This is a genomic window from Janthinobacterium glycogeni (assembly GCF_051380725.1).
In the GTDB taxonomy this organism is placed as follows: domain Bacteria; phylum Pseudomonadota; class Gammaproteobacteria; order Burkholderiales; family Burkholderiaceae_D; genus Janthinobacterium.
In genome coordinates this window covers 56,796-112,744 of record NZ_JBNYXP010000002.1, presented here as the reverse complement: position 1 = coordinate 112,744, position 55,949 = coordinate 56,796, and the positions used below count along the sequence as shown (strand labels likewise).

The 55,949-nt window shown below is 63.7% G+C and carries 54 protein-coding genes and 1 pseudogene (2 of these 55 cut by a window edge); 31 read left to right on the top strand and 24 right to left on the bottom strand.

Translation table 11 applies throughout. The features are described 5' to 3' along the window. From ACQ4W4_RS06080 to ACQ4W4_RS06065, 4 genes and pseudogenes are all read left to right on the top strand, one after another. Positions 1-1,083 carry the 3' end of a ribonucleoside-diphosphate reductase subunit alpha gene (locus tag ACQ4W4_RS06080; protein WP_436541209.1) on the top strand. 1,869 nt of this gene lie to the left of the window's left edge, so the window shows 1,083 of its 2,952 coding nt (coding positions 1,870-2,952); its start codon lies off the left edge, out of view; it ends in the stop codon at positions 1,081-1,083. Between the two features lie 224 nt (positions 1,084-1,307). Then, the gene (locus tag ACQ4W4_RS06075; RefSeq protein WP_070218582.1) at positions 1,308-2,459 is read left to right on the top strand and encodes a ribonucleotide-diphosphate reductase subunit beta; all 1,152 of its coding nucleotides are present in this window, start codon (positions 1,308-1,310) and stop codon (positions 2,457-2,459) included. Positions 2,460-2,829: 370 nt separating this feature from the next. Beyond that, on the top strand, positions 2,830-3,162 hold the full coding sequence (locus ACQ4W4_RS06070) for a hypothetical protein (protein ID WP_254676084.1): 333 nt from the start codon (positions 2,830-2,832) through the stop codon (positions 3,160-3,162). A gap of 105 nt (positions 3,163-3,267) precedes the next feature. Next, a pseudogene (locus ACQ4W4_RS06065) lies at positions 3,268-4,077 on the top strand (ribonucleotide-diphosphate reductase subunit beta); the annotation flags it as partial. A gap of 88 nt (positions 4,078-4,165) precedes the next feature. Here ACQ4W4_RS06065 and ACQ4W4_RS06060 read toward each other — a convergent pair. Together ACQ4W4_RS06060 and ACQ4W4_RS06055 are read right to left on the bottom strand one after the other, a co-directional pair. Continuing rightward, positions 4,166-4,939: an SDR family oxidoreductase gene (locus ACQ4W4_RS06060; RefSeq protein WP_436541208.1), complete on the bottom strand. Its 774-nt coding sequence runs from the start codon at positions 4,937-4,939 to the stop codon at positions 4,166-4,168. Continuing rightward, positions 4,936-5,265, bottom strand: coding sequence for a nuclear transport factor 2 family protein (locus ACQ4W4_RS06055; RefSeq protein WP_436541207.1), 330 nt, complete (start codon positions 5,263-5,265; stop codon positions 4,936-4,938). Before ACQ4W4_RS06055 ends, ACQ4W4_RS06060 begins: the two co-directional genes overlap by 4 nt. 122 nt (positions 5,266-5,387) lie before the next feature. On the opposite strand from ACQ4W4_RS06055, the gene ACQ4W4_RS06050 reads away from it, so the two are divergent. Beyond that, the gene (locus ACQ4W4_RS06050) at positions 5,388-6,308 is read left to right on the top strand and encodes a LysR family transcriptional regulator (protein ID WP_436541206.1); all 921 of its coding nucleotides are present in this window, start codon (positions 5,388-5,390) and stop codon (positions 6,306-6,308) included. Positions 6,309-7,134: 826 nt separating this feature from the next. Here the strand turns inward: ACQ4W4_RS06050 and ACQ4W4_RS06045 are convergent. Beyond that, positions 7,135-7,797, bottom strand: a complete 663-nt coding sequence (locus tag ACQ4W4_RS06045; protein WP_436541205.1) for a hypothetical protein — start codon at positions 7,795-7,797, stop codon at positions 7,135-7,137. Then, on the bottom strand, positions 7,798-8,130 hold the full coding sequence (locus tag ACQ4W4_RS06040) for a hypothetical protein (RefSeq protein WP_436541204.1): 333 nt from the start codon (positions 8,128-8,130) through the stop codon (positions 7,798-7,800). It lies immediately after the preceding gene. A gap of 253 nt (positions 8,131-8,383) precedes the next feature. Here ACQ4W4_RS06040 and ACQ4W4_RS06035 point away from each other — a divergent pair, with 253 nt between their 5' ends. Beyond that, positions 8,384-8,917, top strand: a complete 534-nt coding sequence (locus ACQ4W4_RS06035; RefSeq protein WP_227742044.1) for a YggT family protein — start codon at positions 8,384-8,386, stop codon at positions 8,915-8,917. A 111-nt stretch (positions 8,918-9,028) separates the two neighbouring features. On the opposite strand, the gene ACQ4W4_RS06030 is transcribed toward ACQ4W4_RS06035, so the two are convergent. From ACQ4W4_RS06030 to ACQ4W4_RS05995, 8 genes are all read right to left on the bottom strand, one after another. Further along, entirely contained in the window at positions 9,029-9,967 is a 939-nt protein-coding gene (locus tag ACQ4W4_RS06030; protein WP_436541203.1) for a carbohydrate kinase family protein, read from the bottom strand. Positions 9,968-9,978: 11 nt separating this feature from the next. After that, positions 9,979-11,238: a DUF3426 domain-containing protein gene (locus ACQ4W4_RS06025; protein ID WP_436541202.1), complete on the bottom strand. Its 1,260-nt coding sequence runs from the start codon at positions 11,236-11,238 to the stop codon at positions 9,979-9,981. 8 nt (positions 11,239-11,246) lie between these two features. Continuing rightward, positions 11,247-12,191 carry a 50S ribosomal protein L11 methyltransferase gene (prmA, locus tag ACQ4W4_RS06020; protein ID WP_436541201.1) on the bottom strand — a complete coding sequence of 315 codons (945 nt, stop codon included), beginning with the start codon at positions 12,189-12,191 and terminating at the stop codon, positions 11,247-11,249. Further along, positions 12,188-13,603 carry an acetyl-CoA carboxylase biotin carboxylase subunit gene (accC, locus tag ACQ4W4_RS06015; RefSeq protein WP_070222157.1) on the bottom strand — a complete coding sequence of 472 codons (1,416 nt, stop codon included), beginning with the start codon at positions 13,601-13,603 and terminating at the stop codon, positions 12,188-12,190. The genes prmA and accC overlap by 4 nt, the downstream gene beginning before the upstream one ends. Positions 13,604-13,704: 101 nt before the next feature. After that, complete coding sequence (gene accB, locus ACQ4W4_RS06010; RefSeq protein WP_046684231.1) at positions 13,705-14,169, bottom strand: acetyl-CoA carboxylase biotin carboxyl carrier protein; 465 nt, start codon at positions 14,167-14,169, stop codon at positions 13,705-13,707. Between the two features lie 91 nt (positions 14,170-14,260). After that, positions 14,261-14,698: a type II 3-dehydroquinate dehydratase gene (gene aroQ / locus ACQ4W4_RS06005; RefSeq protein ID WP_436541200.1), complete on the bottom strand. Its 438-nt coding sequence runs from the start codon at positions 14,696-14,698 to the stop codon at positions 14,261-14,263. Positions 14,699-14,780: 82 nt separating this feature from the next. Next, positions 14,781-15,335 (bottom strand): TlpA family protein disulfide reductase, encoded by a 555-nt coding sequence (locus ACQ4W4_RS06000; RefSeq protein ID WP_436541199.1) that lies wholly within the window; start codon positions 15,333-15,335, stop codon positions 14,781-14,783. A gap of 19 nt (positions 15,336-15,354) precedes the next feature. After that, positions 15,355-15,993 (bottom strand): hypothetical protein, encoded by a 639-nt coding sequence (locus tag ACQ4W4_RS05995; protein ID WP_436541198.1) that lies wholly within the window; start codon positions 15,991-15,993, stop codon positions 15,355-15,357. Between the two features lie 115 nt (positions 15,994-16,108). On the opposite strand from ACQ4W4_RS05995, the gene mpl reads away from it, so the two are divergent. From mpl to ACQ4W4_RS05950, 9 genes are all read left to right on the top strand, one after another. Continuing rightward, positions 16,109-17,485 (top strand): UDP-N-acetylmuramate:L-alanyl-gamma-D-glutamyl-meso-diaminopimelate ligase, encoded by a 1,377-nt coding sequence (mpl, locus tag ACQ4W4_RS05990; protein WP_436541197.1) that lies wholly within the window; start codon positions 16,109-16,111, stop codon positions 17,483-17,485. Beyond that, on the top strand, positions 17,482-18,066 hold the full coding sequence (locus tag ACQ4W4_RS05985) for a YqiA/YcfP family alpha/beta fold hydrolase (RefSeq protein WP_436541196.1): 585 nt from the start codon (positions 17,482-17,484) through the stop codon (positions 18,064-18,066). The genes mpl and ACQ4W4_RS05985 overlap by 4 nt, the downstream gene beginning before the upstream one ends. Next, positions 18,063-18,677: a chorismate--pyruvate lyase family protein gene (locus tag ACQ4W4_RS05980; RefSeq protein WP_436541195.1), complete on the top strand. Its 615-nt coding sequence runs from the start codon at positions 18,063-18,065 to the stop codon at positions 18,675-18,677. The genes ACQ4W4_RS05985 and ACQ4W4_RS05980 overlap by 4 nt, the downstream gene beginning before the upstream one ends. A gap of 2 nt (positions 18,678-18,679) precedes the next feature. After that, complete coding sequence (locus tag ACQ4W4_RS05975; RefSeq protein WP_436541194.1) at positions 18,680-20,767, top strand: ribonuclease catalytic domain-containing protein; 2,088 nt, start codon at positions 18,680-18,682, stop codon at positions 20,765-20,767. 137 nt (positions 20,768-20,904) lie between these two features. Next, positions 20,905-21,762 carry an energy transducer TonB family protein gene (locus ACQ4W4_RS05970; RefSeq protein ID WP_070222141.1) on the top strand — a complete coding sequence of 286 codons (858 nt, stop codon included), beginning with the start codon at positions 20,905-20,907 and terminating at the stop codon, positions 21,760-21,762. 11 nt (positions 21,763-21,773) lie between these two features. After that, a complete protein-coding gene (aroE, locus tag ACQ4W4_RS05965) occupies positions 21,774-22,601 on the top strand; it encodes a shikimate dehydrogenase (protein WP_436541193.1) in 828 nt (275 codons plus the stop codon). Beyond that, positions 22,583-23,329 (top strand): monofunctional biosynthetic peptidoglycan transglycosylase, encoded by a 747-nt coding sequence (gene mtgA / locus ACQ4W4_RS05960; protein ID WP_436541540.1) that lies wholly within the window; start codon positions 22,583-22,585, stop codon positions 23,327-23,329. The genes aroE and mtgA overlap by 19 nt, the downstream gene beginning before the upstream one ends. Before the next feature lie 221 nt (positions 23,330-23,550). Next, a complete protein-coding gene (gene corA, locus ACQ4W4_RS05955) occupies positions 23,551-24,516 on the top strand; it encodes a magnesium/cobalt transporter CorA (protein WP_034746658.1) in 966 nt (321 codons plus the stop codon). A gap of 278 nt (positions 24,517-24,794) precedes the next feature. Continuing rightward, positions 24,795-25,511 carry an HAD-IA family hydrolase gene (locus ACQ4W4_RS05950; RefSeq protein ID WP_436541192.1) on the top strand — a complete coding sequence of 239 codons (717 nt, stop codon included), beginning with the start codon at positions 24,795-24,797 and terminating at the stop codon, positions 25,509-25,511. A 2-nt stretch (positions 25,512-25,513) separates the two neighbouring features. Here ACQ4W4_RS05950 and hemL read toward each other — a convergent pair whose 3' ends face one another. Further along, positions 25,514-26,803: a glutamate-1-semialdehyde 2,1-aminomutase gene (gene hemL, locus ACQ4W4_RS05945; protein WP_436541191.1), complete on the bottom strand. Its 1,290-nt coding sequence runs from the start codon at positions 26,801-26,803 to the stop codon at positions 25,514-25,516. A gap of 59 nt (positions 26,804-26,862) precedes the next feature. Next, complete coding sequence (gene thiD / locus ACQ4W4_RS05940) at positions 26,863-27,720, bottom strand: bifunctional hydroxymethylpyrimidine kinase/phosphomethylpyrimidine kinase (RefSeq protein ID WP_436541190.1); 858 nt, start codon at positions 27,718-27,720, stop codon at positions 26,863-26,865. A gap of 96 nt (positions 27,721-27,816) precedes the next feature. Here thiD and ACQ4W4_RS05935 point away from each other — a divergent pair, with 96 nt between their 5' ends. The 6 genes from ACQ4W4_RS05935 (at position 27,817) to ACQ4W4_RS05910 (ending at position 36,994) form a co-directional block, all read left to right on the top strand. After that, the gene (locus ACQ4W4_RS05935; RefSeq protein ID WP_038488910.1) at positions 27,817-27,969 is read left to right on the top strand and encodes a rubredoxin; all 153 of its coding nucleotides are present in this window, start codon (positions 27,817-27,819) and stop codon (positions 27,967-27,969) included. A gap of 82 nt (positions 27,970-28,051) precedes the next feature. Continuing rightward, positions 28,052-28,474 (top strand): response regulator, encoded by a 423-nt coding sequence (locus ACQ4W4_RS05930; RefSeq protein ID WP_436541189.1) that lies wholly within the window; start codon positions 28,052-28,054, stop codon positions 28,472-28,474. A 36-nt stretch (positions 28,475-28,510) separates the two neighbouring features. Next, a complete protein-coding gene (locus ACQ4W4_RS05925) occupies positions 28,511-28,876 on the top strand; it encodes a response regulator transcription factor (protein ID WP_070222135.1) in 366 nt (121 codons plus the stop codon). An 11-nt stretch (positions 28,877-28,887) separates the two neighbouring features. Further along, positions 28,888-29,508, top strand: coding sequence for a chemotaxis protein CheW (locus tag ACQ4W4_RS05920; RefSeq protein ID WP_436541188.1), 621 nt, complete (start codon positions 28,888-28,890; stop codon positions 29,506-29,508). Continuing rightward, positions 29,508-31,745 carry a methyl-accepting chemotaxis protein gene (locus ACQ4W4_RS05915; protein ID WP_436541187.1) on the top strand — a complete coding sequence of 746 codons (2,238 nt, stop codon included), beginning with the start codon at positions 29,508-29,510 and terminating at the stop codon, positions 31,743-31,745. The genes ACQ4W4_RS05920 and ACQ4W4_RS05915 overlap by 1 nt, the downstream gene beginning before the upstream one ends. 41 nt (positions 31,746-31,786) lie before the next feature. Then, positions 31,787-36,994, top strand: coding sequence for an Hpt domain-containing protein (locus tag ACQ4W4_RS05910; protein ID WP_436541186.1), 5,208 nt, complete (start codon positions 31,787-31,789; stop codon positions 36,992-36,994). A 106-nt stretch (positions 36,995-37,100) separates the two neighbouring features. On the opposite strand, the gene ACQ4W4_RS05905 is transcribed toward ACQ4W4_RS05910, so the two are convergent. Beyond that, positions 37,101-38,564, bottom strand: a complete 1,464-nt coding sequence (locus tag ACQ4W4_RS05905; protein ID WP_436541185.1) for a cryptochrome/photolyase family protein — start codon at positions 38,562-38,564, stop codon at positions 37,101-37,103. Positions 38,565-38,950: 386 nt separating this feature from the next. Here ACQ4W4_RS05905 and ACQ4W4_RS05900 point away from each other — a divergent pair, with 386 nt between their 5' ends. The 6 genes from ACQ4W4_RS05900 (at position 38,951) to ACQ4W4_RS05875 (ending at position 43,689) form a co-directional block, all read left to right on the top strand. Continuing rightward, positions 38,951-39,553, top strand: coding sequence for a YqgE/AlgH family protein (locus ACQ4W4_RS05900; RefSeq protein ID WP_070222127.1), 603 nt, complete (start codon positions 38,951-38,953; stop codon positions 39,551-39,553). After that, positions 39,550-39,948, top strand: a complete 399-nt coding sequence (gene ruvX, locus ACQ4W4_RS05895) for a Holliday junction resolvase RuvX (protein ID WP_230492103.1) — start codon at positions 39,550-39,552, stop codon at positions 39,946-39,948. The genes ACQ4W4_RS05900 and ruvX overlap by 4 nt, the downstream gene beginning before the upstream one ends. 38 nt (positions 39,949-39,986) lie before the next feature. Further along, the gene (gene pyrR / locus ACQ4W4_RS05890) at positions 39,987-40,511 is read left to right on the top strand and encodes a bifunctional pyr operon transcriptional regulator/uracil phosphoribosyltransferase PyrR (RefSeq protein ID WP_436541184.1); all 525 of its coding nucleotides are present in this window, start codon (positions 39,987-39,989) and stop codon (positions 40,509-40,511) included. Beyond that, a complete protein-coding gene (locus ACQ4W4_RS05885; RefSeq protein ID WP_034780223.1) occupies positions 40,504-41,469 on the top strand; it encodes an aspartate carbamoyltransferase catalytic subunit in 966 nt (321 codons plus the stop codon). Before pyrR ends, ACQ4W4_RS05885 begins: the two co-directional genes overlap by 8 nt. Before the next feature lie 24 nt (positions 41,470-41,493). After that, a complete protein-coding gene (locus ACQ4W4_RS05880; protein WP_436541183.1) occupies positions 41,494-42,795 on the top strand; it encodes a dihydroorotase in 1,302 nt (433 codons plus the stop codon). Between the two features lie 147 nt (positions 42,796-42,942). After that, complete coding sequence (locus ACQ4W4_RS05875; RefSeq protein WP_436541182.1) at positions 42,943-43,689, top strand: lysophospholipid acyltransferase family protein; 747 nt, start codon at positions 42,943-42,945, stop codon at positions 43,687-43,689. Here ACQ4W4_RS05875 and ACQ4W4_RS05870 read toward each other — a convergent pair. From ACQ4W4_RS05870 to ACQ4W4_RS05840, 7 genes are all read right to left on the bottom strand, one after another. Then, complete coding sequence (locus tag ACQ4W4_RS05870) at positions 43,686-44,450, bottom strand: ABC transporter permease (protein WP_436541181.1); 765 nt, start codon at positions 44,448-44,450, stop codon at positions 43,686-43,688. The genes ACQ4W4_RS05875 and ACQ4W4_RS05870 overlap by 4 nt on opposite strands. A 2-nt stretch (positions 44,451-44,452) precedes the next feature. Continuing rightward, positions 44,453-45,697 (bottom strand): ABC transporter substrate-binding protein, encoded by a 1,245-nt coding sequence (locus ACQ4W4_RS05865; protein ID WP_436541180.1) that lies wholly within the window; start codon positions 45,695-45,697, stop codon positions 44,453-44,455. Between the two features lie 17 nt (positions 45,698-45,714). Further along, a complete protein-coding gene (locus tag ACQ4W4_RS05860) occupies positions 45,715-46,524 on the bottom strand; it encodes an ABC transporter ATP-binding protein (RefSeq protein ID WP_436541179.1) in 810 nt (269 codons plus the stop codon). After that, positions 46,521-47,600: an acyl-CoA dehydrogenase family protein gene (locus tag ACQ4W4_RS05855; RefSeq protein WP_436541178.1), complete on the bottom strand. Its 1,080-nt coding sequence runs from the start codon at positions 47,598-47,600 to the stop codon at positions 46,521-46,523. Before ACQ4W4_RS05855 ends, ACQ4W4_RS05860 begins: the two co-directional genes overlap by 4 nt. Before the next feature lies 1 nt (position 47,601). Next, positions 47,602-48,156 carry a carboxymuconolactone decarboxylase family protein gene (locus ACQ4W4_RS05850; protein WP_436541177.1) on the bottom strand — a complete coding sequence of 185 codons (555 nt, stop codon included), beginning with the start codon at positions 48,154-48,156 and terminating at the stop codon, positions 47,602-47,604. Between the two features lie 118 nt (positions 48,157-48,274). Beyond that, positions 48,275-49,195: an AraC family transcriptional regulator gene (locus tag ACQ4W4_RS05845; protein ID WP_436541176.1), complete on the bottom strand. Its 921-nt coding sequence runs from the start codon at positions 49,193-49,195 to the stop codon at positions 48,275-48,277. A 107-nt stretch (positions 49,196-49,302) separates the two neighbouring features. Then, entirely contained in the window at positions 49,303-50,142 is an 840-nt protein-coding gene (locus tag ACQ4W4_RS05840; protein ID WP_436541175.1) for a symmetrical bis(5'-nucleosyl)-tetraphosphatase, read from the bottom strand. Positions 50,143-50,552: 410 nt separating this feature from the next. Between ACQ4W4_RS05840 and ACQ4W4_RS05835 the strand changes: the two genes are divergently transcribed. The 4 genes from ACQ4W4_RS05835 (at position 50,553) to waaA (ending at position 54,682) form a co-directional block, all read left to right on the top strand. Continuing rightward, on the top strand, positions 50,553-50,861 hold the full coding sequence (locus ACQ4W4_RS05835) for an H-NS histone family protein (protein WP_436541174.1): 309 nt from the start codon (positions 50,553-50,555) through the stop codon (positions 50,859-50,861). A gap of 104 nt (positions 50,862-50,965) precedes the next feature. Next, on the top strand, positions 50,966-52,348 hold the full coding sequence (locus ACQ4W4_RS05830; protein WP_436541173.1) for a phosphomannomutase/phosphoglucomutase: 1,383 nt from the start codon (positions 50,966-50,968) through the stop codon (positions 52,346-52,348). 4 nt (positions 52,349-52,352) lie between these two features. Continuing rightward, positions 52,353-53,375 (top strand): lipopolysaccharide heptosyltransferase I, encoded by a 1,023-nt coding sequence (gene waaC / locus ACQ4W4_RS05825; protein WP_436541172.1) that lies wholly within the window; start codon positions 52,353-52,355, stop codon positions 53,373-53,375. Positions 53,376-53,407: 32 nt separating this feature from the next. Then, entirely contained in the window at positions 53,408-54,682 is a 1,275-nt protein-coding gene (waaA, locus tag ACQ4W4_RS05820; protein ID WP_436541171.1) for a lipid IV(A) 3-deoxy-D-manno-octulosonic acid transferase, read from the top strand. 125 nt (positions 54,683-54,807) lie between these two features. On the opposite strand, the gene ACQ4W4_RS05815 is transcribed toward waaA, so the two are convergent. Both ACQ4W4_RS05815 and ACQ4W4_RS05810 read right to left on the bottom strand, forming a co-directional pair. Further along, entirely contained in the window at positions 54,808-55,740 is a 933-nt protein-coding gene (locus ACQ4W4_RS05815) for a M48 family metallopeptidase (RefSeq protein ID WP_436541539.1), read from the bottom strand. 44 nt (positions 55,741-55,784) lie between these two features. Continuing rightward, positions 55,785-55,949, bottom strand: partial view of a lysophospholipid acyltransferase family protein gene (locus ACQ4W4_RS05810; protein ID WP_034746739.1) — the 3' end only. 576 nt of this gene lie beyond the right edge of the window; only the last 165 of its 741 coding nucleotides appear in the window; the start codon falls outside the window, past its right edge; it ends in the stop codon at positions 55,785-55,787.

The following is a 55,949-nucleotide window of genomic DNA, read 5'->3' as shown; positions in this document are numbered from 1 at the left end:
AAGACCATCCGCACCGCCATGCGCATGCTCGACAACGTCATCGACATCAACTACTACGCCGTCGACAAGGCGCGCAATTCGAACATGCGCCACCGTCCGGTCGGCATGGGCGTGATGGGCTTCCAGGACTGCCTGCACATGATGCGCGTGCCGTTCGCCTCGGACGCCGCCGTGTCGTTTGCCGACACCTCGATGGAAGCCGTCTGCTACTACGCCTACCTGGCGTCGACGGAACTGGCCGAAGAGCGCGGCCGCTATGAGTCGTACGCCGGTTCGCTGTGGGACCGCGGCATCCTGCCACAGGACTCGGTGAAACTGCTGGCCGAAGAGCGCGGCGGCTACCTGGAAGTCGATTCCTCGTCGGCCATGGACTGGACCCCGGTGCGCGAGCGCATCGCCAAGTTCGGCATGCGCAACTCGAATTGCGTGGCGATCGCTCCGACGGCGACGATTTCGAACATCATCGGCGTCTCGGCCTGTATCGAGCCGACGTTCCAGAACCTGTACGTGAAATCGAACCTGTCGGGCGAATTCACCGAGATCAACGGCTACCTGGTGCGCGACCTGAAGGCGCGCGACCTGTGGGATGAAGTCATGATCTCGGACCTGAAGTACTTCGACGGCTCCCTGGTGAAGATCGACCGCATCCCGCAAGACCTGCGCGACATCTACGCCACCGCCTTTGAAGTGTCGCCAAGCTGGCTGGTGGAAGCGGCTTCGCGTCGCCAGAAGTGGATCGACCAGGCCCAGTCGCTGAACATCTACATGGCTGGCGCATCGGGCAAGAAACTCGACGAGACCTACAAGCTGGCATGGCTGCGTGGCCTGAAAACCACCTACTACCTGCGTACCATCGCCGCCACCCACATGGAGAAATCGACCTCCAAGACGGGCGCACTGAACGCCGTGGCAGTCGACGGCGGCATGTCGGCCAGCGCGCAGAGCGCCCAGGCGGCGGTCGTGGCGGCGGCAGCGGTGGCCGTGGCGCCGGTCGTGGCGGCGGCAGCGGACGACGCCGATGGCGAAGCCTGCTACCTGCGTCCGGGTGACGATGGCTTTGAGGAATGCGAAGCCTGCCAGTAAAAACCTGCTGCGCAGCCCCCTCTCGGGTTCTGTGTTGCTCACCGTACTAAAGTACGGCTCCGCTACTCGACCCGATATCGGGCTTGCTCGCGACGGTTTTTAAAAAAATTAAAGTTGTCAGCCCAGAACTTCTGGGCTGATTCAATGTTGTCAATGTCCGTATTGTCCGATTCAACGGGCCTGTTGCGGATCGCCGGCTCGCCGGCATGGAAAGGAAGAAGAATATGTCGTTGTCTTGGGATGATGAAACCACGTCGGCAGCTGTGCCGCGTCCGGCGCAGCAAGCGCCGTTGGGAAATACCGATTTGAACCTGCCGGCCGGCGCCGAGCCGTCCGAAGCGAACGCCGAGCAAGTGGCGCGCCGCGTGAATGCCGACGACAAGCGCATCATCAACGGCAAGACGGACGTCAACCAGCTGGTGCCGTTCAAATACAAATGGGCGTGGGACAAATACCTGGCCGGCTGCGCCAACCACTGGATGCCGCAGGAAGTGAACATGCAGCGCGATATCGAGCTGTGGAAGAACCCGAACGGCCTGACGGACGACGAGCGCCGCCTGGTCAAGCGCAACCTGGGCTTCTTCGTGACGGCCGACTCGCTGGCCGCCAACAACATCGTGCTGGGCACCTACCGCCACATCACCGCGCCCGAGTGCCGCCAGTACCTGCTGCGCCAGGCGTTCGAGGAAGCGATCCACACGCACGCCTACCAGTACATCGTCGAATCGCTGGGCCTGGACGAAGGCGAGATCTTCAACGCCTACAACGAAGTCAAGTCGATCCGCGACAAGGATGAATTCCTGATCCCGTTCATCAACACCCTGACCGACCCGGCGTTCGTCACCGGCACGGTGGAAAACGACCAGAAGCTGTTGAAATCGCTGATCGTGTTTGCCTGCCTGATGGAAGGCCTGTTCTTCTACGTCGGCTTCACGCAGATCCTGGCGCTGGGCCGCCAGAACAAGATGATGGGCGCGGCCGAGCAGTACCAGTACATCCTGCGCGACGAATCGATGCATTGCAACTTCGGCATCGACTTGATCAACACGATCAAGATGGAAAACCCGCAGCTGTGGACGGCCGCCTTCCGCGAAGAGATCAAGGACCTGTTCATGAAGGCTGTGGAACTGGAATACGCGTACGCGGAAGACACCATGCCGCGCGGCGTGCTGGGTCTGAACGCGCCGATGTTCAAGGGCTATTTGCGCTTCATCGCCAACCGCCGCGCGCAGCAGATCGGCATCGAGCCGCTGTTCGCCCAGGAAGAAAACCCGTTCCCGTGGATGAGCGAAATGATCGACATGAAGAAGGAACGCAACTTCTTCGAGACGCGCGTGACGGAATACCAGACCGGCGGTGCGCTGAACTGGGAATAATTAGATGAGGAAATGAAAAAGCCCCATGAGGTGCAACTCACGGGGCTTTAGGGAAAAGAGGGCCAAACAACAACCTCTGGCTTTCTCTTGATGCTATTTCTATGTACTAGAAGTCGAAGTTTAAACTTCGAAAGCCGATATGGCAAGGCTCAAGTTCATCATCGAGGTAAATGATGAAAGGAACGACACATGAAAACTTGTGCCTATCCCAAGTCCGTGCATGTGACGCAATACTGGCGCTTCCGCTTTGGAAAGCTTGAAATTGTGTGCGAACACTGCCGGTCTCCACGTTCGCGATAGTGGATTAAAGAGGACGGCTTTTTGCCGTTCTCTTTAAAGGAATAGTCAGTTTTCGTGATGTAAAAACAACTTGAACTTTGCAGGAGTACCGAACGAATTTGTGAGTTTGACTCACTCTTACGTATCTCTTCATATCGACTTAAAAGGTTTTATCATGACATTCAATAGTAAAAAAACCTCATCGGGCATCGCTTCCCAGGCAGCAGAGACATTGAAGAATCCCAATGCCTCTGCCGTGGCTAAGAGTTTGGCTGGTTCCGCATTGTCTCAGGTACAAGGTGCGTATCAGACAGGAAAAGCGATGGAGACAAAGGCATCGCATGTGCTTCAAAGCAGTAAGTACAGCGACGATACCAAAGCTTTAGCCGCTTCATTGCTCTCACAGTCGAATAGACTGCGATAATCCTAATGCTCCTAATGCGCCGTAGCTTTTACGGCGTTTTTTTTGCCTGTTGAGTAGCGATGATGTGTGAGTAGCATTCACATTCCCAGTGTCCAGGAGCTAGAGGGCTTCTTCGAGACCACCGGCCCGCTGGCCGCCACCAACATCGCGCTGGGCAGTCCCCCTTTACGACGCCACATCACGGCGCCCGAGTGCCGCCAGTACCTGCTGCGCCAGGCGTTCGAGGAAGCGATCCACACGCACGCCTACCAGTACATCGTCGAATCGCTGGGCCTGGACGAAGGCGAGATCTTCAACGCCTACAACGAAGTCAAGTCGATCCGCGACAAGGATGAATTCCTGATCCCGTTCATCAACACGCTGACCGACCCGGCGTTCGTCACCGGCACGGTGGAAAACGACCAGAAGCTGTTGAAATCGCTGATCGTGTTTGCCTGCCTGATGGAAGGCCTGTTCTTCTACGTCGGCTTCACGCAGATCCTGGCGCTGGGCCGCCAGAACAAGATGATGGGCGCGGCCGAGCAGTACCAGTACATCCTGCGCGACGAATCGATGCATTGCAACTTCGGCATCGACTTGATCAACACGATCAAGATGGAAAACCCGCAGCTGTGGACGGCCGCCTTCCGCGAAGAGATCAAGGACCTGTTCATGAAGGCTGTGGAACTGGAATACGCGTACGCGGAAGACACCATGCCGCGCGGCGTGCTGGGTCTGAACGCGCCGATGTTCAAGGGCTATTTGCGCTTCATCGCCAACCGCCGCGCGCAGCAGATCGGCATCGAGCCGTTGTTCGCCCAGGAAGAAAACCCGTTCCCGTGGATGAGCGAAATGATCGACATGAAGAAGGAACGCAACTTCTTCGAGACGCGCGTGACGGAATACCAGACCGGCGGTGCGCTGAACTGGGAATAATCCAGCCGATGGCGTCATACGTCATCATGTAACAAAGGCCTCGCGGATGCGGGGCCTTTTGCTATGTGGAAAGCTTATTGCACCGGGCTCATACGGTCGGGATGGTGCCGCCATCGATTACATACTCGGCGCCGTGGATCGACGCGGCGCGCTCCGAGGCCAGAAAGGCGACCAGTTCGGCCACTTCTTCCGGCTTGCCGGGGCGGCCGATGGGAATGCCGCCCAGCGTCCGCATCAGCTCCTGGCGGGCCGCGTCCTCGCCGATGCCGGCGTGTTCGGCCAAGCGCCGTATCATCGCCAGGGCCGCCGTGGTTTCGATGAAGCCCGGCGAGACGGTATTGATGCGGATGCCCTGCGGACCGAATTCCTTCGACAGCCCCTTGCTGTAGTTGCTCAGCGCAGCCTTGGCGGCTGCATACGCCAGCGTCGAATCGTACAGCGGCAGGCTGCGCTGGATCGACGAGATATGGATGATCACGCCGTACTGGCGTGCCACCATCGCCGGCAGGGCGCGGTCGAGGCGCACGGCGGCAAGCAGGTTGCCATTGAGCGCGTCTTCCCAGGCGTCGTCGTCCAGGGCCAGCGCGCCGCCCCCGGCGGCCGTCGAGCCGCCTACGTTATTGATCAGGATATCGACCCCGCCCAGGCTGGCCAGCGCCTCCCGGATCACCGTGTCGGTTCCCGCGCGGGTGCGCAGGTCGGCCGCGATGAAATGCACGCCAGCCGGCAAGCTGCTGGCGGCGGCGCGCGCCGTGGTTGCCACGCGGGCACCGCGTTCGAGCATCAGTTGCAGCGTCGCCGCGCCCATGCCCTTCGTGCCGCCCGTGATGAGCATGCGCTTGTCCTTGAAATCGGCATTCATGCGCTGATCTCCAGGGTCGCGATGCGGTCGCCGGCGAGGGTGAAGGCAAAGCGCAGCGCCAGCGGGCTGCCGGGGAAACTGCCACTGACGCTGCAGGTGACCAGGCAGCGCGCGCCCTGCATGTCGGCCGAGGTGGGGCTGACGCTGGCGCCGTACTGCTTGCTGCCAGCTTCTTTCCAGGCCTTGATGGCGGCATGGCCCGCGTGCGCATGGCCTTCGTCATGCACGACGCCATCGGCAGAGAAACACTGCGCCACGGCGTCGCTATCGTGATGGTTTTCGGCGTTAAAGTAGTCGCCGACGATTGCCGGCATGAGGAGAGACATGGTGCTTCCTTTCGGGTGGAGAGGTAGGGAGCGACCATCATATGGCGTTCAATTGCAGAGAAATAGTACGGTCAGGGTGATAGGCTTTAAACTTCAGGTTCATTATTGGCGCATGATCCCGCATGAAAAATAACTCTCTCGATGGCATCCGTACCTTTCTCGCGGTCGCCGAGCGCAAAAGTTTCAGCGCGGCGGCACTGCAGCTTGGCGTGACGGTGACGGCCGTCAGCAAGGCGGTCAAGGTGATGGAACGGCAGCATGGCGTGCTGCTTTTCAAGCGCAATACGCGCAATGTCGCCTTCACCGAGGCCGGCGCGGGCCTGTACGCCAGCCTGGCCGCCGCTACCCGGCAGATCGATGACGCCTTCGCCGCGCTGACGATGTTTCGCGACCGGCCCGCCGGCCATCTGCGGCTGACGGTGCCGCGCGCGCTGGGCGCGCTGGTCATGCGCGCATTGATACCGCGTTTTCGCAGCAGCTATCCTGACGTGAGCATCGACCTGTCGCTCGACGATGGCGCGGTCGATCTGCTGGCGCAGGGTTACGATGCCGGTATCCGCCTGGGACAGTTCGTGGAGCCGGAGATGGTGGCGGTGCGCCTGACGGGAGACCTGCGCTGGTCCGTGGTTGGCGCGCCCGCCTACTTCGAGCGCAAAGGGCGGCCGCTGATTCCGGAAGAGCTGATGCGCCACGACACCTTGGCCTACCGCTTTCACACTTCCGGCGCCGTGCACCGCTGGCGCTTCGTGCGCGATGGCGAAGAATTGTTGGTGGAAACCGGCGCGCCCCTGGTCGTCAACGACACCACGCTGATCGCCGATTTCGCCCGCTCGGGCCTTGGCCTGGCGTATCTGCCGGACGTGGAAATCGAAGGTGATCTGGCAAGCGGCAGCTTGCTGCGAGTGCTAGAAAACGACGTGCCGCCGACGAGCGGATTATTCCTGTATTTTCCTGCACGTACACAGAGCCAGCCAAAACTGCGCGCCTTCATCGATACGGCGCTGGAGCTCTCCCGGCCGGCGTCTTCCGGCGACGTGCGCTAGTCTCGCCTGCGGTGCTTTTGCGCTCCGTTTTTTCATGCCGCGCAGCGGCGCGGCAGCACAGAAAAGTGCGGCTATTTTTCCGCCGCATCGCGCGTGCCGCGTCGTATTTTTTTGATGGCGCGAATGCGCGCGAGACGGGGAGTAAATATCGTTTCCGGACACGCTGGCGGCGGCATTTGCCGCGCGATTGTGCGATAGCACGCGTAACGTGCAAAAAAGCGGACGAAAACGTGTCGTGCCGGTTGCGCATTGACAAGGTTTTCGTGTACTTTATGAGATTGCAAATGCGAGCGTTAGAATGCGGGGTTTTTTAACCAGCGCGGTAGCGAAAAAACCTCGCAAAACAGGGATACAGATTTACACGGATATGCACAAAACCACACCGTTTTCGTCTGCCGCCGTGCCCGAATTTTTTCAGGCATGGCGGTTTTTTATTTGACGCATCGGTGTTGTAGCGAGCGCGATGCGAGGAGCGAAAAAACGCACGGCATCGAAAACGAATGACCGAATTCAGACTTTGCCACCAGCTGCGAGATAAAGCAGGGTGGCACCGACGATGGCTGAAGTGCTGCAAACGTGAGGAGTTGCAGCAGTTCAGCTGGTGCCGAATTCATTAGCGCAAACGACCGTTTGTGCCGATGAATAATTCGCCTGGCCTATCCCTGTGGTGGGTCGGACGGGTTTAAATCTTGTAGCTTAAATTTCTCATCTCAGATGAAGGAGAGACAAATGGCAACAGCCGCTAAGAAATCAGAAGTAAAGAAACCAGCCGCCAAGGCTGCTCCTGCCGCGAAGAAGCCGGCAGCCGCAGCGAAGACGGTTGCCGCTAAACCAGCTGCCAAAGCCGCAGCGAAACCAGCAGCAAAACCGGCCGCCAAAGCCGCAGCCAAGCCTGCAGCAAAAGTGGCTGCCAAGCCAGTAGCGAAAGCTGCAGCAAAACCAGCGGCCAAGCCGGCAGCGAAAGCCGCAGCAAAACCTGCAGCCAAGGCAGCAGCCAAGCCTGTCGCGAAAAAAGCCGCAGCCAAACCAGCCGCCAAGCCAGCAGCAAAAGCTGCGGCAAAACCAGCCGCCAAAGCAGCAGCCAAGCCAGCAGTGAAAAAAGCCGCAGCGAAGCCTGTAGCCAAGGCGGCAGCGAAACCGGCCGCCAAGGCAGCAGCCAAGCCAGCAGCGAAAAAAGTCGTCGCCAAGGCAGCAGCGAAGCCAGCAGCAAAAGCGGCAGCCAAGCCAGCGGCCAAGGCAGCAGCCAAGCCAGCAGTGAAAAAGGCCGCAGCGAAACCTGCAGCCAAGGCAGCAGCGAAACCGGCCGCCAAAGCGGCAGCCAAGCCAGCAGCGAAAAAAGTCGTCGCCAAGGCAGCAGCCAAGCCAGCAGCAAAAGCGGCAGCCAAGCCAGCGGCCAAAGCAGCAGCCAAGCCAGCAGCCAAGCCAGCAGCAAAAGCTGCGGCGAAGCCAGCGGCCAAGGCAGCAGCGAAGCCAGCAGCCAAGGCAGCAACTAAGGCTGCAGCCAAGCCAGCAGCCAAGGTAGCAGCGAAGCCGGCAGCCAAGGTAGCAGCGAAGCCAGCAGCAAAAGCGGCAGCCAAGCCAGCAGCCAAGGTAGCAGCGAAGCCAGCCGCCAAAGCAGCAGCGAAACCTGCGGCCAAAGTCGCAGCGAAACCTGCAGCCAAGCCAGCGGCCAAGGTAGCAGCGAAGCCGGCAGCGAAACCAGCGGCCAAGGTGGCAGCGAAGCCGGCAGCGAAAGCAGCAGCGAAACCTGCCGCCAAGCCGGCCGCAGCACCAGTCGTGGCAGCCGCACCAGCAGCAGCGCCGGCAGCAGCTCCAGCGGCACCAGCCGCCGTGGCCGCCAAGCCAGCCGCCAAGAAGGCTGCGCCTAAAAAGGCCGCACCGAAGAAGGCAGCTCCTGTCGCCAAGCCATCGGCACCTATCGCACCTGTAGCAAAAACCGTGTTGGCACCGGCTGCAGCCTGGCCATTCCCAACCAGCACCCGCCCATCGTAATTCCAACGATACGGGTGCCTGGATGAGGCAACACGCCGCTGTGTGACTCAATCACACAGCGGTTTTTTTTTGGAGAATTAGTCGTGCTGATCGTTATCCTTACATTGATCGTTGATACCATCGCCACCTTGCTGGGCGGCGTGCTGCTGCTGCGCTTCTGGATGCAGGCGGTGCGCGTGCGGCCGCCCTCGTCGGTGGCGCAATTCACGTTTCAATTGTCCGACTGGCTGGTACGCCCCCTGCGCCGCGTGGTGCCGGGCGTGGGCGGGTATGACTGGGCCAGCCTGATCGGCGCCTTCCTGATCGTGCTGCTGGCCAGCTCGGTGCTGTTTATTTCCGGCGCTCCCGTCGAAGTGGTGCTGCTCAAGTCGCTGCAACGCTTCCTGCAATGGATACTCTACGGTTTCATGGCCTTGCTGATCATCGAAGCCATCTTCAGCTGGGTCAATCCGCATGCGCCGCTGGCGCCGTTCGTGCGGGCCCTGAACGAGCCGCTGCTGCGTCCGATCCGCAAGGTGGTGCCGCTGGTGGGCAGCCTGGACTTGTCGCTGCTGGTGGCGCTGATCCTGCTGCAGATCGCGCAAGTACTGGTGGGGATGATTATTGTGCTGCGATGATGGTGGCGTAGGTCGGGTTAGCGTAGCGTCACCCGACGTCACCCGCCATGCCTATGATGTTGTCGGATTACGCGTGGCTGCGCCCCGCTAATCCGACCTGCGACCTACATATTAATAGCGGTAGCCGAACGCCGCTTGGAACTGTTCGGCGATGCTCTCCGGCGTAAACACGTGGTTTTGCGCACCCTGGGTGGCGATCTTGATGGCGCCCAGCAGGCTGGCCAGGCGGCCGCTGGTTTCCCAGCCCAGGTCGTTGGTGATGCCGAACAGCAAACCGGCACGGTAGGCGTCACCGCAACCGGTCGGGTCCAGTACTTCCTTGGCGGTCACGACAGGAATGTCGATGCGCTTGCCGTCCGTATAGATCTCCGAACCTTTTTCGCCACGCGTGACGATCAGCGCTTCCAGGCGGCTGGCGATGTCTGGCAGGGTCAAGCCCGTGCGTTCCATCAACATTTCCATTTCATAGTCGTTGGCCGACACATACGTGGCTTTGTTGATGAAGTCGATCAACTGTTCGCCATTGAAACGTGGCAATTGCTGGCCTGGATCGAACATGAAGGGAATGCCCAGCTCGGCCAGGTCGGCGGCGTGCTTGAGCATGCCCTGGTCGCCGTCCGGCGAAATGATGGCGACCTTGGCCGGGCCCGCATTGGCGATCGGGTTTTCATGCGCAAACGACATGGCGCCCGGGTGGAAGGCGTTGATCTGGTTATTGTCCGCATCGGCCGTGACGAAGCACTGCGCGTTGTAGCTGTCGGCCTTGATCAGGATGTTGGCGGTGGAAATGCCCAGCTTTTGCAGGCGCTCCAGATAGGCGGCGCTGTCTTGCCCCATGACGCCGACGATGCGCGGATCGCCGCCCAGCATTTTCAGGCTGTAGGCGATGTTGCCCGAGCAGCCGCCGAACTCCGTGCGCATGGTGGGCACGAGGAAGGAGACGTTCACTTTGTGCAACTGGTCGGCCAGCAGGGATTCGCCGAAGCGGCCGGGGAATTGCATGATGGTGTCGGTGGCAAGCGAGCCGCAGATCAGCGATGTTTTGGTCATGATAGTGCCTGTTAAGGGTAAAAAATGGCGATATGGTAGCCAGACGCCGTGAGCTGGTCTAATGCAAAATACAGTTTGATGGTTTGTTCCGAGCGCGGCGCAAACCCCGTGTTGACGTCGATCGTGGCCGGCAGATAGTCGCGCGGCGCGATCACGCGGCGCAAGAGGGGCTTGTCATTGGCATCGTTGAGTATCAGTTCGATGCTGGGCCAGGCTTGCACGCTGCGGCTCTGGTTGCGCAGCAGCGAGACATAGGAAAACGTCTGTTCCTTCAGGGTCTGCAGCTCGCCCTGCTCGATGGCCAGCGCCTCGATCTGCGCCGGCAAGTCGACCTTGCAGCCGCTGAGTTTGCACAGCGCGACCAGGGTAGGCTTCCACTGCGGAAATTGCGCCGCCAGCGGATTGCGGAAAGTGGTCATGACCTGCAGGAATAACAAAAGCAGCAGGACCACCGAGCCGGCGGCCATGGCCACGCGCAAGGCCTTGCCGCTCTGTTCGCGGCGCCGGCCCTGGGTGACGAAAGCCGGTTCGTCGTCGGCCGGCGGCAGGACGGGTTCCTCCTGCTCCTCGGCTGGAGCCGGCGCAACGGCGGCGGGCAGCGGCGTGAAGGTATGTTCGGCCAGCGTGGGTTCGCGGCGCGCGGGGCTGGCTGCGGCAGACGCAGGCGCCACGGGCTTGTCCAGGCTGACCTTTTCGGCGGCAGGCAATGCCGGCGCGGCGCCGGTTTCCAGATTCGGTTCGCGGCGGCTGTCGCGCAAATACGTGGCGAAGGCGGGTGCGTCATCGACCTGGCGGCGCTTGAAGGGCGCCATTGGCTGGGGCAACGGTGCTTCGGGCAGCTCGGCCGGTGTTTCTGCCGGTGTTGCTTCGGGGAGGTCGAGCGGTGCGTCGGCTGGCACCTCGTCGGGTAGGGCGACGTCGAGGTCCAGTTCGATGTGCTCGCCATCGGCCGCGTCGTCCTTGAGTTTCGCCGTTTCCGGCAGGATGCCAAACGGGTCGAACGAGGTGTCGAAGTCGAGGGAATAGATGGGTTCGTCGTCCGTGGCGGACGGCAGGCTGTTGTCGGCCAGATAACTGGCTGACGGCGGGGCGGCAGTACCGGGAGCGGAGGTTAAAAACGGCGATGCCGCCGCTGGATCGACCAGCGCGGCATTGCCGTCAAACACTTCCCTGCACGTGCCACAGCGCACGATGCCCCCACGTAACTTCAACTGGTCAGCAGCGACCCGAAATATCGTGTTGCAATGGGGGCATTTGGTGGCGAGGGCCATTGCTGTGCTTATGCACCTTCCGCGCGGGGCGCAGGCGCTTGCGTTGCACCCAGGCGGCCATGCAGGGCCACCCAGCCGTCTTGCTCGGCCCATACACCGAGCTCGATGAACGGCGCATAGGCAGCGGCCACTTCTTCCGCCTGGCGTGCCAGCACGCCGGACAGGATCAGGGCGCCGCCGTCGGCAACGCGGCTAGAGAGCATCGGCGCCATCAGCTTCAATGGACTCGACAGGATATTGGCGACGACGATGTCAAACTTGGCCGTGGCGTGTGCCGAGGTGGCAAACGTATCTGGCAAGAAATATTCGATCTCGCACTGGTTGCGCTCGGCATTGTCGCGCGCCGATTCGATCGCCTGCGGGTCGATATCGACGCCGGCCACCGTTTGCGCACCGAGTTTCTTGGCCACCATGGCCAGGATGCCGGAACCGCAACCGTAGTCGAGCACGGTCTTGCCGGGGGCAGGGTTCGCTTCCAGCCATTCCATGCACAGGCGCGTGGTCGGGTGGCTGCCCGTGCCGAAAGCCAGGCCCGGGTCCAGTTCCAGGATCAGGCCGTCAGGATCCGGTGCCTCGTGCCAGCTGGGCACGACCCAGATATTCTTGCCGATGTGAATCGGGGCGAATTGCGACTGGGTCAACCGCACCCAGTCCTGCTCTTCCACGGGGCGCATGCTAAAGGTGGGTACTTCCGTCATGCCGACCGCCTGGGCTGCGGCGGCCACGATGGCGGCCTGGTCGGCGTCGACGTCCGTCAGCGCCACCACGCGGCTGCGTTCCCACGCCGCTTCCTTCGGTTCCATGCCGGGTTCGCCAAACAAGGGCTGTTCGGCATCCGTGCCTTCATCGGCGTCTTCCACCGAGACCGACAGGGCGCCCGCTTCCATCAACGCGTCGGACATGGCCTCGGCGTTGTCACGGGCGATTTCGATGACGATTTCCGTCCAGCTCATGCGCCCGCCTTGATTTCGGACTTCTTGGCGATGCTGGGGCTGCCGCCATTCAGGTTCTTGCCCAGGTCCGGCATGTCGGCCAGCTTCTGTTCCAGATAATGAATGTTGGTGCCGCCTTCGATGAAGCGCGCATCGATCATCAGTTCGCGGTGCAGGGCGATATTCGTGTTGATGCCTTCAACCACCATTTCGGACAGGGCGATCTGCATGCGGCGGATCGCTTGCTCGCGCGTGGCGCCGTAAGCGATCACTTTGCCGATCATCGAGTCGTAATGCGGCGGCACATAGTAGCCGGCGTAGGCGTGCGAGTCGACGCGGATGCCCGGGCCGCCCGGCGCATGCCAGGAGACGATCTTGCCGGGCGACGGCGTGAACTTGAACGGATCTTCGGCGTTGATGCGGCACTCGATGGCGTGGCCCGACAGCAAGACGTCGCGCTGGCGGAAACGCAGTTTTTCGCCGGCGGCGATGCGGATCTGTTCTTGCACGATGTCGATGCCGGTGATCATCTCGGTGACGGGATGCTCCACCTGCACGCGGGTATTCATTTCAATGAAATAGAACTCGCCGTTTTCGTACAGGAATTCAAACGTGCCGGCGCCGCGGTAGCCGATCTTGCGGCATGCTTCGGCGCAACGGTCGCCAATTTTCTCGATCAGCTTGCGCGGGATGCCCGGCGCCGGTGCTTCTTCGATCACTTTCTGGTGGCGGCGCTGCATGGAGCAGTCGCGCTCGCCCAGCCAGACGGCGTTCTTGTGTTCGTCGGCGAGGATCTGGATTTCCACGTGGCGCGGATTTTCCAGGTACTTCTCCATATACACTTCAGGGTTGCCGAACGCCGTGCCGGCTTCCGTCTTGGTCATCGCCACGGCGTTGATCAGGGCAGCTTCCGTGTGCACCACGCGCATGCCGCGTCCGCCGCCGCCGCCGGCGGCCTTGATGATCACCGGGTAGCCGATCTTGCGGGCAATTTGCACGATCGCTTTCGGATCGTCCGGCAACGCGCCTTCGGAGCCGGGTACGCACGGTACGCCAGCCTTGATCATGGTTTGCTTGGCCGATACTTTATCGCCCATCAAGCGGATCGATTCGGAGCGGGGGCCGATGAAGACGAAGCCCGATTTCTCGACGCGTTCGGCAAAGTCGGCATTTTCCGACAGGAAGCCATAGCCTGGGTGAATCGCTTGCGCATCCGTCACTTCAGCGGCGCTGATAATGGCGGGCATGTTCAGGTAGCTCAGGGTCGACTGTGCCGGGCCGATACAAACGGATTCGTCGGCCAGCTTGACGTATTTCGCGTCCTTGTCGGCTTCGGAGTGGACTACAACCGTTTTAATGCCCATTTCGCGGCAGGCGCGCTGAATACGGAGGGCAATTTCACCACGGTTGGCAATCAGGATTTTTTCAAACATGGTAGGTTCGCGTATGTCTGTGAGAGCCGGCGAGCCGGCGAAACAACAAGTGTGAGGGGCTAAAACTGCAAACGGCCGTTGCCGGCCGTGTGGACTGGGTTTTAGCCGATCACAAACAAGGGTTGACCGAATTCGACCGGTTGGCCGTTTTCGACCAGGATCTGGGTCACGACACCGGCTTTATCGGAGTCGATTTCATTCAGGAGCTTCATCGCTTCGATGATGCACAGGGTATCACCTTCCTTGACGGTCGAGCCCACTTCAACATAGGCGGCACTGCCAGGAGCGGAGGAACGGTAGAAGGTGCCGACCATCGGCGACTTGACCACATAGCCCGTTGGCTCGGCGGCGACCACGACGGCAGCTGCCGCGGCGGGAGCGGCGGCTGGCGCGGCTGGCTGGTATTGGGCTTGCATGCCTTGCGGCTGCATCATGACCATCTGGTTTTGCGGCATGGCCGACGATTTGACGATGCGAACCTTGCTTTCGCCTTCGGTAACTTCCAGCTCTGCGATATCCGATTCGGCGACCAGGTCGATCAAGGTCTTGAGTTTTCGTAGATCCATGTAAAACCCCTAGGAATGTAGTTTGTTTTATGAGTGATGCGGTGATGTCCAAGAACCTATCGCCGCGCTAAATGCGTGCAGATCGCGTAGATTAACGTTTTTTAAGCACAAAGTCGATGGCAAACCGATATCCATCGATACCTAGCCCGCAGATCGTCCCCTGCGCGATCGCGCTGAGAAATGAGTGATGTCGAAACGTTTCGCGTTGGTAAATATTCGAGATATGGACTTCCACGAACGGGATGGCGACCCCGGCCAGCGCATCGCGCAAGGCAACGCTGGTATGGGTCAGGCCGCCCGGATTGATGACGATGGCATCGATCCCTTCCGCTCGCGCGGCATGGATGCGGTCGATCAGCGCGCCTTCGTGGTTGCTTTGAAAGCAGACCAGGTCGGCACCGGCCGCCATGGCTTGCGCCATTGCTGCCTGTTCGATATCGGCCAAGGTGCTGGCGCCGTAGACCTCAGGCTCGCGCGTTCCCAGCAAATTCAGGTTGGGACCATTGAGCAGAAGGAGGTTTTTTGCCATGTATGGAAGACCGTTTTAGCGAAAGTTCCGCATTTTGCCGCCAAAGATACGCATTGGCAAGAGAAAAAAGCACGCTCCGAATTTACAATTTATCCAGATCGGCGCGTAACTGATCAAATTTCAAGCGGCCCAGATAGGTCTTTTTGACTTCGCCATCGGCGCCGATCAGCACCGTAAAGGGCAAACCGCCCGTGGCATTGCCAAAATGACGCGACAGATCGGTGCCGCTCATGCCGGACACGTAGACGGGATAGGCAATCTTGAACTTGCTGGCAAAGGTGGCAATATTGCTGGCCGAATCGATACCGATGCCGATCACCTGCAGGTTTTTCCCCGCATAGTGGCCTTGCACTTCGGATAACTCCGGCATTTCTTCCACGCAAGGCGGGCACCACGGCGCCCAGAAATTGACCAGCACATTCTTGCCTTTCCATTGCGACAAGGCTTGCGTGGTGCCCGCCGCGTCCGGCAGGGACAGCGCATACAGCTCGTTGACGGGCCCCGTCGCGCCTGGCGCGATGGTCGTCGTCAGCGGTCCCGCTGCTTTCGCCTTTTCCTTGTTCAAACCGACGTAAGCACCCATGCCGCCAAACATCAGCGCGACGATGGCGCAGGCGATCCAATTCTTTTTTGTCATAACTTTATCTATATCAATGTTAGTCGGCAGCCGGCACGCCATCGGCGAGGCTGGCGGCCAGCAGGCTGCGCAGCCCGGCGATATCGGTGCGCAGCACCTTGCCGTCGGCCTTGGCTTTCAGCGCGCCGCGCATATCGTCGAGCTCATACATGGCCGCGTGCACGCCTTCGTTTTTCCACAGGAAACTGGCTGTCTCGACCGCATCATAACGCGGTCCCTTGAAATGCGGGCTTTCCGACATGTCGAGCACGACATTTTTATTCAGCAGGAAGATGTGGATTTCCTTGGCGCTCTCGGCAAACAGCTGCAAATAGATCTCGTCGTGGGGGCCGGCCGTGCCATTGAGCACGGGGCCGCTGAGCAGGGGATGAAATTGTTGCAACGCTTCCATGAGCTGCAGCGCAATCGTGCGCAGCTGGAACAGCCGTGCGGGCTGGCTGTCGGCCAGGAACAGGGCGTTGTACTGCCGCACCTGTTCCTCGATCATGTCGTTGTCAGGCAGTATATTCGGCCGATTCGGCGCGTCGCCGAGGACTTGCCGCGCCGCCTTGCGCTTGGCGCTGCCATAATCGGCGCCATCCTGCGCCACGAGGCGCGCGGCAGCGGCGGCGATTTCCAGGCGCAACTGGGCGCTATCGTCAAATGCATCGTTCGTCATGAGCGAGATGATACTCTGAAGCGGAAAAAGTCATGGCGTCAGGTAAAATCCTGCACTTGCTGTTTTTTATCTCACCGTCTTACTTACTTAAGCGTGCACCTTTCGCACTGATCACATGCATATTCATATTCTCGGTATTTGCGGTACCTTCATGGGCGGCCTGGCTGTCCTGGCCAAGGAAGCCGGCCATAAAGTCACCGGTTGCGATGCCAACGTCTATCCGCCGATGAGCACCCAGCTGGAATCGCAGGGAATCGAACTGATACAGGGCTTCGATCCGGAACAGACCAAGCTGAACCCGGATTTGTATGTGATTGGCAATGTGGTCTCGCGCGGCAACCCGCTGGTGGAAGAAATCCTCAACCGCAGCTTACCGTATGTGTCCGGCCCACAATGGATCGGCGAACACATCCTGCGCAATCGGTGGGTGCTGGCCGTGGCCGGCACGCATGGCAAGACGACAACATCAGCCATGCTGGCCTGGATACTCGAAGACGCGGGCTACGCGCCGGGCTTTTTGATCGGCGGCGTGCCGATGAACTTTGGCATTTCCGCGCGCCTGTCCGGCAAGATCGATGGCAAGAGCGCGGAGTCGGACTTCTTCGTCATCGAAGCCGATGAATACGATACGGCCTTCTTCGACAAGCGCAGCAAGTTTGTGCATTACCACGCGAAGACGGCCGTCATGAATAACCTGGAATACGATCACGCCGACATCTTCCCCGATCTGCACGCCATCGAGACGCAATTCCACCACCTGGTGCGTACCGTGCCCGGCATCGGCCGCCTCGTGTTCAACGGCGACGAAGCATCGCTGCAGCGCGTGCTGGCGCGCGGTTGCTGGAGCGAAAAGGAAAGTTTTGGTCAGGATGCCAACTGGCAACTGCAAGAGCAGGCCGACGGCAGCTTCGACGTGTTCTTCAATGGCCAGCAGGAAGGCCATGTGGCATGGGCGCTCACGGGCAAGCACAACCGCAGCAATGCGCTGGCGGCCATCGCCGCCGCGCGCCATGTGGGCGTGCCCATTGCCCAGGCGTGCGCTTCGCTGGCCAGCTTCGAGAGCGTCAAGCGCCGCATGGAAGTGCGCGGCGTGGTCAATGGCGTTACTGTGTACGACGATTTCGCGCATCACCCGACGGCCATTGCCACCACCGTGGGTGGGCTGCGCCAGAAGCTTGGCGCCAGCGCCCGCATCCTGGCCGTGCTGGAACCGCGTTCGAACACCATGAAGCTGGGCGCCATGAAAGATGCGCTGCCGGGCAGCCTCAAGGATGCCGACCTGGTCTTCGGTTTCGGCAGCCATGCCGCGCTGGGCTGGAGCCTGGGCGACGCGCTGGCGCCGCTGGGCAAGATTGCCAGCGCCTATGAAGACATCGACGCGCTGGTGGCGGCCGTGGCGGCAAGTGCCCGTCCCGGCGACCAGATCGTCGTCATGAGCAATGGCGGCTTTGGCGGCGTGCACCAGAAATTGCTGGAGGCGCTGGGCCGATGATTCTGTACCTGCATGGATTCCGCTCGTCGCCCCTGTCGATGAAGTCGCGCCTGCTCGCCGCGCAGATGCAGGCGCTGGGCCGCGAAGCACAGTGGCTGTGCCCGCAATTGCCGGCGTCGCCCAAGCTGGCCATCGCATTGGCGCTATCGTTGGTGAAGGACGTGGCGCCGGCCGAGCTGACGATTATCGGCTCGTCCTTGGGCGGCTATTACGCCACCTGGCTGGCCGAGCGGCTCGGTTGCCGCGCCGTATTGCTCAATCCTGCCATCGTGCCCCTGATCGACCTGGAACAGCATGTGGGCGTGACGACCGAGTTTCATTCGGACAAACCATTCGAGTTCAAGCGCGAGTACATAGCCGAGCTGGGAACCTTTGCTGTAGAGAAAATTACTGAGCCACAACGCTATTTCCTGATTGCCGCCACCGGCGATGAAGTGCTCGACTACCGCGACATGGTGGCGCATTATCAGGGGGCGCGGCAACTCGTCATCGAGGGCAGCGACCATGGCATCAGCGAGTTTGCCGACTACCTGGCGCCCGTGCTGGCCTTTTGCGGCATTGATGCGGACGCTGCCCGGTGAGGCCGGGTTCGCTGCGCCAGGCGCAATGGCATGCGCACGTGAACGCCGTCCATGCGCCGCCGGCCTTGCGCCACTGGCTGACGGGCGGCGGTTCGCTGACGGCCAAGCTGAAAGCGCATAGCCAGGCATTTCGCGTGCAATGTTTGCATCAGGAAACGGCACGCTGCCTGAGCGACGAGGCCGCGATCATTGGTTTGCACCGCGCGGGCCGGGTGTGGGAGCGCGAAGTGCTGTTGCGTTGTGATAACAAACCGGCCGTGTTTGGCCATACCGTCGTGCCCATGCAGGCGACGGCCACGGACTGGCCTTTGTTTTCCGCGCTGGGCGAGCGTTCGCTGGGCACGACCTTGTTTGGCGACCGCATGGTGCGCCGCGGAGCACTGGAATTTGCCCGCTTGCGCGCCGGCCATCCGCTGGTGCAGCGGGCGCAGGCGGCGCTGGCCCTGGAAGAAGCGCGTGCCAGCGACAAGGCGCTGTTTTTTGCCCGCCGCTGCCTGTATCAGCGTCACCAGGGATTGCTGCTGGTAACAGAAGTATTTTTGCCGGCGGTGCTCGAGTTGACGTCCGTCGCTCGCACCGCTGCAACCGACACACTCATAAACAAAGCATAATAATGAATCTATTTTTTGAAGAATCCGGCGATTTCAAGGTCGGCACGGTCCTGTCGCAAGCGGGTGAGGCGTACCAGGTCGAGATGGCCAGCGGCAAGCGCACCAAGGTCAAGGTCAAGGACGTGCTGCTGCAGTATGAAAAGCCGGCCCCGGCCGAGTTGCTCGAGCAAGCCAAAGCTGTTGCCGCCGAGATCGACCTCGATTTCCTGTGGGAAGTGGCGGGCGAAGACGAGTTCGGCTTTGCCGAGCTGGGCGCCGAGTATTTCGGCCATGCCCCCTTGCCGCCGGAAGCGGCCGGCCTGATTTTGGCCCTGCATTCGGCGCCCGTGTATTTCTATAAGAAGGGCCGTGGCCGCTACAAGGCGGCGCCGGAAGCGTCCTTGAAGGCGGCCCTGGCAGGCATCGAAAAGAAAAAGCAGCAGGCCCTGGTGCAGGCAGGCTATGTGGAAGAGCTGAAACAGAACCGCTTGCCCGCCTCGATGCAGCCCATGGTGCTGCAACTGCTGTTCAAGCCGGACAAGAACACGATTGAATACAAGGCGCTGGAAGCGGCGTGCACGGAATTGCACACGACGCCGCCGCGTTTGATGCTGGCCGTCGGCGGCATTGCTTCGCCGAAAGACCTGCACCTGTCGAAATTCCTTTTCGAAAATTTCCCGAAAGGCGCCGGTTTCCCGAACGTGCCCGTGCCGTCCGTGACGGCCAAGCTGCCGCTGGCTGACGTGGCCGCCTTCTCGATCGACGACGTGACCACGACCGAGATCGACGATGCCTTCTCCGTGCAGCCGCTGCCCGACGGCACCGTGAAAGTGGGTATACACATCGCCGCGCCGGGCCTGGGCATCCGTCCGGAAGACGTGATCGACAAGATGGCGCGCCAGCGCATGTCGACCGTCTACATGCCGGGCGACAAGATCACCATGCTGCCGGACGAAATCGTCAATGCGTTTACCCTGGCGGAAGGCACGACGTGCCCGGCCCTGTCGCTGTACGCGACCCTGGACCCGAAAGCCGACTGGGCCGTGGTCAGCACGCAGACGCGCGCCGAACTGGTGCCGATTGCCAGCAACTTGCGCCATAACCAGCTCGACGACCTGGTCAACGAAGAAACCCTGGCCAGCGGCGAGGGAGAATACCCTCACAAGGCCGACTTCGCCATCCTGTGGCAATGGGCGCAGCAGCTGGAACAGGGCCGCATGAAGAAGCGCGAAGCGTTTGGCCTGAAGCCGGAACAGAATAACCGCGTCGATTTCAACTTCTATGTGGAAAACGACATCGTCACCGTGGCGCGCCGCAAGCGTGGCGCGCCGCTGGACAAGATCGTCGCCGAACTGATGATCTTTGCCAACAGTACCTGGGGCAAGATGCTGCACGACCATGGCGTGCCCGGCATCTACCGCAGCCAGGGCGGCGGCAGCGGCAATAGCTGGGCGGCAAAGATGCAGGTGCGCATGGTCACCCATGCGGCGCCGCATCAGGGCCTGGGCGTGGATCAATACGCGTGGAGCACCTCGCCCCTGCGCCGTTACACGGACCTGGTGAACCAGTGGCAAATCATCGCCTGCGCCGAGCATGGCGTGACGGCGCCGCTGGTGGCCCCGTTCAAGCCGCGCGATGCGAACCTGTTCGCCATCGTCTCGGCCTTCGACGCCGCGTATGCCGCGTATGGCGATTTCCAGTCGAATATGGAACGCTACTGGTGTTTGCGCTGGCTGCACCAGGAAAACGCGCGTCAGGTCGATGCCGTCGTGCTGAAGGATGAAATCCTGCGCCTGGTCGACATTCCGCTGGTCATCAAGCTGCCGGGCATGCCTTCGGTGGCGCGCGGGGCCCAGGTGAAACTGGACTTGCTGCGCTGGGATGAGGTCGACCTGAGCATCGAAGCGCGGTTGCTGGAAATTGCCGCCGTGCCCGATGCGGCGGCCGACGCCGAGCTCGATTATGAGGAAGACGCGGGCGACGACGGGGCCGACGAGGGCGACGCGGCGCCGGAAGCCTCGCCGGAAGCGGCGAACCAGGTCAGCGACGCCGACGCGGAAGTGGCGGAACTGGCCAGCGAAGACGTGGTCAGCGAGCCCGAGGTCAAGTAAGGCCGCGGGGCGGCGTGAAAAACGGGACTAAAACTGTTTCCCGCGTCGCCCTTTGACGTAGAATTCAGCCATCTTGTATGGTGTGCTTGTTGCTAACTGGGTTGCGCGTGAAGTCTTTCCGAGAGAATCGTTTCCTGATGATAGCCGTGGCGGTATCGCTGCTGGCGCACGGCGCCTTGCTGGCGATGCATTTTGTCGCCCCGGCCCCGCAGCGCGCCGTCGCCACCGATCCCGGCCTGGAAGTGATACTGGTCAACGCCAAGCATGCGGACAAGCCGCTGAAGGCCGATGCCCTGGCGCAAGCCAACCTCGATGGCGGTGGGCAAGCCGACAAGGGCCGCGCCAAGTCGCCCTTGCCCGACATGCGCAAGGTGGAAGAGGGCGACAGCGTCAAGGCCAGCGCCCGGCGCATCGCCGAACTGGAGCAGAAGCAGCAGGAACTGTTGACCCAGGCGGCCAAGGCGACGCCCTACAGCGCCGCGCCCGTCACGGAAAAGGACAAGCCCAATCCGCTCGCGTCCGGTTCGGACTTGATGGAAAGCAGCAAGGCCATCGCCCGCATGGCGGCCGAGATCAGCCAGACCGTGGAAGACCAGAACAAGCGTCCGCGCAAGACTTTCATTACCCCCAGCACGCAGGAGGTCGGCTATGCCATGTATTACAAGACCCTGCAAAAGCGCATCGAGGAAATCGGCACTCTGAATTTCCCGCAAAACAATGGCCGCAAGATGTATGGTGAACTGGTCGTCTACATCCCCATCTTCCAGGATGGCACGATTTACCAGAAAGAGGGCGGCGTCCGCGTGGAGAAAAGCTCGGGCAATCCCGCGCTGGACGCGGCGGCCCTGGCCATCGTGCGCCGCGCGGCGCCGTTCGGCCGTTTCCCGCCGAACATGTTGTCGAGTGACAAGGATGACCTGTGGGTCGTCATCACCCGCTTCAAATTTACGCGCGAAGAAAAAATGGAAGCTAACCTGACTGGCGGCAGCAATTGAACAAGCAAGAGATGAACCCCGATCAATATTGTGTCTTCGGCAATCCCATCGCTCACAGCAAGTCCCCCCTGATTCATGCCGCGTTTGCGCAGCAGACGGGCGAGTCCATCGTGTATGAGCGCCGGCTGGCGCCGCTGGACGGCTTTGCCCTGGCGGCCCGCACGTTTGCCGCCGAGGGCGGCAAGGGCGCGAATGTGACGGTGCCCTTCAAACTGGATGCGTGCGCGCTGGCCACCGAGCTGACGCCGCGGGCCAGGGCCGCCGGCGCCGTCAATACCCTGCGTTTCGACGGCGACACCATTCTTGGCGACAATACCGATGGCGCGGGCCTGGTGGCCGACATCGTGCGCAACGCGGGCGTAGCCATCGCCGGCAAGCGCGTCCTGCTGCTGGGCGCGGGCGGCGCGGCGCGCGGCGTCGTGCTGCCCTTGCTGGAACAGGGGCCGCGGGACATCTTCATTGCCAACCGCACCGTGGCCACGGCCGAAGCGCTGGTGGCGCAGTTTGCCGACGCGCTGGCGCACCCCGGCCAGCTGCGCGCCGGTGCCTTCACGCAGCCCGACGGCGTCTTCGATATCGTCATCAATGCCACCTCGGCCAGCCTGGCGGGCGATTTGCCGCCCGTGCCGCCCGCTATCTTCGGCAGCCACACGCTGGCGCTCGACATGATGTATGGCGCCCGGCCCACCGTCTTCATGGACTTTGCCGCGCAACATGGCGCACAGGTGCGCGACGGCCTGGGCATGCTGGTGGAGCAGGCGGCGGAAGCATTTTACGTGTGGCGCGGCGTGCGGCCGCGGACGCAGGACTTGCTGGCGCAATTGCGGGGCAGCCTGTGAGCGCCGGCAAGAAGGGGGCGCGCAAGGGCGGCAGCGGCGGCCGCTACGGCTGGATCAAGTGGCTGTTCATCGTGCCCGTGCTGGCCTTTATCGTCGTGCAACTGTATTTCTTTCTGCAAATCTGGTGGTGGGTCGACCATAACCCGTCCAGCACGGCGTTCATGCGCGAACAGTTGTCTGTCTTGCAGGACAAGAACCCGAATGCCACGATCCAGCAGACGTGGGTGCCGTACAACCGCATCTCGAACAATCTGAAACGGGCCATCATCGCCTCGGAAGACGCGAATTTTTCCGAACACGAAGGCGTGGACTGGGAAGCCTTGCAAAAGGCGTATGAAAAGAATAGTAAGAAACAGAAGGTCGTGGCGGGCGGCTCCACCATCACGCAACAGCTGGCGAAGAATCTGTTCCTGTCCGGCTCGCGCAGCTATGTGCGCAAGGGCCAGGAACTGATCATCACGTATATGCTGGAAAGCCTGATGGAAAAGCAGCGCATCTTTGAAATATATTTGAACGTGGTGGAATTTGGCACGGGCATCTTCGGCGCCGAAGCGGCCGCCCGCCACTATTATCATGTCAGCGCGGCCAGCCTGAGCGCGGCGCAGGCGGCGAAACTGGCCGTGATGCTGCCGAATCCCCGCTTTTACGACCGCCACCGCGATACCGGTTACCTGAATCGGCGCACGGGCGTGATCCTGCGCCGCATGGGGGCGGCGGAATTGCCTTGATGGCAGCACGATTCCTTTGCATAAAGTTAAAGCTGCCTGATTGGCACTATTGCGGCGCAGCATCTTAATCGCCTCCCTTGGTGCAACGCCGCACTTTTTCCGTGAAAAAGCCGTGCCGGGGGTGGTCGTGAAAAGGCCTTTGCGGGTACACTTGCGCTGTTTTCATTTTTGGCGCCAGCGCCAGCACATCACGATAACCCCACATCCGGCTGAGAGCGCGCATGATCAATGTCTTTGTATTACAGAATGGCCGGCTCAACCAGGTGCCGATCGACAGCCGCGCAGACCTCGAAAATGCCGAACCGGTGTGGGTCGACCTGACCGACCCTACCGATGATGAACGGGCCTGGGTCAAGGCCATCTACAATGTCACCCTGCCGGGCGAAGACGAAGTCAAGGATATTGAGGCGTCAGCCCGCTATTACGAAGCGGAAAACGGCGACTTGCACCTGCGCACGGATTTCTTGCGCGAAGAGGACGACGGTCCGTCGCGCGTCATCACCGTGGCCTTCATCCTTGCCCGCAAGATCCTGTTTTCCATGCATACGGACGACTTGCCCGTGTTCCGCCTGGTGCGCATGCGCGCCCGTTCGCGGCCAGGCTCGATTGCCGACTACATGGACGTGCTGCTCGACCTGTACGCCACCGATGCCGAATATTCGGCCGACGTGCTCGAAGGCATCTACCAGAACCTGGAAGAAGTCAGCACGCGCGTGCTGCAAAAAGAATTTACCGATGCGCACGCGGCCGAAGCGCTGAATGCCATTGCCCACGAGGAAGATTTGAATGGCCGTATCCGCCGCAACATGATGGATACGCGCCGCGCCGTGAGCTTCCTGATGCGCGGCCGTTTATTGAATTCCGAGCAGTTCGAGGAAGCGCGGCAGATTTTGCGCGACATCGAATCGCTGGACGGCCACACCTCGTTCCTGTTCGACAAGATCAACTTCCTGATGGACGCCACCGTCGGCTTCATCAACATCAACCAGAACAAGATCATCAAGATCTTCTCGGTGGCCAGCGTGGCCTTCCTGCCGCCCACCCTGATCGCCAGCGTGTACGGCATGAACTTCAAGCTGATGCCGGAACTGGAATGGTCGTTCGGCTATCCCTGGGCCTGGGGCTTGATGATCACCAGCGCCATCGCGCCCTTCCTGTACTTCCGCCACCGCGGCTGGCTGAAATAAGCGGTGTCGCCGGGGCGCTCCCGCGTCCCGGTTTCAAGGCGAGCGCAGCAAATTCAAAAATCAGCGATAATCACTGGTATTGCGTGGTATTGAATTGGTATCTACGTTGCCTGTGTTGAGCCAGTCTTTTCCCCGTAGTCTGCCTTTTGCAGAAAAGTATCGTCCTTGAGGCGTTTTCTGCGTGGCAGCGTCCGTCTGTTCCACCTATGATCGTTGCGATGCCAGCCTTGGCCGGCTGGCCGCCGCATTTCCCGTCACCGTTGTCCCCTGGAGAGTCCATGCCTGATACCGCCATCACCCCACCGCGCTTTACCCACTTGATCAGCGATTGCGATGGCGTGCTGATCGACAGCGAAGCCGTGGCCCTGCAAGCGCTGCTGGAGTTGCTGGCGCCGCGCCTGCCGAACCTGCCCGAAGGCGTCACCTTGCAGGGCCTGATCGAGCCGCGCCTGGGCCAGCGCCTGGTGCCGCTGATGCAGGATATCTACAAGGAACTGGACCTGCCGCAATTGCCGGCCGACGAGATCATGGCCATCGGCAACGCCGTCGATGCGGCTTGCGACGCGCAATTGCGCGCCGTGCCCGGCGTGGCGCAGGCGCTGGCCGCCATTCCACTGCCCAAGGCTGTGGCCTCGAACAGCGTCAGCGCGCGCGTGCTGTCGGCGCTCGAGCGGACTGGCATGGCGCCGCTGTTCGACAGCCGCGTCTTCACGCCGGACCTGGTGGGCCATGCCAAGCCGCATCCGGGCGTCTACCTGGCGGCGGCCGCCGCGTTTGACGTGCCGCCGGGCCAGTGCCTGGTGCTGGAAGACAGCGTCACGGGCGTGACGGCCGCCGTGGCGGCGGGCATGACGGTACTGGGATTCATCGGCGGCGGGCATATCGCCGCCGGCCAGGAAGACAGGTTGAAAGCGGCCGGCGCGCATGTCGTGTTCAGCGACATGGCCAGCCTGCCGGCGCTGGTGGCCGCGGTGATGGACACCGCGGCGGTGTAACTTTACGCGAGCTTGGCAAACACCTTGCGCGCGGCCGCGATGGTGGCGTCGATGACGGCGTCGTCGTGCTGCGCCGAGACGAAGCCCGCCTCGAAGGCGGCTGGCGCGAAGTACACGCCTTCGTCGAGCATGGCGTGGAAGAAGGCGTTGAACTTGCTGCGGTCGCCGGCCATCATTTCCGCATAGCTGGTCGGTGGCGTTTCGCTGAAATAGATGCCGAACATGCCGCCGATGTAGTCGGCGCAGAAGACCACGCCGGCCTCTTGTGCGGCGGCGGTCAAGCCTTCGGCCAGGCGCTTGGCCGTGGCGCCCAGCTGCTCGTAGAAGCCGGGCTGCTGGATCAGTTTCAGGGTGGCCATGCCGGCCGCCACGGCGACCGGGTTGCCGGACAAGGTGCCGGCCTGGTAGACGGCGCCCAGCGGCGCCATGTTGTGCATCAGCGCGGCGCTGCCGCCGAAGGCTGCCACCGGCATGCCTCCGCCGATTACCTTGCCCAGCGCGGTGAGGTCGGGCTTGATGCCGTACAGCGCCTGCGCGCCGCCCAGGGCCACGCGCAAGCCGCACATGACTTCATCGAAAATGAGCAGGGCGCCGTGCTGCGTGCACAGCTCGCGCATCGCCTGCAGGAATGCCGGCGTGGCTTTCACCAGGTTCATGTTGCCGGCCACCGGTTCGACGATGACGCAGGCGATCTCGGCGCCGAAGTTGTCGAAGGCGTCCTTCAGCTGTTCCACGTTGTTATAGTCGAGCACCAGGGTGTGCTTCACAAAATCTTCCGGCACTCCGGCCGACGTCGGGTTGCCGAAGGTGAGCAGGCCGCTGCCCGCCTTCACCAGCAGCGAATCGGCGTGGCCGTGGTAGCAGCCTTCGAACTTGACGATCTTGTCGCGTCCCGTGGCGCCGCGCGCCAGGCGCAGGGCGCTCATGGTCGCTTCCGTGCCCGACGAGACCAGGCGCACCTGCTCGATCGACGGCACCAGACGCGTGATTTCCTCGGCCATCAGCACTTCGCCTTCGGTCGGCGCACCGAACGACAGGCCCAGCGCGGCCGCATCCTGCACCGCTTTCACCACTTCCGGGTGGGCGTGGCCGACGATGGCCGGGCCCCAGGAGCCGATGTAGTCGATATAGCGCTTGCCGTCCGCGTCCCAGAAGTACGGGCCTTCGGCGCGCGTGATGAAGCGCGGCGTGCCTCCCACGGAGCGGAAGGCGCGCACGGGCGAGTTGACGCCGCCTGGCGTGGTTTTTTGTGCGCGGGCAAACAGGATGTCGTTCTGTGAAGTCGTCGTCATGATAATCGTGCCTTGAGAGTGGATCGTTGTCTGTGTCGTCTGTGTTTGTCTGGACGGGATTATTGGGCGCCGCGCTGGCGCTGCTGCCGGAACAGCCGGTTCGGCACCAGCTTGCCCATGCCGTGGCGCTGCGCGTGGGCCAGCGCGCCGGCCGTGAATTCCTGCGCCGCCACGACCACCTGCGGCACATCGTCTTCGTTTTCCGCCAGGGCCAGCAGGGCGGTGGCCGCCGCCGACAGGGTGCTGCCGGCGCCGTTGAAGATGCCGGGCAGGTGCTGCCATTCGTCGTGGCGCACCACGCCGTCTTCGCCGAACAGGGTATTGGCGCGCAACTTGCCTTCGCCCGTGCCGGACTTGCTGGCGTCGGCCGGCATGCCGGTGACGAGCACGTATTCGCAGCCCAGCGCCACCAGGTAATCGACGTCGTTCTGCAAGGTGTCGTCCGGATCGGCGTCGCGCCAGGTTTCGGCCAGGCGCTCCAGTTCCACCGGCGAGAGCACCAGCAGGGTCGTTTGCGGGATCAAGAGCTGGCGCACGGCGGTGAGGATGTCCTCGTCGTCCATGCCCTGTTCCGGCAGGGCCGAAATGAAGGGATCGAGGATCAGCGGCACGTTCGGATAGTCGGAGACGATTTCGGCGATGGCCGTGACGTTTTCCACGCTGCCCAGCGCGCCGATCTTGATGGCGGCGACGGACATGTCTTCCAGCAGCACGCGCGCCTGGTCGGAAACCCAGTCCGGGTCGACCGCCTGCACGTCTTCCACGCGCGCCGTATCGCTGATCAAGAGGCCCGTGGTGACGGACAGGCCATGGCAGCCGAAGGCTGAAAAGGTGGCCAGGTCGGCCTGGATGCCGATCGCGCCGACCGGATCGGATACGCCGAAGATTAATATGAGGGGAGAAGTTTGGTTTTGCACGGCGGGTAGATTAAGATACCTAATTCAGCATTTTACTTGATTGAAGGGTGGCAGAACGTGAGTAGCAACGAAACAACGCAGCAATTCCAAACGTGGATGTGTCTTATTTGCGGCTGGGTTTATGATGAAGCGGCCGGTCTGCCCGACGAAGACATCGCTCCCGGCACGCGTTGGGCCGATGTTCCGATGAACTGGACCTGTCCTGAATGCGGTGCGCGCAAGGATGATTTCGAGATGGTGGCGATTTAATTAATCGGGGTGCATGCGATGCCGCCGGACGCAGGTATCGCGGCTGCCTGTGCTATGGTATGAAAGATTGTCGAATAATCACATGACGCGTCCTTTCCTGCCCGAGGCGCCGCCTGACGGTGCCTGCGAGGGCGTGACGATACTCGTCATCGACGACAGCGCGACGATACGCAGCGCGGCCGCGAAGATACTCGGCGAGGCCGGTTATCGCGTGGTGCTGGCGGAAAACGGCTTCGAGGCCCTGGCCAAGATCGCCGACTGCCAGCCGGCGCTGATCGTGTGCGACATTGTGATGCCGCGCCTGGACGGCTACCGCACCTGCGCGCTGATCAGGGCCAGCGCCGCGTACCACGCCACGCCGGTGCTGATGCTGTCGTCGAAGGAAGGCTTGTTCGACCGCGCGCGCGGCGCCATGGCGGGCGCCAGCGCCTGCCTGGTCAAGCCGCTGGCGCGCGAGGCGCTGCTGGAGGCCGTGCGCTTGCACCTGGCCGGGCATTTTGAGTAAGTGATTTTATTGATTGACAACGCAGCAAGGAAGCAGATGGCCATACACACAATTCTGATCGTCGATGACTCGCCGACAGAACGCTACTACCTGAGCGAGATGCTGGTGCGTGCCGGTTATGCCGTCCTCACGGCGCAGGACGGCGCCGACGCGCTGGCGCAACTCAAAGAGGCCAGGCCCGACCTGATCCTGATGGACGTGGTGATGCCCGGTGCGAATGGCTTCCAGATCACGCGCGCCATCGCGCGCGATCCCGAACTGCAGGACGTGCCGGTGATTATCTGCTCCAGCAAGAGCCAGGAAACGGACCGCATCTGGGGCCTGCGCCAGGGTGCGCGCGATTACCTGGTCAAGCCGGTGGTCGAAGCCGAGCTGCTGGCCAAGATCGCCGCGCTTTCCTGAGAATGCACACGATGCCAGGTCACGGCGTATCCACAACGGCCTTTTCGCCTGCCGCTGCCGCTTTGCCATCCTTCGAGGCGGGCGCGCGGCAGGGGCGCTTGCGCCAGTATCAGCTGCAATTGATCGAGCGGATACAGGCTGCGCGCAGCGGCGCGCTGGCGGCGCGCAAGGAACTGGGCGTGATGCTCGGTGGCCGCCCCTGCCTGCTCGACCTGACGCAGCTCGGTGAAATCGTCATTGCTGCCGGTGTGCAGATCCAGGGCGTGCCGCTGGCGCAGGACTGGTACCTGGGCCTGGCGGCCATGCGCGGACGCCTGACGGGCGTCGTCGACCTGGCCCGCTACATGGGCGAGCCGGCTTGCGCGCCTGACAATCACTGCCGCATCATCACGTTTTCTCCGCGCCTGGGCCTCAATTGCGCATTGCTGGTCGAGCGCGTACTGGGCTTGCGCCAGCTGCGCACGATGCAGCCCGTCTCCTTGCCGGCCGCACCGCCGTCGTGGGCGGCGCAGGCGCTGCGCGACAGCGAAGGGCAGCAGTGGCTGCGCCTGGACCTGGCGCAGCTGGCGCAAGCGGAGCGCTTCCTCGATGCCGGCTTTGGCGGCCTTGCCGTCCACAAGGACATTTGCTGATGGGCGCCCATTCCCCCATCCTGGCGGCCGGCATGCCCGAAGCGGAGCACGCGCCCGGCGAGCCGGCATCGGCGGCCGATCTGCCGCTGCGCCTGCGCGACGCGCTGGGCCGGCGCAAGTCGCTGGCCAGCGCGCCGGTGCGCGACTTGAAGCTGCCGCTGATCGGCCATTTGCCGCTGCAAAAGCAGCTGAGCATCCTGTCGACGGTGATGGCCCTGAGCCTGGCCGCCAGCCTGCTGTTCGTGGGATTGAACACGCGCAGCGGCAATATCGCCTCGGCGCAGACGCAGCTGGCCAGCGATGCGCTGATGCATTCGCAGCGTATCGGCAAGGCCGCGCCGAACGCCGTGCAAGGCAATCCGGAAGCGTTCCGCCAGCTCGAGGAAAGCCGCAATGAGCTGAACCAGGATTTCCGCCTGATGCTGCGCGGAGGGACGTATCACGGCCGCGATATCGGCGAGTCGCGTTCCGCCCTGCTGGCAGCCGTGGCCGACGCGCGCAAGAAGTGGGCCAGCAGCGACCGCGCGGCCAGCACCATCCTGCGCCTGAAGCCGGAGCTGGGCGAGTTCGACAAGACCTTGCAGCAATTGAACGCACTGTCGCCGGCGCTGCTGGCGCAGACCGAGGAAGTCGCGGCCCTGAAGGTGCAGCGCGGCGGCAATGCGCGCGATCTGGCCGTCATCGGCCGCCTGATGATGCTGAGCCAGCGCATGAGCCGCAGCGCCAGCGAGTTCCTGTCGTCGGGCAGCATCAGCTCGGAAACGGCGTTTTCCCTGGGGCGCGACACGACGTATTTCCGCACCGCCGTCGAAGGCCTGTTGAATGGCAGCGTGTCGCTGCAGCTGGCGCCCACGCGCGACGCCGAACTGCGCGACCGGCTGGTGGCGCTGAAAGCCAGTTTCGATACTTACCAGAAGCTGGTCTCGTCGATACTCGACCGCCTGGATAAATTCAGTTCGGCGAAAAGCGCCGAACAGCTGATCTTCAACGAGAACGAAGACCTGCGCCAGCGTTTGACCCTGCTGCAGCAGATGTACCACGTGAATCAGGAAACCCTGGGCATGGCCTTCTGGATGATGGTCGGCGGCGTGTTGCTGACCCTGATCGCGGCGGCCGGCATCGGCAGGGTGCTGCTGCAGGACTCGGTCAACCGCACGCGCGACGCCGAGCGGCGGCGCCAGGAAGCGGAAATCCTGCGGCTGCTGTCGCAGGAAAAGGAAGAGCAGGCCAAGGCCAAGAATGACCAGAACCAGGCGGCCATCCTGCGCCTGATGAACGAATTGCAGAAGGTCGCCGACGGTGATCTGACAGTGCAGGCCAGCGTGTCGGAAGACATCACGGGCGCCATCGCCGATTCCGTCAACTACACGGTCGAGGAATTGCGCGGCCTGGTGGGACGGGTGACGGCGACGGCCGAACAGGTCAACCGCGCCTCGACGCAGGCGCAAAGCATCTCCAGCAAGCTGCTGATCGCGTCGCAGCAGCAGTCGCGCGAAATCCAGGGCGTCAGCGCCACCGTGGTCAAGATGGCCAATGCGATTACCGACGTGTCGAAGTCGGCCAGCGTCTCGGCCGACGTGGCGCGCCAGTCGGTGGCGGCGGCGCAGCAGGGTTCGACGGCGGTGGAAAATGCCATCAAGGGCATGCATGAAATCCGCGAGCAGATCCAGGATACCTCCAAGCGCATCAAGCGGCTGGGCGAATCGTCGCAGGAGATCGGCGAAATCACCGAGCTCATTTCCGATATCACCGAGCAGACCAATGTGCTGGCGCTGAACGCCGCCATCCAGGCCGCATCGGCCGGCGAGGCGGGGCGCGGCTTTTCCGTCGTCGCCGAGGAAGTGCAGCGCCTGGCCGAACGCTCAGCCGCGGCCGCCAAGCAGATCGGCGCGCTGGTGCGCACCATCCAGGCCGATACCCAGGATGCGACGCGGGCGATGGAAACGTCCACGCAGGGCGTGGTCGAGGGCGCGCGCCTGTCCGACGCGGCCGGCGCGGCCTTGAACGACATCAGCCAGGTGTCGAAACACCTGGCCGAACTGATTCAGGGCATCTCGTTCGCCACTGGTACGCAGGCCGGTTCGGCCAGCGGCGTGGCCTTGAATATCCAGCATATCCTGAGCGTGACGGAGCAGACGCAGGACGGCACGCAGCAAACGGCGCAGTCGATCCATAAACTGTCAATGCTGGCGCAGGAACTGAAAAATTCGGTGTCGCGCTTCCGCGTCGCCGCCTGAACGTCGCGCCAAGCCAGGGCGATTTCTTTACCGAGGCATGCATGAGCACACCAGATAGTCCACAGCAGTCCAAGCCGTTCGACAGCGAGCCTTTGTCCTGGGTGATGGTGGAAATCCGCGAAGCGCTGGGCCGCTCGAAAACGGCCCTGTTCGAGGCGGGCGGCCGCGAGCGCGAGGAACGCGCCACGGCCCTGCAGCATGCGCGCTCGCACCTGCACCAGGCGCATGGCGCACTGGTGATGGTGGACGTGGCCGGCGCCAGCCTGCTGACGGACGGCGCGGAACAGGCGCTGGCGCGCTTTCGCGACGGCAGCCTGGAATACACGCTCGATCATGCGCAAGTCCTCGCCGACCTGTATCAGGCCCTGACCGAATACCTGGAAGACCTGGTGGCCGGCACGCCGCCGCAGCCGGCGCGTTTGTTCCCCTATTACCGCGACCTGCAAACCATGCTGGGCGCCGAGCGCATCCACCCGGCCGACCTGTTTTTTCCGCCCTCCGCCATGCTGGAAGGGCAGGCCATCGCGCTGGCGGACACGCCGCCCGTGGCGGACTATCCTGCCTGGCGCGGGCGCTTTGAAAAGTCCCTGCTGCCCTTCCTGAAGGCGCAGGATGATGGCGCGCGGCGCCAGCACGCGGGCGACCTGCACGCCACCTTGACCCTGGTGGCCGACGCGCAGCAGGAAGCGCCGGCGCGCACCTTCTGGTTCGCCATGCAGGCGTTCGCGGGGCTGGCGGCCAGCTGCGAGGGCATGGGCACGCTCAACGTCAAGCAGCTGTTCGGCCTGATCAACCTGCAGTTGCGCCGTCTGGCGCAGGGCACGGCCAGCCTGCCCGAAGCGATGCTGCGTGACGCCCTGTTCTTCATCGCCGCGGCGTCCGAGCCGACGCCGGAGGCACGCAAGCTGCGTGCCGCTTTCGCCCTGGAAGGCATGCTGCCCGCCGACCTGGAAACGCGGCGCTACGGCCAGGTTGACCAGGATGCCTTGCAAGGCGCCCGCGCGGCCCTGGCGCAGGCGCGCGCCAGCTGGAGCCGCCTGGCGCAAGCCGACCTCGATCCTGCCCTGGGCCCGGATTTTGAAGCGTCACTGCAACAGGTGGCGGCACATGTGGAGTCCCTGAAGCAGCCGGCCCTGGCCAGCCTGCTGCGCGAATGCGCGGCCGTGGCGCGGCAAGCCGTGGCCAGCGGGCGCAGCGCGGCCCTGGAGAATGAAATCGGCATGGCGCTGCTGTTTGCCGACACGGGACTGGAGCAGTTGCGCCGCCTGCCCGACGATTTCGCCGGCAATGCGGAAACCATCGCCGCGCGCCTGCAGGCGCTGCTGGCCGGCGAAGCGCCGCCGCCCGTCACGGCGGGCGAGCTGTCGCGCCAGATCGAACAGGGCCAGACGGTTGCCGCGCTGGCCGAGGACATGAAGACGGGCTTGCGCCAGGTGGAAAAGGTGCTCAACGCCTACTACGCCGATGCAGCGGGTGCGGCGGGGGCGCTCGATGGCGTCGCGCCCGTGCTGGCGCAGTTGCAGCGGCAGCTGGCCGGGCTGGGACAGGAAGACGCGCGCGCCGCCGTGCTGCAGGTCGATGCGGCCGTGCGGCAGCTGGCCGGTGACGACGCCAGGGCGGAGGTCAAGGCGGACGCGCACGCCGGGGCGCTCGACGAGATCGCGCAAAATGTCAGCGCGCTGGGCTTTTTTGTCGATATGCTGGGCCGCAACGCGCAGGCGGCCAGCGGGCGTTTCCATTTCGATGCGGCCGCCGGCACGTTCCGCGCGCTGCCATTTGAAAAAGTCGCGGCCGCCGGCGCGGTACCGGTACCCTTGCTCGATCAGGCCCTGGCGCCCGCAGCGCCCGCCGGCATGCATGCAGCGCCGGCCGCGACCGATGTCGACGCGGAGATGCTCGACATTTTCATCGCCGAAGCGCGCGAAGTGCTGGCCTTCATCGACACCACCCTGGCCTTGCCGCGCGAGCAGGCCGCCAGCGGCGACCACCTGGCCATGCTGCGCCGCTCGTTCCACACCCTGAAAGGCAGCAGCCGCATGATCGGTCTGGCGCAGTTTGCCGAAGCGGCCGGCGCCATCGAGCGCGTCATGAATACCTGGCTGGCCGAAGCGCGTCCCGCCAGCGACGACTTGTTTACCTTGCTCAATTACGGCTGGTACCAGCTCAGCGAATGGGTGGCCGAACTGGAAGGCGGCGCGGGGCGCGAGCGCGAGGCCGGCATGCTGCTGATGGCGGCCGAGCGCGTGCGCGAAGGCGGACCGTTCGAACTGCGCAAGCCTCGCCCGGCATCGGCCGCGCCGGTGGCTGGCAACGGCAATGTGATCGGACTGCCTTTGGCCACGGCGCCGGCGCTCCACGAAGCGCCGGACGATCACCTCAAGCACGTGGGCGAACTGCGCATCAGCCTGCCTTTGTACAACATCTACCTGGCCGAGACGGATGAATTGCTGCGCGTGCTCAGGCGCGACTTTGGCGAGTGGCGCCATGAACAGCGCGCCGTCAGCGCGGAGGCGCTGCAAGCCGTGCATACCCTGGCCGGGACGTCCGGCACGGTGGGCTTTCAGTCCCTGCGCGACCTGGCGCACGCGCTTGAGACGGTGATTGAAACGGTGGTGCCGCCGCTGGCCGGCCTGCGCGCCGAACAGCACGACGTGCTGGAGCAGGCCACGCAGCGCATCGGGCAAATGCTGCAGGCGTTCGCGCTGGGCGACCTGGCGCCAACGCAGCCGGACATGATCGAAGCGCTCAACACCCTGTGGCGCGCCTTGACGGCGCCGCCTGGCGAGAGCAAGGAAGACCGCCTCGAGGCCCTGTTTGCGGACACTTACGCCAGCATCGTCGGTACGCCGGCGCAGCCTGCCGAGCCGCTGGCCGAAGTGCCGGCACCGGCGCCGGCGCACGACAGCGGAACCAGCGACGACCTGTTCGATGCCGGTTTCGAACATGCGCCGCCGCTGGAGCACGCGGCGCCGGAAGCGCCGGCGCCCGCCATCATGCCGGCCGATGCGGCCGCGCTGCTGGCGGCGAGCGCCGGCATCAGCGATGAACTCGACCTCGATTTATTGTCCGTCTTCCTGGAAGAGGGGGCCGACCTGCTGCCGCAGATCGGCGAAGCGCTGCGCAGCTGGCAGCAGCAGCAGCAGCACGACAGCGGCCAGGCGCAGATGCTGCTGCGCACCCTGCATACGGTCAAAGGCAGCGCGCGCATGGCCGGCGCCATGCGCCTGGGCCAGCATGCGCATGAAATCGAGACACATATCGAAAACATGCTGCACGCGGGCACCGCCACGCCGCAAGCTTTCGAGGAATTGCTGGCCCATTACGATCATGCGCTGCATTTGTTCGAGCAGTTGCAGCAGCCCTTGCTGCCCTTGCCGGGCATGGAAGACACGCCGGCCCCTGAACCGAAGGCGGCGCTGGTGCGCGTGCGCGCCGATATCCTCGACCGCCTGGTGAACCAGGCCGGCGAAGTGTCGATCACGCGCTCGAAGATGGAAAATGAAGTCGGTGTGCTGGGCGCTTCGCTGTCCGAGTTTTCCGACAACCTGGCGCGCCTGCGGCGTCAGCTGCGCGAAGTGGAAATGCAGGCCGAATCGCAGATCGCCTCGCGCATGGCCGTCGGCAGCGAGCGCGAATTCGACCCGCTCGAATTCGATCGTTTTACGCGCCTGCAGGAACTCACGCGCATGATGGCCGAAAGCGTCAACGATGTGGCTTCGTTTCATGAAAACCTCAGTCACAGCGTCGATGCGGTAACGGACGACCTGGTGCTGCAGGCGCGGCTGACGCGCGACCTCCAGCGCGACCTGATGCAGATCCGCATGGTGCCGTTTGCCAGCATCGCCGAACGCCTGTTCCGCGTGGCGCGGCAAAGCGCCAAGGAAGTCGACAAGCGCGTCAACCTCGACATCCGCGGCGGCGGCGTGGAAATCGACCGCAGCGTGCTCGAACGCATGGCCGCGCCCTTCGAACACCTGCTGCGTAACGCCATCGTGCACGGCGTCGAGCCGCGCGACGCGCGCCTGGCCGCCGGCAAGAGCGAGACGGGCGAGCTGCTGGTGCAGGTCAGTCAGCAGGGCAATGAAGTGGCGATCGCCTTTTCCGACGATGGCGCGGGGCTGGACCTGGAACGCATCCGCGCCAAGGCGCACGGCGCCGGCCTGGTGGCGACGGACGCGCCGCTGACCGACGCGCAGGCGGCCGAGCTGATTTTCACACCGGGCTTTTCCACCGCCGACAGCCTGACGGAACTGGCAGGACGCGGTTTTGGCATGGACATCGTGCGCTCCGAAGCGCTGGCCCTGGGCGGGCGCGTGGAAACGCTGACGCAGGCGGGCCTGGGCATGCGCTTCACCATCCACCTGCCGCTGACCCTGGCCGTCACGCAAGTGGTGCTGCTGGCGGCCAACGGCAAGACGTATGCCTTGCCATCGGTGCTGGTGGAGCAGGTGCTGCACCTGAAAGGCGAGCAGCTGCAGCAGGTGCGGGCGGCCGGGCGCATCGAGTCGCACGGGCAGTCGCTGGCGCTGCATCACCTGTCGGCCATGCTGGGCGAGACGCCGGCGGAGCAGGCTACGCAGCGCCATGCGCCCGTGCTGCTGCTCCGGAATGGCAATGACAGGCTGGCCTTGCAGGTCGATGACGTGGTGGGCAACCGCGAGGTCGTGGTCAAGCACGTGGGTCCGCAACTGGCGCGCATGCCGGGCATCGCCGGCGCCACGGTGCTGGGCACTGGCGACATCGTGCTGATCCTGAACCCGGTGGCGCTGGCGCAGCACCTCGAGCACCATCCGGAACTGCTGTCGCAATATGCGCTGGCCAGCCGCGAGCAGCACGCCGCTTCCAGCGCGCTGGAAGCGCCTGCCGTGCGCGTAATGGCGGTCGACGATTCGCTGACGGTGCGCCGCGTGATGCAGCGTTTGTTCGAGCGCGAAGGCTACCAGGTGCTGCTGGCCAAGGATGGCGTCGATGCGCTGGAGCAGCTGCATGCGCTGGAACCGGCTGCCATGCCGGCGCTGCTGCTGGTCGACGTGGAAATGCCGCGCATGGACGGTTTCGACCTGACGCGCAATGTGCGCAGCGACGACAAGACGCGCGCCATCCCCGTCATCATGATCACCTCGCGCAGCGCCGAGAAGCACCGCGCGCATGCCTTCGAGCTGGGCGTGAATGCGTATTTCGGCAAGCCTTTCCAGGAAGAGGAATTGCTGGCCGAGGTGGGGCGCTTGCTGGCCGTTGGCGTGGCGTAACCCGACACTTCCACCGGCCAACATAACAATATCGTCGGATTACGCGGGGCCTTGCCCCGCTAATCCGACCTACGCTCTTTACGACAGCGTAACCCGGCACCACCACTTACGCCGCCACCTTCACCACGGCATAGCGCTCCAGGGTCTCCTTGCGCGCCTCGTCGTGCTGCACGATCGGTTCCGGATAGTCGCGTCCCAGCACGATGTTTTTTTGCTCGAGCAACATGCGCGGCACCAGCCAGGGCGCGTGGATTTCCTTGTCGCCCAGCGCCTTCAGTTGCGGCAGGTAGCGGCGGATGAAGCGCCCGCCGGCGTCGAATTTTTCCGACTGCGTGATGGGGTTGAAGATGCGGAAATAGGGCTGGGCATCGCAGCCGGACGACGACGCCCATTGCCAGCCGCCGTTGTTCGACGCCAGGTCGAAGTCATTGAGGTGCAGCGCGAAATACGCTTCGCCGCGGCGCCAGTCGATGCCCAGGTCCTTGATCAGAAAGCAGGCCGTGACCATGCGCAGGCGGTTGTGCATATAGCCCGTCTGGTTCAGCTGCGCCATCGCTGCGTCCACCAGCGGGTAGCCGGTGCGGCCCTCGCACCAGGCGGCAAAGGCGGCATCGGCCTCGGCTCCCGTTTCCCAGGCGATGGCGTCGTAGGCCGGTTTGAAGGCGCCGCCTTCCACGTGCGGGTTCTGGTACAAAATCATGGCGTAGAAATCGCGCCAGATCAGTTCGGCCAGCCACACGGGCGCCCCATCGCCGCCGCCGCCGCGGTCCATCAGGTCGACCACGGTGCGCACCAGATAGCGCAGCGACACGGTGCCGAAGCGCAGATGCATGGACAGGTAGGATGGTCCCTTCAGGGCGGGAAAATCGCGCGCCACGTCATAGCGGGCCACGCGCGGCAAAAAATCCTCGAACAGCGTGCTGGCGCCCGACATGCCGGTGGGGATGGCCAGTTCGGCCAGGTTGCTGGCCTCGAACCCCAGCTCGCCCAAGCTGGGCAGGGGCGACGGCGTGCCGGCGCGCGGCGGCGCCAGGCTGGCCGCATGCGGCTCGATATCGAACGGCGCCAGGCAGGCGGGTTCGGCGCGCATTTTCTTCAGCCAGGCATTTTTATACGGCGTGTAGACGGTGTAGGGTTTGGCCGAGAGCGTCAATACCTCGTCTTTTTCAAAGATCACCTGGTCCTTGAAGCTGAACCACAGGCGCGCGTCGTGCGTGAGCGCGGCGGCCACCGTGGCGTCGCGGACGATCGCCTGCGGTTCGTAGTCGTGGTTGGCAAAGACGGCGTCGGCGTTCAATTCGGCGGCCAGGCGCGGAATCGCCTCGGCCGCGTCCGCGTGCAGCACGATCAGGTCGCCGCCCAGCTGGCGCAGCTCGGCGGCCAGCTCGGCCACGCTGGCATGGATGAAGTCGACACGCCGGTCGCGGCGCGGCAGGGCTGCCAGGATGGCGGTGTCGTAGACGAAGACGCAATGCACGGCCTGGCTCTGGCGCAGGGCGTGATGCAGTGCAGCATGGTCAAACGCGCGCAGATCGCGGCGGAACCACACCAGGGAAGTCTTAATTGTCATTATTTCGCGTGTTCAAGGTCAAAGATAGGCGATTTTTTGCCGTCAACAGGGCTTTATGGCCGCTCGCGTCGCGCCTTTGGCGTCGCTGCGGCGGCAATTCAGTGTAAACTAGCGGGTATGTTCGCGGTACTTTATGTGCGACAGCAATTTTGCAATCAATTTTACAATTGGCATTGAAATGCGCCTGCAGGCATAGCGAATTGATCATTAATTTATAACATAACAAGAATAACGCCTGGCACCACGGTGCGCGCCGCCCAAGCTGTGCGGCCGCTTGCACCGGGCGTACGATAGCGGGGTAAGCGAGACTTGCCAGCAAGCCCACAGAGAGAGCATCGCGTATGAAAAAGAGTAAAATCGACCAGACTCTACCAGGACATCGTCTGATGCAGGGTGTGGGAGAGCCGGCCGCGACCGGTTCCTCCACCTTGAATCTGGCCAACCATTTCCTGATTGCGATGCCGGCCATGCAAGATCCGATCTTCGGCGGCACGGTCGTATACGTGTGCGAACACAATGAAAACGGCGTGCTGGGCGTCGTCATCAACAAACCCACCGACATGACCATGGAAGTGCTGTTCGACCGCATCGACCTGAAACTGGAGGCTGGCAGCGACACGCCCATCATCAACGAGCCGATCATGTTTGGCGGCCCCGTGCAGGATGACCGCGGCTTCGTGCTGCACACGCCGGGCGCGCGCTATTCCTCGTCGCTGACGGTGACCGATGAAGTGGCGTTTACCACCTCGATCGACGTGCTCGAAGCCGTCGCCAAGGGCGATGGTCCTGAGCGCATGCTCGTCTCGATCGGCTACTCGGGCTGGAGCCCGGGCCAGCTGGAAGACGAGATCGGCCGCAACGGCTGGCTGACGGTCGGCGCCTCGGCCGACATCCTGTTCGATTTCCCCATCGAACAGCGCTACGTGGCGGCCATCAAGCTGCTGGGCATCGATCCCCTCATGCTGGCGTCGGAAGCCGGACACGCATGAGCGGTGACGCCATCGACACCATCCTCGCCTTCGATTTCGGCTTGAAACGCATCGGCGTGGCCATCGGCAATACCATGATTTGCCAGGCCAAGCCGCTCAGCGTGATCACGGCGACGGCGAACGAGCCGAAGTTTGCCGCCATCGATAGCCTGATCAGGGAGTGGGGCGCCAGCCGCATCGTGGTGGGCTTGCCCAGCCACCCGGACGGCACCGAGCACGAGATGAGCGCGCGCTGCCGCCGTTTCGCCAACCAGGTGCATGGCCGCTTCAACCTGCCGGTGGAACTGGTCGACGAGCGTTATTCCTCGGCCGTCATCGCCGCCAAGCGCGGCGAAGTCATCGACGACCGCGCCGCCGCCATCATCCTGCAACAGTATTTCGACGCGAATTATTAATCTGACCTTTGACCCATTCCTGAATGATCAAGAACCCTATGCCGCATCCTACGAATCCTTCCCAACTCGACGCCGAGGCCCTGTACGGGGTCTTGCTGCAACAGGTGCAGAGCGGCCTGGCGGGCATCCCCAACGTGGCCATCGTCGGCATCCATTCGGGCGGCGCCTGGCTGGCTGAACGCCTGGCGCGCGACCTGAACCTGCTCGACCGCCTGGGCGTGCTAGACGTCTCGTTCTACCGCGACGACTTCGCGCAGAAGGGCTTGCATGCGGACGTCAAGCCGACGCAAATCGCCTTCGATGTGGCCGGCGCCACCATCCTGCTGGTCGACGACGTGCTGTACACGGGCCGCACCACGCGCGCGGCCATCAACGAATTGTTCGACTATGGCCGCCCGGCGAAGATCATGCTGGCCGCCCTGGTCGACCGTGGCGAACGCCAGCTGCCGGTGGCCGCCGATTTCGTGGCCGCCTTCACTGCCGTGCCGCCGGGCCAGGCCCTGGTCCTGAAGCAAGCCGACGATGGAAAATTCACGCTCACCATAGATACCAACCATGCTTAATCCGCAACTGAATAAACACGGCGAACTGCAACATCTGCTGACGATCGAAGGCTTGCCGAAGTCTATCGTCAACCACATCCTCGACACGGCTTCCTCGTTCGTCGGCATCTCCGACCGCGATGTGAAAAAGGTGCCGCTGATGCGCGGCAAGAGCGTTTTCAACCTGTTCTTTGAAAACTCCACGCGCACCCGCACCACCTTTGAAATCGCCTCGAAGCGCCTGTCGGCCGACGTCATCAACCTGAACATCCAGGCCTCGTCGGCCAGCAAGGGCGAATCCCTGCTCGACACCATCGACAACCTGTCGGCCATGCACGCCGACATGTTCGTCGTGCGCCACGCGCAGTCGGGCGCGCCCTACCTGATCGCCAAGCACCTGATCGACACCAGGCAGCCGCACGTCCACGTCGTCAACGCGGGCGACGGACGCCATGCGCACCCGACCCAGGGCTTGCTCGACATGTACACGATCCGCCACTACAAGAAGGATTTCACCAACCTGACGGTGGCCATCGTGGGCGACATTTTGCACAGCCGCGTGGCCCGTTCCGACATCCATGCGCTGACCACCCTGGGCGTGCCGGAAGTGCGCGCCATCGGCCCGCATACCCTGCTGCCGGGCGGCCTGGAACAGATGGGCGTGCGCACCTTCACCAACATGGATGAAGGCCTCAAGGGCGTGGACGTGATCATCATGCTGCGCCTGCAGAACGAACGCATGAGCGGCGCGCTGCTGCCGTCGGCGCAGGAATATTTCAAGAGCTATGGCCTCACGCCCGAGCGCCTGGCGCTGGCGAAACCGGATGCCATCGTCATGCATCCGGGCCCGATGAACCGCGGCGTGGAAATCGATTCGGCCGTGGCCGACGGTCCGCAGGCGGTGATCCTGCCGCAGGTGACCTTCGGTATCGCCGTGCGCATGGCGGTAATGAGTATTTTGGCTGGTAATCAGGGCTGATAGCCCAAGGACGAGTAAGCGAGCATGACGACACTACATATCAAGAACGGCCACCTGATCGACCCTGCCAACGGCATCGATGGCTTGCAAGACCTGTTTATCGCCGACGGCAAGGTGCTGGCCGTGGGCAGTGCGCCGGCCGGCTTCACCGCCGACACCACGTTTGACGCGGCCGGCCTGGTGGTTTCCCCTGGCCTGGTCGACCTGTCCGCGCGCCTGCGCGAGCCGGGCTACGAATACAAGGCGACCCTGGAATCGGAACTGCAGGCGGCGCTGCAAGGCGGCGTCACGAGCCTGGTGTGCCCGCCCGACACCGATCCCGTGCTCGATGAGCCGGGCCTGGTGGAAATGCTGAAATACCGCGCCAAGACGCAGAACAAGGCCCACGTGCACCCGCTGGGCGCGCTGACCATGGGCTTGAAGGGCCAGTCGCTGACGGAAATGGCGGAACTGACGGAAGCGGGCTGCATCGGCTTCGCGCAGGCGGAAGAGCCGATCGAGGACACCACCGTGCTGCTGCGCGCGATGCAGTACGCGAACACCTTCGGCTACACGGTCTGGCTGCGCCCGCAAGACCCGCACATCGGCCGCGGCGGCATCGCTCACAGCGGCCCGCTGGCCTCGCGCCTGGGCCTGTCCGGCGTGCCCGTGATGTCCGAAACCATCGCGCTGCACACGATCTTCGAATTGATGCGCGCCAGCCGCGCGCGCGTGCACCTGTGCCGCATTTCGTCGGCGGCGGGCCTGGAACTGATCCGCGCGGCGAAAGCCGAAGGTCTGCCCGTCACCTGCGACGTGGGCGTGCACCATGTGCACCTGACGGACGCCGACATCGGCTTCTTCGACCCGAATGCCCGCGTCACGCCGCCGTTCCGCAGCCAGCGCGACCGCGACGCGATCCGCGCCGGCCTGCTCGACGGCACGGTCGACGCCATGTGCTCGGACCACACGCCGGTCGACGACGATGAAAAACTGCTGCCCTTCGGCGAAGCGTCGCCCGGCGCCACGGGCCTGGAACTGCTGCTGTCCTTGGCCCTGAAATGGGCCGACGACTATGCGCTGGGCCAGCCGCAGGCGGGCGCCCGTCCGCTGGCGCGCGCCGTGGCCAAGGTCACGTCCGACGCGGCCCGTGTCGCCGGCATCCCGGCCGGCAGCCTGGCCGTGGGCGAAGCGGCCGACATCTGCGTCTTCGATCCCGCCGCGCGCTGGACCGTGTCGTCGGCGTCGCTGGCCAGCCAGGGCAAGCACACGCCTTTCCTCGGCTATGAGCTGAGCGGCATCGTCAAGGCGACCATCGTGGCCGGACAGGTGGCGTTTCAGCGTTAATTTTTTGTATCGGAGCCGTAGGTCGGATGAGCGGTACGCGTAATCCGACAAGTCCATGGCGGCTCCTGTCGGCTTACGCAGCGCCTCGCGGGCGCTGCCAAGCCGACCTACGCGGCTGTATGGCTTTGCTTCCAACCTTGGTGTCATTTGAAACTTCTGCTTACCTACCGCCTCGCGCGCATCGCCATTCACCTGAGCTGCGGCATGGCCAAGAGCGCCGTGCTCTTTCCCTGGCTGGACCTGGAAGGGCGTAACCGGCGCATCCGCCGCTGGTCGACGCAGCTGCTCGACATCTGCGGCGTGCACGTGGCGCAGCCGGCAGACAGCGTGCCGGCCCTCGACCATGCGATGGTGGTGGCGAACCACGTCTCGTGGCTCGACATCTTCGTCATCAACGCCGTCCACCCCTGCCGTTTCGTCGCCAAGGCGGAAATCCGCGCCTGGCCTATCCTCGGCTGGCTGGCGGGGCGCGCCGGCACGATCTTCATTTCGCGCGGCAGCAAGCGCGACTTGCGCCTGATCTTCCAGGGCCTGGTGGATAAATTGACGGCGGGCGAGCGCATTGCGTTCTTCCCCGAAGGCACGACCGCCGCGCAAGGGCAGATCCTGCCGTTTCACGCCAACCTGTTCGAGGCGGCCATCGACGCGCAAGTGCCGGTGCAGCCGTTCGCGCTCGTGTATGTGGATGACAAGGGGGCGCTGCATCACGCCGTCGATTTCATCGGCGAGATGAGCTTTGCGCAAAGCATGGTGGCGATTTTGAGCGGCCCGCCGATCACGGCGCGCCTGACCTGCCTGGCGCCAGTGGCGACGGTCGACGCGCACCGGCGCGAACTGGCGGCGGCAACGCAGGCGGCGGTCGCCGCTGCGCTGCCGCTGGAAAAGGCCGCCTAGTTTTTGACGTGCAGCCAGCGCGCATGCGCGGCGCGGGCCAGGTAGTCGAGGATGAAGCCTAAAATCCCGATCAGCACGATGGCGGCCATCAGTTCCGAATACGCGAGGCGGTCGCGCGTGTCGAGGATGAAGTAACCGAGGCCTGCCGAGACGCCCAGCATTTCCGCCGGCACCAGCACGATCCAGATGATGCCGATGGCCAGGCGCACGCCCGTCAAAATATCGGCCGTGATGCCCGGCAAAATCACCTTGAAGACGATCTCGCTGCGCGTGGCCGACAGGCTGCGCGCCAGCAGCAGCCAGTTCGGATCGAGCCGCGCCACGCCGGCCGCCGTATTGAGCAGGATGGGCCAGACGGCCGCAAACGCCAGCAGGAAGTACACGGGCGCATCGCCGACACCGAGCACCATCACGGCGATCGGCATCCACGACAGCGGCGAAATCATGCGCAGCAGCTGGAACAGCGGCATGGCCGCGCCGGAAAAGCTCTTCGACATGGCCACCAGCACGCCCAGCGGCACGCCGATGACGATGGCCAGCCCCAGGCCCACGGCCACCCTTTGCAGGCTCAATACCACGTGCAGCCAGATATCCGGGCCGCCCACCATTTCCTGGAACGCCAGCGCCGTGGGCAGCGGCGCGAAGGCGGTGGCGATGGGCGTGGATTTCTCCAGCGCCGTCACGCCCATGGACCACAGCAGCAAGGCACAGGCCAGCCCCACCAGTGGCAGGCCGAACTTCGTGAACAACTTGCTCGTCATCGTCAGACCGCCACGGTTTCGCTGCGCAGCAGGTTGGCCGGCAAGCCGAAGGCGGCAGGGCCGCCGACTGCCGTGATGGCCTTGCGCACGAAGCGGTCATCGACCAGGTCGCGCGCGGCGAACTTCGGATCGAGGCTGGACAGGAAGCGCGTATCGCCTTCGACCTTGGTGCGGCCGATGGCGCGCACCAGTTCTTCCGTGTACGAGGCGAATGGATACGGCTGGAAGTCGATGCGGCGCTGCTGCCAGTTCTTGTGCACGATCAGGCCCTGCTTTTCGTAGCCGGCGTAGTCGGTGGTGGCCAGTACCTTGGTCAGCACTTGCAGCGGATGCGGCGTGTAGCGGTGCTCGCCCACGTTCGACAGCAGCTTGGCCGTGTCGACCTGGTTCGAGCGCGTCCACAGCTGCGCCTTGACGATGGCGTTGGTGACTTTCTGCGCCCATTCCGGACGCGTATTGATGTCGCGCTCGGACAGGAAGGTGACGCAGCACGCATGGTTTTTCCACACGTCGCCCGAGAAGCGCAGGATCTTGCCGATGCCGGCGTTTTCCGCCGCCGCATTGAACGGTTCTGCCACGATATAGCCGGCAATCGACTTGCTGGCCAGGGCGGAGACCATTTCGGCCGGCGCCAGCACGACCAGGTTGACTTCATTCGGCTTGATGGCCGCGTTGCGCGCGCGCGTGACCGGGGTCAGGCCATTGGCGCTCAGGATTTGCTGCAGCAGGATGTTGTGGATCGAGTACCAGAACGGAATCGCGACCGTGCGCCCGCCCAGGTCGGAGACCTTGTTGATCTCGTTGGCCACGGTCAGCGCGGAGCCGTTGACGTGGTTCCAGGCGACGACTTTCGCGGGGAACTTGGCGCCGTAGCGCACCCACAGGGTGGCCGGCGACAGCAGGTGGATGACGTTGACCTGGCCGGCGACGAAGGCTTCGATGATCTGCGCCCAGCTGCGGAACAGGCGCGGCGTTTCCGCCTGCAGTCCTTCCGCTTCGAACAGCTTGCGGGCGTGGGCGACGAGCAGCGGGGTGGCGTCGGTGATCGGCAGGTAGCCGATTTTCACGGGCTGGTCATCGCCTTTCGGGCCTTGCTGGGCCATGGCGTCGCCGGCGAACAGCAGCGGCGAGGCGACGCTGGCCGTGGCCAGGGCCGACATGCGCAGGAAGTCGCGGCGCGTCAGGCCGCAATCGCAATCGGACGAGGCGCAGATATGCAGGGGTTTGTTGTGGTCTTCGAATGTCATGGGAAAGTTCCGGTCGATTAATTGGGAGCGAAGGCGGTGGGAGCAAAGGCGGGCGTTTGATCCTGCTTTTGCAGCGCCTGCAGGGCGTCGAGGATGTCCATCTTGAGGGCGATCACGTCGGCGCTGTGGCCGATGCGCGGCTGGTCGATGGCGACGGGCCATTCGCGCACGATGTTGCCCGGCTTGCCGCCCATGAGCAGGATGCGGTCGGCCACGAGGATGGCTTCGTCGATATCGTGCGTGACCAGCAGCACGGCCGTATGCCAGCGGTGCACCACGTCGACCAGCAGCGACTGCATCTCGGCGCGGGTGATGGCGTCGAGCGCGGAAAACGGCTCGTCGGCGAACAGCAGTTCCGGTTCGCGTGCCAGCGCGCGGGCCAGGGCCACGCGCTGCGCCATGCCGCCCGACAGGGCGGACGGATACAGTTTTTCGCGGCCCTTCAGGCCCACCGCTTCGATGGCTTGCGCCACGCGCGCCTCGTGCGCTGCGCGCGTGAGCTGCGGCTGGTGCTTGAAGTCGAGGCCGAAACCTGCATTGCCCGTGACGTTCAGCCAGGGCAGCAGGCTCGCCTGCTGGAAGACGAGGGCGCTGCGCGGGTCCGGTTCGCGCATGGGCGCATCGAGGAACTGGATATCGCCCGTGGATGGCGGCTGCAAGCCGGCCAGCACGCGCAGCAGGCTCGATTTGCCGCAGCCGCTGCCGCCCAGCAGGCAGACGATCTCGCGCTTGCGCACGCCCAGCGAGACGTGCTGGAACACGGGCGCGCTGCCCGCATAGGAGAAGCTCAGGTCCTGCGCCTGCAAGGCCCAATCAGCAACGCTCATGCCGGGGCTCCCGCTGCCGCCTGCTGGCTGTCGAACAGCTGCAAGGCCGCCTGCAACTGCGTCAGGCTGGGGGTGACGATGGGGATGAACGACGATTCGCGCCAGCGGCGGGCAAAGCCCTGCTGCTCGGCGTTCAGGTAGGCGCGCCCGCCCATGGCTTGCAGTTCCAGCATCAGCGCATGCTGCAGCACGTCGGCCAGCTGTATGCGCAGGCGGAACATGGCCGGCGCCTGCGTCTTGAAGCGGCCATCGTGCACGCCGGCGAGCAAGGTGGCGACGGCTGCCTCCAGTGTCGCTTGCAGCGCTTCGATGCGCGGCGTGAGCTGGTTGCGCGATCCGGCCGAGATTTGCGCCGCCTTTGCCAGGCTGGCGCGCGCCAGGCCGATCGACAGTCCGCACTGCATGCCGAGGAACGATGGGCGCACCTGCGGCAGCCAGGCCGGCGCGTTGTCGCTGATGATGTCCGCGGCGGGGATGTGCACCTGCGCCAGCTTGACGGAAGCCGTATTGCTGCCGCGCAGGGCGATCAGGTCCAGGTCATCGCTGCGCTGCACGCCCGCCGTGCCGCTGTCGAAGGCGACGATGACGGGCGGCGCGCCGTCGTTGGGGGCCACGGCGGCCGCCGCGACAAAGCCGGCCTTGCGCAGGTTCGTCACCCAGGCCAGGCCGCCGTCGACGAGCAAGCCGTCATCGTGACGTGCGCCCGTGATTTGCAGCTGTTCGATGCCGGACAAGAATTTCATGGCGTTCGACAAACCGCTGGCTCCTGCCTGCGTGCCGGCCAGCAGGCCGGGCAAGCGGCGTTCGGCCAGCGCGCGGTTCTCGCTTTGCAGCAGGAATTCGATGAAGCAGCGCTGGCCCCAGAAGACAAAGGCCGCCGTCACCGATTGTTCGGCCACTTTGGCGATGGCTTCGATGGCGTCGCGCACGTCGCCGCCCGCGCCGCCGTGTTCCTGCGGCACGCCGATGGCCAGCAGCTTGTCGCCGGCCAGTGCCGGTAATACGGTTTCAGCCAGCTCCGACGATTGGTCGAGCTGGTCGGCATGCATGTGCAGCCAGTGAGTGAGGTTCGCCATGTCAGACGGCGCCAGGCAGGTAGGGCGTCAATTGCGGATTGACGGGCGTGCCGGCCAGGCTGTTGGAGAAATTGCACAGGGTGGCCAGGCTGATGCCCAGCACGACTTCCAGCGCCTGCTGCTCGTTGTAGCCGGCGGCCAGGAAGGCTTGATATTCGGCGTCGCTGACGGCGCCGCGCGTGGCGATGACGGCCGTGGCGAAGGCGGCGACGGCGTCCAGCTTCGTATCGCCCGTCGGCTGGCCGTGCTGCAGGGCGCGCACCGTGTCGGGCGTCTGCCCCGCTTTTTTCAGCGAGATGGCGCTATGGCCGGCGATGCAGAAATCGCAGCCATGGATGCGCGCGGCCGTGATCTGCACCACTTCGCGTTCCATCAGGCTCAAGCTGGCGCGCGCATTGATGCCGGAGACGGTCAGATAGGTTTCCAGGGCCAACGGGGCGTTGGCCAGCACGCCGATCAGATTGGGCAGGAAGCCATTGTTGGCGATGGCCTTTTCCACGAAGGGGCGGCTGTCGGCCGGGGCGGTATCGAGAGTGTGCAGCGTCAGACGGGACATGGGGTACCTTGCTAAGTTAGTAAGTCACCCGGCCATTATATCGGCCATGCCGTGCACGCAACAGACGTCAGCGTCGTCCTTTTGTGCTCGTTCGTCTGCGATTGTGTGATCCTTGATGTCAGCTGGCCAGCTGGCGCAATCGCTGGTCGCGCCGGTAGGCGCCTGGCTGCTCGCCCGTGACCCGCTTGAAGGCGCGCGTAAAGGCGGCGTGCGAGCGGTAGCCCACCAGTTCGGCCGCGCGTTCGACGGAGACGCCGTCGTGCAGACGCCGCGCGGCGATCTTCATGCGCAGCAGGAGCAGGAACTGGGCCGGCGAGTGGCCGCTGGCGCTGGCGAAATGCTTGCAGAAGCTGGCGCGCGACATGCACGCCGCCTTGGCCATGTTCTCGATCGACCAGTCGTCGGCGGGGGCGTCGAGCATGCGTTCGAGCAGCGGCGAAAATGCGGGCTGGTGCAGCAGCGACAGCAGTCCGGCCGCCACCTGCTCGCCCTGCGCCACATGGCGGATCAGGTAGAAGAACAGCAGTTCGACCAGGCGCGCGATCAATGGCGACGGCTGTTCCGGGTCGCCGCCCGCTTCCGCCAGGATCAGGTCGAACAGCGCGGCGGCGGCGCTGAAGGCGGGCGCGTCGCCGCGTATCAGCAGATACGGCGGGAAGGAGTCGACGATCAGCGTGGAGAGGGCGCCGCGAAATTGAAAGAAGCCGCAGGCCAGCGCCGTCGCCGGCTGCTGCGTGGGCGTTTGCAGCGGCAGCATGGCTTGCGCGCTCACCGCCTGCAGCGGATCGCTGTGCGGACTGAGGAAGTGCGGCAAGTCGCGCAGCAGGAAGACGCCGTCGCGCGGGCCGAGCGCAATGGGCGCCGCGCCGTCGAGGTGCAAGTAGCAATGGCCATCGAGCACCAGGTGAAAGCTGCCCAGTTCCCGGCCCGCCGTGGAAGCGCGCCAGCGGCCGCAGTACTGGCCCACATGCAGGACGGCGGTGTCGAGTTCCAGGCTGCCGAGCAGCCAGCGCGCCAGTCTGTCGGTATCAGGGAGCATGGGATGGCAAAGGCAAGAGCTGCATCATAAAATTGACATCATATGGGCCAGACGCGGCAAGGCCAACGACCGATTTCGACTAAGCATATGCGCGTCAAGCTTGGCGCTTACTGCTTGCCGCTGTGTCGCTGGAACGTGGGGCAGTCGACTTGCAGCAGCGAGCGGTCTTCCAGGCACACGGCCGAGAGTTTCCCGCCCCAGACGCAGCCGCTATCGAGGCCGATCAGGTGCGGCCGTAGTAGCAGTCCCAGCGCCGACCAGTGGCCGAAGACGATGGTGTCGCCGGCGCTGCGCCGGTCCGGCACGTCGAACCAGGGCAGCAGGCCGGAGCCTGGCGGCGGGCTGCCGCTTTCCTTCATTTTGAAATCCATCACGCCGTCCGGCGTGCAAAAGCGCAGCCGCGTCATGGCGTTGACGATGCAGCGCAGCCGGTCGGCGCCCTGCAGGTCGTCGCGCCAGGCGGCCGGCTCGTTGCCGTACATGGTGCGCAGGAACGCCACCCAGTCGTCGCTGCGCAGCATGGCGGACACCTCCTCGCTCAGGGACAGGGCCTGGGCCGCGCTCCATTGCGGCAGCAAGCCCGCATGCACGAGCACATGGCCATCGTGTTCCAGTGCCAGTGGCCGCTGGCGCAGCCAGTTGATCAACTCCTCGCGGTCGGGTGCATCGAGGATTTCGGCGAGGGTGTCGGACGCATGCTCGGGCCGGATGCCGTTGGCCACGGCCAGCAAGTGCAAGTCATGGTTGCCCAGGACGCTGTCGGCCAGGCCCTGCTGCGCCAGCGCGTGCACGTGGCGCAGGGTGGCCAGCGAGGCCGGGCCGCGATTGATCAAGTCGCCCGCGAACAGCAGGTGGTAAGGACCGCCCGCCGCCGCCTGGATCCGTTCGATCAATGCGACGGTTTGTGCATGACAGCCTTGCAGATCGCCGATAAAGTAAGTTTTCATATGTGCCGGGGTGAAGTGAACTACGCGACTGCATTATAAGCATGCCCGCCCTGTGGCGTTGAGGCATTTATGGCAGGTGCCCGATTGCGCGCATGGCCGGCGGGAAGAAAAACGCGGGCGCCGATTATGCCGCATGGGAATTTGATTTAACGGCATGTCATGCTGCCGTATAGCGATAATAATCCGCCGGCATGCCATTCAGGCACGCGGGAGTGCCATTTCATTCATGTTTATTCATTTTCCATGCGTGCTTCCGGCATATTCTTCATTTAATCTTAATGTTGGCCCGCCAAATAAATCGAGGGCCGTGATTCAATTGGAGATGGATTATGCGTTGGTGCACAGATATTTATGCAATGTAGTATATTCCACGTGATTTTATTATTTAAATGAATATAAAGGATGTGCCAATGGATATGTCTACGATGACGATGCTGGAATTGCGCAAACTGGAAGATAATGTCAAGCAGGAATTGAACAGCCGCGAGCGTCAAGACTTGAACAAGGCGCGCGAACAGATCATGGCCATCGCGCAGCAAGCGGGTATTCCGCTGAAACAGCTGATACTCGATGGCTTGCATCCGCGCACGGGCAAAGTCGCGGTGCGTTACCGCCATCCTGAGAATGCGACCGAGCAATGGACAGGCCGTGGCCGCCAGCCGCTGTGGGTCAGGCAGTGGGTGGAATCGGGCAAGTCGATCGATCTGCTGCGCGTATAATTCGGTATACTCTTGGCGTAGTAGCAAGCTGCCGGCCGCGCGCTGCACCTTGCCACGCACTTTATTTATTCCCTTATTTGCCCCTTACCTATACCGGCCACACCATGCTCCCATTGTCCAGAACGATCTTCAAGGCCTACGATATTCGCGGCATCATCGCTAAAACCCTCGATGCCGGCGTGGCCCACAAGATCGGTCAGGCATTTGGCATGGCCGCCCTGGCCAAGGGCGAGCAGCGGGTCGTGATCGGCCGCGATGGCCGTCTGTCGGGACCGGAATTGACGGCGGCGCTGGCGCAGGGCTTGCAAGCTGCCGGTATCGACGTGATCGACCTGGGCGTGGTGGCCACGCCGATGGTCTACTTCGGCACGAATGTGCTCGACACGCGCTCCGGCATCATGGTCACGGGTAGCCACAATCCGCCCGACTACAACGGCTTCAAGATGGTGCTGGCCGGCGAAGCGATCCACGGCGAAGCGATCCAGGCGCTGTACCACAGCATCGTCGCGCACGACGGCGGCGCCAGCGCCACGCCGGGAAGCTATGCCACGCACGATATCCGCGCCGCCTACCTGGAGCGCATCCTGGGCGACGTCAAGCTGGCGCGCCCGATCAAAATCGCCGTCGACTGCGGCAATGGCGTGGCCGGCGCGTTCGCGGGCGACCTGTTCCGTGGCATGGGCTGCGAAGTCATCGAACTGTTCTGCGAAGTCGACGGCAACTTCCCGAACCACCATCCGGACCCGGCGCACCCGGAAAACCTGCAAGACCTGATCCGCTGCCTGGCCGAGACGGATGCAGAAATCGGCATCGCCTTCGATGGCGATGGCGACCGCCTGGGCGTGGTCACCAAGGATGGCCAGATCATCTACCCCGACCGCCAGATGATGCTGTTCGCCGCCGACGTGCTGACCCGCCACCCTGGCGCGCAGATTTTGTACGATGTGAAATGCACGCGCCACCTGGCGCCTTACATCACCAAGCATGGCGGCGTGCCGCTGATGTACAAGACGGGCCACTCGCTGGTCAAAGCCAAGCTGCGCGAGACGGGTGCGCCGCTGGGCGGCGAAATGAGCGGCCATATCTTCTTCAAGGACCGCTGGTACGGTTTCGACGACGGCCTGTATTCGGCCGCGCGCCTGCTGGAAATCCTCACGCGCGAAGCCGATCCATCGGCCTTGCTCAATTCCCTGCCGCAGTCCGACAGCACGCCGGAACTGCATCTGGAGCTGAAGGAAGGCGAGAACGTCGCGCTGATGGACATGCTGCGCCGCGACGCCGTCTTCCCCGGCAATGAACAGATCATCACCATCGACGGCTTGCGCGTGGAATACGCGGACGGCTTCGGCCTGGCCCGCTCGTCGAACACCACGCCGGTGATCGTCATGCGCTTCGAAGCGGAAACGCCGGCAGCCCTGGCGCGCATCCAGGGCCAGTTCAAGAGCGTGATCCTGGCCGCCAAGCCTGACGCCGTGCTGCCGTTCTGACAGCATGACCGCTCAACCTGGCGCACAGGCGCCCTTGAAAATCCTGCTGGTGCGCGTGTCCTCGCTGGGCGACGTGCTGCATAACCTGCCGATGGTGGCGGACATCGCCCGCCATTTCCCGAACGCGACCATCGACTGGGTGGTTGAAGAGGGCTACACCAGCCTGGTGCGCCTGAATCCGCGCGTGGCTACCATCTTCCCGTTCGCGCTGCGGCGCTGGCGCAAGAGCCTGGGCAAGAAAGAGACGCGCGCGGAAATCGCCGCCTTCTTCCGCAGCCTGCGCCGGACGCATTACGATTATGTGTTCGATACCCAGGGCTTGCTCAAGACGGGCATCATCATGGGCGCCGCGCGCCTGGCGCCGGGCGGACAGAAGGTCGGCCTGGCCAATGGCAGCGAAGGTTCCGGCTACGAAGGCATCTCGCGCCTGTTCCACACGAAGAGCATCCCGCTCGACCCGCGCACGCATGCGGTAGCGCGCGGCCGTCTGGTGGCCGCAGCGGCGCTGTGCTACGCGGTCGATACGCCCGCCGATTTCGGCTTGCCGGAAGTGTCAGGCAGCGAGCCGCGCCCGGACTGGATGGACGAGGCGCCCTACTGCGTGTATTTCCATGGCACGGCGCGCGACGCCAAGAAGTGGGCGCCTGCCAACTGGATCGCGCTGGGCCAAGCGCTGGCGCCCATGCCGATTCTGCTGCCCTGGGGTTCGCCCAAGGAAAAGGCCGAAGCCGAGGTGCTGGCGGCCGGCCTGCCGAACGCGCGCGTGCTGCCGAAGCTGTCGATGGACGACGCCACCCTGCTGGCGCGCCACGCGGCGCTGGTGATCGGCGTCGACACGGGGCTGACGCATATCGCCGCCGCCTTCGTGCGCCCGACGGTGGAAATCTACGCCGATTCGCCGCGCTGGAAAACGGAAGGCAACTGGTCGCCGAACATCATCAACCTGGGCGACAAGGGCGCGCCGCCCGGCGTGCCGGACGTGCTGGCCGCGGCACAACGCCTGCTGGCCGAACATCCTCCCGCCTGACTTTAACCGCCTGACTTCAATATTCAACAACCATGCGACTTCTTTATACCCTTGCCTGGTGGCTGGCCTTGCCCCTGGTGCTGGCGCGGCTGTGGCTGCGCGGCCGCCAGGAACCCGGCTACCGCCAGCACTGGGGCGAGCGCCTGGGCTTTTACGGCCGCCAGCCGACAACGGCTACGGACACCATCTGGCTGCACGCCGTCTCCGTCGGCGAGACGCGTGCGGCCGAGCCGCTGATCGATGCGCTGTTGGCCGCCTGGCCTAGATGCCGCATCGTCCTCACGCACATGACGCCGACGGGGCGCGCGACGGGTAAGGCGCTGTTCGCCAAACACGGGGCGCGCCTCGTGCAAAGCTATCTGCCATACGACACGGGCGCCATGCCGGCCAGTTTCATCCGCCATTTCGCGCCGCGCATCTGCATCCTGATGGAGACGGAAGTGTGGCCGAATTTGATTTACCAATGCAATCGCTACAAAGTGCCGGTGGTGCTGGCCAATGCGCGCCTGTCGCAGCGTTCTCTGGGCAAGGCGCAGCGCCTGGGCAAACTGATTGCCGATGCGGCGCGCGGCATTACCCTGGTGGCGGCGCAGACGCAGGACGACGCCGATCGCGTGCGCCAGCTGGGCGTGCGGGACGTGGTCGTCACGGGCAGCATCAAGTTCGACGTCGTCGTGCCCGAGGCGGCCCTGGTGACGGGCGCCAGGCTGCGCGCTGCGATAGGGGCGCGTGCCGTGCTGCTGTGCGCCAGCACGCGCGAAGGCGAAGAGCAGCTGATCCTCGATGCGTATATCCGCGCCAGCTTGCCGGCCAATGCGCTGCTGCTAATCGTGCCGCGTCATCCGCAGCGCTTCGACGAGGTGGAAAAACTGATCGCGGCGCAAGGCCTGGCCGTGCAGCGCAGGTCCGGCCTGGCGCAGGACGATGCTGTGGCGCAGGGCACGCAGGTGCTGCTGGGCGACTCGATGGGCGAGATGTTTGCTTATTACGCGGCTTGCGATTGCGCTTTCGTCGGCGGCAGCCTGCTGCCGCTGGGCGGACAAAACCTGATCGAGCCGGCGGCCCTGGGCAAGCCCGTGCTGATCGGCCCGCACACCTTCAATTTTGCGCTGATCACCGAGCAGGCGATCGCCGCCGGCGGCGCCGCGCTGGTGGCGGACGCCGACGCGCTGATGGCACAGGCATCAGCCTTGCTGCAGGATCCCGCGCGTTTATCGTCCATGGGAGAGCGGGCGCTGGCGTTTGCCAACCAGTACCGGGGGGCCACGCCGCGCACGATAGCGGCCATCAAGCCCCTGTTGCCGTAATATTGCCAACAATGGCGTCGGATTACGCGCCCTGCGCTAATCCGACCTACGCGACAGCTGCCGTGATCGAGGTAGGTCGGATTAGCGCTTGCGCGTAATCCGACAGGCGACGCCAACAATGTTGTTTACGCGAACAACACCGGCAGCTCCTGCGAGCGTTTTCTCAGCGCCTGCTTGGCCCCATCGTAATTGGGATAGATCGATTCCACGGTGGCCCAGAAGCGGGGGCTGTGGTTCATTTCCAGCAGGTGCGACAGTTCGTGCGCCACCACGTAATCGATCAGCGGCAGGGCGAAGTGGATCAGGCGCCAGTTCAGGCGGATCTTGCGCTCGATGGTGCAGCTGCCCCAGCGCGTGCCGGCCGATGACAGCGACAGCGAATCGTAGCGCACACCCAGCTTGTCCGCATACAGGTCCAGCCGTGCCTCGAACAGCTGGCGGGCCTCGTGCTGGAACCAGCCCTTTACTTTTTCCTTCAATTGCTGCTCGCTGCCCGTGGGCGTGACCCATACGTGCAGTTCATTCGTCTCGCGCTGGAAGCTGGCGCGGTGGCGCGGCGCCTGGTGCAATCGCAAGGTGATGTCGCCGCCAAGATACGGCAGCACGGCGCCGTCGACCCATGCCACGGGTGGGCGCTGCTGGCGCTGTACCTTGCGCTCACCCCGTTCCAGCAGCTTCGAGACGATCCAGCCTTGCTTGGCGCGGATGGCGTTGTCGATTTCGGCCAGGGTGACGCGCTTTGGGGCGGTCACGCGCAAGCCGTTGTCGTCGATCATGAAGCCGATGGAACGGCGCGTGGAGCGGCGCAGGGCGAATTCGACGAGGTGGCTGCCCAGCTGCAGCTGGCGCAGCGGCGGGCCGTCGGCGGTGCGTGGCGGGGAAGGCAGGGGAGGCGGGGCGGGACGAGCGATGGGGGGGGCGGGCGGTGGCGCAAGCTGCACCGGCGCCACCACGGGCGGCGCTGGCGGTGCCGTGGGGCGCACCGCCGGGGTCGTGCTGGTCGAGACGTCATGCGCGAACAAATCCAGTTGCTGGTCGCCGACCTTGATGGTCTTCATCTGCTGGCGCAGTGTCGGCTCCTGGATGACCGCGCTGATGCCGTCTAGCCAGCGTTGTAGGCGTGAGGCGAAATGACGCGCATTTCTGATTCTATCCAATTTTCCACCTGTTGCATCATGCTGTCCGGGGTTTGCCCTTCCGGCGAAATCGGTTTGCCTATCGAGACGGTGATCAGCCCCGGGCGTTTGAGGAATGACTGCTTGGGCCA

Bases quoted from the DNA above. Each gene is read 5' to 3' on its own strand.
- ACQ4W4_RS06075 (WP_070218582.1), top strand. From the start codon at position 1,308: ATGTCGTTGTCTTGGGATGATGAAACCACGTCGGCAGCTGTGCCGCGT.
- ACQ4W4_RS06060 (WP_436541208.1), bottom strand. From the start codon at position 4,939: ATGAATGCCGATTTCAAGGACAAGCGCATGCTCATCACGGGCGGCACG.
- ACQ4W4_RS06055 (WP_436541207.1), bottom strand. From the start codon at position 5,265: ATGTCTCTCCTCATGCCGGCAATCGTCGGCGACTACTTTAACGCCGAA.
- ACQ4W4_RS06050 (WP_436541206.1), top strand. From the start codon at position 5,388: ATGAAAAATAACTCTCTCGATGGCATCCGTACCTTTCTCGCGGTCGCC.
- ACQ4W4_RS06030 (WP_436541203.1), bottom strand. From the start codon at position 9,967: ATGACCAAAACATCGCTGATCTGCGGCTCGCTTGCCACCGACACCATC.
- ACQ4W4_RS06025 (WP_436541202.1), bottom strand. From the start codon at position 11,238: ATGGCCCTCGCCACCAAATGCCCCCATTGCAACACGATATTTCGGGTC.
- prmA (WP_436541201.1), bottom strand. From the start codon at position 12,191: ATGAGCTGGACGGAAATCGTCATCGAAATCGCCCGTGACAACGCCGAG.
- accC (WP_070222157.1), bottom strand. From the start codon at position 13,603: ATGTTTGAAAAAATCCTGATTGCCAACCGTGGTGAAATTGCCCTCCGT.
- accB (WP_046684231.1), bottom strand. From the start codon at position 14,169: ATGGATCTACGAAAACTCAAGACCTTGATCGACCTGGTCGCCGAATCG.
- aroQ (WP_436541200.1), bottom strand. From the start codon at position 14,698: ATGGCAAAAAACCTCCTTCTGCTCAATGGTCCCAACCTGAATTTGCTG.
- ACQ4W4_RS06000 (WP_436541199.1), bottom strand. From the start codon at position 15,335: ATGACAAAAAAGAATTGGATCGCCTGCGCCATCGTCGCGCTGATGTTT.
- ACQ4W4_RS05995 (WP_436541198.1), bottom strand. From the start codon at position 15,993: ATGACGAACGATGCATTTGACGATAGCGCCCAGTTGCGCCTGGAAATC.
- mpl (WP_436541197.1), top strand. From the start codon at position 16,109: ATGCATATTCATATTCTCGGTATTTGCGGTACCTTCATGGGCGGCCTG.
- ACQ4W4_RS05985 (WP_436541196.1), top strand. From the start codon at position 17,482: ATGATTCTGTACCTGCATGGATTCCGCTCGTCGCCCCTGTCGATGAAG.
- ACQ4W4_RS05975 (WP_436541194.1), top strand. From the start codon at position 18,680: ATGAATCTATTTTTTGAAGAATCCGGCGATTTCAAGGTCGGCACGGTC.
- ACQ4W4_RS05970 (WP_070222141.1), top strand. From the start codon at position 20,905: ATGATAGCCGTGGCGGTATCGCTGCTGGCGCACGGCGCCTTGCTGGCG.
- aroE (WP_436541193.1), top strand. From the start codon at position 21,774: ATGAACCCCGATCAATATTGTGTCTTCGGCAATCCCATCGCTCACAGC.
- corA (WP_034746658.1), top strand. From the start codon at position 23,551: ATGATCAATGTCTTTGTATTACAGAATGGCCGGCTCAACCAGGTGCCG.
- ACQ4W4_RS05950 (WP_436541192.1), top strand. From the start codon at position 24,795: ATGCCTGATACCGCCATCACCCCACCGCGCTTTACCCACTTGATCAGC.
- hemL (WP_436541191.1), bottom strand. From the start codon at position 26,803: ATGACGACGACTTCACAGAACGACATCCTGTTTGCCCGCGCACAAAAA.
- ACQ4W4_RS05935 (WP_038488910.1), top strand. From the start codon at position 27,817: ATGTGTCTTATTTGCGGCTGGGTTTATGATGAAGCGGCCGGTCTGCCC.
- ACQ4W4_RS05930 (WP_436541189.1), top strand. From the start codon at position 28,052: ATGACGCGTCCTTTCCTGCCCGAGGCGCCGCCTGACGGTGCCTGCGAG.
- ACQ4W4_RS05925 (WP_070222135.1), top strand. From the start codon at position 28,511: ATGGCCATACACACAATTCTGATCGTCGATGACTCGCCGACAGAACGC.
- ACQ4W4_RS05920 (WP_436541188.1), top strand. From the start codon at position 28,888: ATGCCAGGTCACGGCGTATCCACAACGGCCTTTTCGCCTGCCGCTGCC.
- ACQ4W4_RS05915 (WP_436541187.1), top strand. From the start codon at position 29,508: ATGGGCGCCCATTCCCCCATCCTGGCGGCCGGCATGCCCGAAGCGGAG.
- ACQ4W4_RS05910 (WP_436541186.1), top strand. From the start codon at position 31,787: ATGAGCACACCAGATAGTCCACAGCAGTCCAAGCCGTTCGACAGCGAG.
- ACQ4W4_RS05905 (WP_436541185.1), bottom strand. From the start codon at position 38,564: ATGACAATTAAGACTTCCCTGGTGTGGTTCCGCCGCGATCTGCGCGCG.
- ACQ4W4_RS05900 (WP_070222127.1), top strand. From the start codon at position 38,951: ATGCAGGGTGTGGGAGAGCCGGCCGCGACCGGTTCCTCCACCTTGAAT.
- ruvX (WP_230492103.1), top strand. From the start codon at position 39,550: ATGAGCGGTGACGCCATCGACACCATCCTCGCCTTCGATTTCGGCTTG.
- pyrR (WP_436541184.1), top strand. From the start codon at position 39,987: ATGCCGCATCCTACGAATCCTTCCCAACTCGACGCCGAGGCCCTGTAC.
- ACQ4W4_RS05885 (WP_034780223.1), top strand. From the start codon at position 40,504: ATGCTTAATCCGCAACTGAATAAACACGGCGAACTGCAACATCTGCTG.
- ACQ4W4_RS05880 (WP_436541183.1), top strand. From the start codon at position 41,494: ATGACGACACTACATATCAAGAACGGCCACCTGATCGACCCTGCCAAC.
- ACQ4W4_RS05870 (WP_436541181.1), bottom strand. From the start codon at position 44,450: ATGACGAGCAAGTTGTTCACGAAGTTCGGCCTGCCACTGGTGGGGCTG.
- ACQ4W4_RS05865 (WP_436541180.1), bottom strand. From the start codon at position 45,697: ATGACATTCGAAGACCACAACAAACCCCTGCATATCTGCGCCTCGTCC.
- ACQ4W4_RS05860 (WP_436541179.1), bottom strand. From the start codon at position 46,524: ATGAGCGTTGCTGATTGGGCCTTGCAGGCGCAGGACCTGAGCTTCTCC.
- ACQ4W4_RS05855 (WP_436541178.1), bottom strand. From the start codon at position 47,600: ATGGCGAACCTCACTCACTGGCTGCACATGCATGCCGACCAGCTCGAC.
- ACQ4W4_RS05850 (WP_436541177.1), bottom strand. From the start codon at position 48,156: ATGTCCCGTCTGACGCTGCACACTCTCGATACCGCCCCGGCCGACAGC.
- ACQ4W4_RS05845 (WP_436541176.1), bottom strand. From the start codon at position 49,195: ATGCTCCCTGATACCGACAGACTGGCGCGCTGGCTGCTCGGCAGCCTG.
- ACQ4W4_RS05840 (WP_436541175.1), bottom strand. From the start codon at position 50,142: ATGAAAACTTACTTTATCGGCGATCTGCAAGGCTGTCATGCACAAACC.
- ACQ4W4_RS05835 (WP_436541174.1), top strand. From the start codon at position 50,553: ATGGATATGTCTACGATGACGATGCTGGAATTGCGCAAACTGGAAGAT.
- ACQ4W4_RS05830 (WP_436541173.1), top strand. From the start codon at position 50,966: ATGCTCCCATTGTCCAGAACGATCTTCAAGGCCTACGATATTCGCGGC.
- waaC (WP_436541172.1), top strand. From the start codon at position 52,353: ATGACCGCTCAACCTGGCGCACAGGCGCCCTTGAAAATCCTGCTGGTG.
- waaA (WP_436541171.1), top strand. From the start codon at position 53,408: ATGCGACTTCTTTATACCCTTGCCTGGTGGCTGGCCTTGCCCCTGGTG.
- ACQ4W4_RS05815 (WP_436541539.1), bottom strand. From the start codon at position 55,740: ATGAAGACCATCAAGGTCGGCGACCAGCAACTGGATTTGTTCGCGCAT.